This is a genomic window from Pseudoalteromonas sp. 0303, assembly GCF_013349995.1.
In the GTDB taxonomy this organism is placed as follows: domain Bacteria; phylum Pseudomonadota; class Gammaproteobacteria; order Enterobacterales; family Alteromonadaceae; genus Pseudoalteromonas.
On sequence record NZ_JABVXF010000030.1, the window covers coordinates 1 to 52,876 of the forward strand.

The window sequence follows — 52,876 nt, forward strand, 5'->3', positions numbered from 1 at the left end:
CCCTACTCCATTAAAGTCAAGACCGTTCGCCTTAACTCGCAGCTAAAGCAGGCGAGAATGCGGCGAACTTTGTTCAAGGAGCAGAATAAAAACTCAAGTGCAAACGTTAGACCTGTACATTCGTCCGTGTCACGCTCGTAGTAAAATGTGAATTCATTAAAAGCTATTAAATCTCGCACCGCTTTTTCAAGTACCGGTTCAGTTACTTCAATTGCCATATCATTCCTCTGCTATTTATTTGGTTATAACCTATTCAACAACGACAAGTTTAGCGACTTGGTATTTAATTGCAGAGAAAGTGCCATATGCTTTAAAGCCTGTACTTATTCATCGAGTTATGGTGTTAATTTAGAAGCTGGACCTCTTGTTTTTTATTATTGAGCCAGTCACACAATGATTTACATTGTTTTTTACTTTTAAATAATTTTTTTAAAGTCTCTAAGTGAACTGCACAATACGTATTATATTGTGCTCTATCTGCACCAAATTTTTGCGCTTGCTTGTCTGTTTTGCTTAAAAGGTATTTATTCGTGATAGGATTTTCATCGAATGCACTTTTGAGCAGTAGTTTCACCCATTCATTTTTTTTTCTATTTTTCAGGGATGTTTCTAAAGCGTCTAACTCAACATTTATATCGTCAAGTAATTCGATATCATCACAAATGATGGCGTTATAGATTAACAAAGGTAACTCATTATCAATAATTTTTAAGAGTTTCCTTTGCGTATATTCACCATCTACATACGGTAGCAAGGTGTTACCATTGAGGCTTAATACATTAACCGGCTGTTTGCTCGCTAATAAAAACGTATCTACTACACAAAGCAAAGTAAGCGTGCGCTTTTGAGCTTTGCTTTGTAGCCTATTCACAGCGTGAATTTTCAAATACTTTTTTATCACCTTGATTTTTCCTTTCCGGCAAGTTGATTAATTTGTTTATTTCTTAACATATCCTCTTCTTTTAGGACGTTGTTTCTCAGATCTTCTTTGAGCGTCTTTAGTGTCATTGCTGTTCTTGGTTTCATACCCTTGCTGCCCACGAAAAACACTAAACCTTCGTTAATGTATCTGTAATTGTAATCAACTATTTCACCGGCTCTATTCCAAAACAATGGTTCGTTATTAAGCAAAATTGGCGAACCATCATGAAATACAAACTGCGACCTATAATTGATGTACACTTTTTTTAATGACTCTTCGTATTTTGGGTAGACTTCAATATTGAATGCTGTAACAGGCTCACCGCTATACGTAACAACCTGCCAAAGCTTATCTTTATCATCAAATACCACCATCGGTAATGTTTTACGTGGATCAATGACATTTGCTTTTTCTTGGGTTAAGTAAAAGGCCATAATGATTGCGCTGAGTGCAGCCACCAAAATCGCTGTATCTCTTAGTGATAACTTGAGTTTCAATTAAGACCTCTCTTACATGTTCTTTGATTTATGCTGCAGAGTGTTCACACAAACTGCGTTTGACACAATAAGCGCATGCTTTAGCACTTGGTGTAAATGACACAAAGCCTTGAGCATATTGTTTTACACGCTCCGCTAACGTATCCCGCCACCAGCCTGTTAGTTCCTGCCATTCCTTCGGGGCTTGTGCCCTGTGCTTTCCAATAGGTTTAAACATTTCTAGTGATTCATCATCTGCCAACCCACTAATGTTTGATGAGTAAGGAACAACATTTAAATAACCCACTCCATTAGCGCCTTCACTTAGTGCCGCAAGTGGCAACTGAGACTTGTCAATTTTTCTACTCAAGGCACTTGTGCATGATTCTTCGCTACTTTTATAATCTAGCGCAAGTGTTTTGTTAATATTTGCAGAATTAACCACACTATCCAGCCTGTCTTTGCGAATTTTAATTTTAAAGTCACCGAGAATAACGAAGTCAGACTTTTCCATCGCTATGACATTGAATTTGTCTCTGGCTTTTTCAATCTCTATCCATTGAGTGAGGGTGGAGCTCATTTGCTTACGTTCTTGCTCAATCAACTCATCGCTTATGTCATCACGATCTAACCAAAAGAATGCACTGTCGACAGCACGTTCAATCATGCTTTGCACATCAACCGGCTCCATCAAATGCAATTGGTCACTATGTGTCGGTGATTTTTGGGCCTTAGCGAGCTCTATGATTTCACCCCACATTGCTTCCAGCGCATTGTGCATCATCTCCCCTCTTTCACCACCAAACAAACCCATTGTGAAGTTAGGTTTATGCTCTCCAACCTTTAATCTGTTATTTGTAATAGCTTGCATTGGGCAAAGGTTCATTAAATCCAAGACTGCAACACCGCCTGGTATCGTGTTGTTGTTAGTTGCTAATGGCCCTATTTCATTATTAACAGTGTGTGTGCTGAAGCGTTGAAAACTTGCTTCTTTATAACAAATTAAATCATGGTCAATAATTGAATCAGCATCTATGTCTGCAGTTGCTTCAGTCAGGATGAATGCAGCTTCTTTTGAACCATATTGATCTTCAGTGATGTAGCTGGTGTAAAGTTCATCGCAAGATGTACTGTATCGACTAAATAGCTGATTCGTAAATTCGTGCTCACGCTCACCGCTACTGTGAGGTGTTTTGCTCTCTATTTGTAAAGCATGAGGTAAACAGGCGTTAGGCTCGGCCTTAGCTGGGAAAACGTTGTTATTACAATCCAAAACCCAAACGTAATCAAAATCTAACCCTGCAGCTTCCAATGCGCCTAACACGTTAATAGGTGAACCTTTTGTTTGTGGCGTAACAAGTGTATTTGCTGTGTATTGATTGATTAAACGCAAAGCTAGTTCTTTTGTGATGGTCCCCGTATGCGTATCAAGAGCAGCCAGCATATCGAGAGCATCAACCCATTTTTTTGCACCTAGCAGCTCTAATTCGTTTAACTCTACATTTTTAGCCCAGCCAATTACCGATAGCATGTCATTGAATGCCATAGCCCATTTACTTGGTACCATGGAGTTTGTGTTTAATGCCTCACTCAAGTTCGCAAAATCGTTTAGTGACTTTGAAAGGAATGGAGGGCAAGAGGATTTCATTGCGAGCGATTTAAGCGCTGTTTTTATACCACGGTTATCTCGCATTTTTTTTGCAAAGCGCCGCCTTTCCATTTTCTCTTTATTAGCAAAGGCAAATGGATCATTTATAATGTTAATGACCTCTTCAGACATCACTACATTTTCTAGCGACAAATAATATAGCGCTCGATTGAATAATGGGATTTGATTTAAAGGTTCACCAAGCGATACATCATAAGGCGCTGTATAGCTGCCGCTTTCCGGTAAAACCCACTGTGGTTCAAACACGTCATTCAAACTTTTGATGATGTCTTTCTTCTGCGATTTTAAGTCGGGAGACACGATAGCGATAGATTTGCCTTTTTCATTTTCTATGACTTTAGACGCCCACTTTGCGGCCACTTTAAATTGGTCTTCACTGCAGAGTGTTTCTACACGGTACCATTTTGCTTTTGACCTGAGAGGTTTTAACTCACTTAAATTAGCGTGATTGGTTATTGCATCAAACAGGTCCTGGTAAAGAGGCGGGATTTCATCAAATGCGAAGGTATAAACATTTTTTGGGAGTGACAACTCACCATTTTTAATAGCGGAGATAACTAGTTCTATTGCCATAGCTTCCGTTACATAGCCGTTAGACAGTAATTCTTTCTGCACCTGCTTTCGCCATTTTTTGAAGTGGTTGCTTAGTGCTGAATCTGGTGTGTAATTTACCAATTTCCAACGCGCTGCAATTTTATCTGCAGCCATCGCTTCACGTAACCATTCTGATGGGTTAATTAGGTTGTCACTTTGCCCTTGGCTGTACATGGCTCTTACCCAATAACTTGCTAATGCCGACTCGGTTACAAGGGCGAGCTTTGAAAACGGGGCTACATTATTGATACGCAGTGTATTAAAAGTATCTGCTATCCATTGCTTTAGCGGCAAAATGGTAGGTGTAAGGCAAGCAGATTTACACGTTTCATTGAGAATGAAATTAACAGTATAGCTTGTTAAATTAGCTGCAATTCGGTTGTTGGGTGTAATTGTTAATGAATTTTCACTTGCTAATTTTACAAGGGTGCTTGTATTTATATTCTGAATTTTGCTCATCGTAGTATGGTCTCTTAAATCTCATACTTAGAAGATAAACACTGTGTAATTTAATTCAAAAAAAGAGCACCCTATTGATTATATTGTAGTTTTCTAGTTACTGTATGAGGGAGCAATAACCTGTTATAAAAGTACCAGTTAACGCCATGCATACCGCTATTCTACTATAGTTTTCACCCTCTTTCTTCACAGTCATAACAACAGATATGCCGATAAGGATTACCCCTACACTATTCCAAGCCTTAACGTTATCTAGCCCCAAAACAAGCAATAGAATTAGCGAATACACCATCGCGACGATGGGCAATGCAATGTTTAGTGCCTGAGTTATAAATTTGTCTTTTTTTTCGTCCATCATTTAGTCTTATTCAAAAGGAACTTATTTGTCTATTTCTTGTAGCTGCTTTATTAGCTCTGGTAATTTCATCATTCTTTATCTTTCATAATTGAATCTTATTAACTTCAAATTGAGTGTACGTATAGCCAGTTAAATTAACCGCTTTGGCAGCTTCCCTAGCATCTGTTTTTTTCATAAATAAGGGAAAGCCAGATTTCAGTAAAGTTTCAACACTACGTTCATGATCAATAACAGTTTTTGTAAAACCGCCTACACCAATTGATTTTCCAATATAGTTAACGTTAATCAATATACTTCTATATGCTGGCAACTAACGGCACAACTTTATCCGTGACAGAAAAGAGATTTAAATCTGCATCTTCACAGCGCCAATCGTCAACCGCTAAAATGAAATCATTGCCCCCGTCTACATTAACAAACTCGAACCGCTCCTGATTGTGTGAAGGCTTATTAAATTCGCCATAACTAAGATTATCTTCAACGACGAATTTTTTTACAGAGTTAGTCCTAACTGACGTACATGTAACCTCACCATTCAATTTAAAAAAGTCATGAATCAGATTCAGGTAATAATCCTTTTCATAGATCTTACCTCCTGAAACGCCTACCAAGCTTCCAAACTCGCTGTTATACAAGCCAATAAACGATGTATATTCAGACGCAACGATTTTTTCATCTTCAATCATTGAGTGTGCCATTTGTCTTAATGGCCGCTCTTTCGGATTTTCAGCCAATACTTTGAAAACATTGGCGTAGGTAACACCACCACTGTCCACAACATTATTCATATACCAAGGTACAACTTTGTCGGCACTGTAAAACACGGCTAAACCGCAAGCAAATAACAACAAATATCTTTTCATCTTGATTACACTTGCATAGGCTACGCATTAAATTTTTAAGTAACCGTAGCCAAACTTAAAACTCATACATAACACCTAACTAATAAATTTTGAATCATTTCTTTTTAATCGCAGCAATAATATCCTTCGATTTAAATTTAACGACAAGCGATATAAGTACGAAGACAACTACTGCAACAACAGGATGCCCACTCAACCATATTTTGATAGTCACCGACCACAAAATCACTAAATAGAAGACGACAAGAAACAAACCAAATAAAGGGTTGGAAGCTAATATTTCACTCCAATAACTTTTTTTTATTTTCAAAAAAACTCTCCATGCAAGTAAATGGTTGGAAAAATACTGCATCCTCTTTCTACGCTTTTCCAGAAGGATACTCTATAAAAAGTAATAGTAAAAATGAAACACCGCTTACTAGTAATGAGTCCCAAAATTGGGAGTTGAAATTGTTACGAGTGTTAATCTAACTAATTTTTTAGTTATGCACGATCACAGTGTCTTGTCTTAAATACCCGCTTGAGAAAACAAACTTATTATCGCCTTGATCAATAAGTGAGTCTTTATTAAATTGCAGGAAGGTGTCTTGTCTCACCCTCATAAAATATGAACCAGTCCAGCTTTGCTCAAGATAGCCTTCGTATTCGCAAAATCCACTCTCTGTAGACTGAGACTTACAATCTTGAATAATTACCGTTGCGCCATTAAAATTACGAGGAATACCCGCACCTAATGCAAGAAAACCAAACACGCAGACAACACAAAAACACAGCTTCATAAACCCATTCATAATTTTTCCAACACTAAAATTAACACGTTAAAATTTTAGTGACGTTGCCCGAATCAAGCTCAAGATATGCCAGTGTGAAGTTATAGTGATCTTCATCAGCATTCACTTTAGTCAAAAACTTTTCTAACTGGCCTTTGAATTGTTCAACACTTTTAAATTGGTGTGCCTGTGATTTATCAGTTGTAAAGTTGCTACCGTACTTTTTACGACCATCTATTTTCTCATTTTTCAGAAAATGAATTTCATCATGATCAGGCTTAAACACATATCCTGCTAAAAACATATAATCACTCCTCTTGTTGCTCTAATTCGCTAAGTGCATATTCCGCAACCGAATGGCAATCACCACATGATAAAACGATCATCGGTTCTCCATTAGGCTTTTTACCAGCCTCGATAAATGTGTTATCAGCTTGGCAATAATCACACACAAGTCTTAGCTGTGTGACTATGTAGTTTGGTAAGTTTTGCGCCATAAGTTCACCTATCAACGTTAGTTATTGGTTTGACGTGCCGTAAGCGCCACTGTAAAAATCTAAAATTTTGAACTCATTAAAAAGCTTTTGCCCGCTTAATGTGTAATGCTCAAAAATTCGTTCAGCGTTTGTTGTTTCAATTGTCACAAAGCCTATTTTGTTACCTGCATTAATAACGGGATATTTGACTAAAATACCAGGTGCGTTACCTTCCATTGTTTCGTTAACGTGCTTTAAAAGTGCATCGTCAATTTCATCAAGCGATTCATGCCCGAATACACTCAATACAATTTCACCGTTTAATTCTTTAACATCTGCCATGATGAACTCCCGTTCTTTTTCCAATGCTGGTTAATTAGTTAATTCTTCGACATACGCATCGCGCAATGAAATTTCATCTGCACTCATTTCGTCTATCATCGAATGAATTTTGACAATATATTCTGAAAACACATCATCAGAGGGACGGACTTTTTCAAGCTGCTCCCGAATATTGCCGAGCGCGGCCAGATTAATGTTGCAACGCTCTAAATCTACTATCTGCTTTTTAGTTGCAGCCATCGATCTTCCCTCGTATTCCAACTATTTAAAATGTGCAGTAATTTTGTCACGTACCCGCTCAATTTCACGAATCGTAAATTCACTTGGCAAACCAATAATCGTTACTAAACCATCCCGTAATGCAGCCATAGTATTACCATATTGGCCTTCTGACTGATGAATTAATTCCCCTTCATCGTCTAGGTATCGCCACTCACAAACTTTGAGATCTGCACCATCATCAATTTCAATCGCTTCAACTTTACCTAGATGCATAGGTATCGAGTGAATTACACGTAATTCGGGTTCAAAAGCATTAATGTCATTAGCGGAATCAACATCAAAATAATGAGCATCATTTCTATGAAGAACCTGATCACCCAATACTTCTAAATATTGTTCATTCAAAAAAATGGTGCGTTTAGGCGAAGCAGCTAAACGCAAAAAGTATCTAGTGCCAGATTTGTATTCCCTGCTACTAACAACTACAACTACACGGCCTAAGAACGTCTGCTTTTTATCAATGCTATGCTGATGGTGCAGTTGTTTTACCAACACCCTTTGTCCTGCTTGATACATAGTCATAGAACTTATTCCAAATGCTTGTATTTCGGTTCTTTGAATAGACTTTTAGAGCCGAATTTAAGGTAAATGACTACTTGTAACCATCCCGCGAAACAGGCCATAGGTAATATTGAAAAAAACTGGGCTACATCATCAGAAAATGGGTAATAAAAATAAGTTGCTACCAAAAAAAACCAAGGTACAAAACTGCAAAAAGTCTTAATCCAAAAGTTCATATTCTGATCCCCGTTATTACAATACACTATTCACTAAATGGGGGTTGCTTAATTCTTGCAAGCTTATGCGGATATTTATCAGCCGCCGCTTTAGAGATTAAAGCCCCTTCATACTCACCAAGAGTTACACCTATTGCATTTGCAAATGCTTGCCTAGATATTATGGCCGTCTGCCAATCATCAGCTAAAACACCATCATGATAATGATGAATAGGGAAACCCTCATTGATATCTTCACCATCAATCGCAATAGCCCTAATGTGCTTATCTTCTGTTTGGACTACAGCCGTTGCCGCAGCCCAAAACGTGAAATTGGGATCATTAATTAAAATATCTATTAATTTCGCCATTACTTTTTGTATTCCAATAGGGGCGCTAAGCGCCCGTAATTATTTATATTCTTCGTATGCTCTTTTTAATAAAGAAAACACACCATCCCAACCAACAACAGCAGCCAATTTATCATTGCAGTCACCGCACAGGCCTTCCATATAACCGCAATCGTCAAAATCTACTTCACCGTTTTCGTCAGTGCAGCATTGAAAGTGATAAGCTTCATCACCCATTAAAACGACAGCGTTAAAAAAACCATCGTGTGAGCCATAATCGCCATAGTCATAGTTGAAGGTTATTTCCGCATCGACTTCAACAATAACGCTGTCTACATCAAGACCCCATACGCAAAGTGCCTCATTTATTGCATCAGCATAAGAGCCTTTATGTGCCAAATTTAAAGCTTCTTCCTCGTTGAAAGCTGCCATGAAAAAGTCGTTATTATCAGGTTGCTTAAAAATGCTTAAAGTGTTCATTTCAAATTCCTTATTAGCCTTTAGTTTGATTAACTAAGCTGCCTGTGCGGCAGTAAACCCTTAACTTGAAACCAAGTATACACGCCTAGACGTGTATAGCAAGCGTTAATTGTCGATAAAATACACTTTTTTTATTTCTTGGTTTGCTTCGCTATATCGCTTAACACCGTTGTTGACGGTATTAGGTTTTGTACCAAGCTTTGTTGCCGCTTCTGCTTGGCTTAAACCATCAACAAGTACCAGCTTGGCAGATTGAACCGCAAGGCTATTCATATCGCCTCGCATTAGCTTAACAAGCGTTTCTAATTGCTCTAATGTCATTTAATGTCCTGTGACTTTAATGCGTGAATACACACCATTGATAGCGTCTGATAGCTGCAACAAGTTACCGTTATATTTATCTGTTACAACTTGCCGTGAGCTATACCCAAATAAATCAGCGACCACACCATGATCAACATTTTTTGCTAAGTGAATGATTAGTGAGTCCTCAAATGTTTTCGCTGTAGCCCAATCAAGACCAGCTTTTTTGAGCAGCGTATTAACCTTGGTTCGCAGGTTCGTAGGCTGAATGTTAATGCCCGTTTTTACGGCTCGCTCGCTCATAGCAAAGCCGCTTAATCTGTCATTAAGTAAAGCTGGGGCGTATTTGCTAAACCCTCTAAAAGTATTCAGGTTGTGCCTGTATTCTGGCGGCAGGTCTTGCCGTTCGTACCAATCAAGATATTGTTCAAGCGCCTGACAAAACACTTCTGGCACTTCGATTACTCGATCTTTTTTATTGCGACTAAAAGCCGATGGTAAAACCCACTTTCTGTAGACCTCGCCCTTATCGCTAATTAGCTGGTGCAAGCGCAGCAAATTGTGCTCAGTGAGCGACAAAGGAACATATGCGAGTTGGCTTACTAGGTATCTATCTTTAAGCTCATATTTACCCACACAGGCTTTATTAAAGAGTGAATCGATGTCGTTTTCAGTGAATATCTGCCTTAACATCTTTTAGTTGCATAGCCTTAATATTTGACAATGCAATATAGATTACACTATCACAGTGCAATAACAAGGCAATTCATGCAATACGGCATGGGTGTTGGAATATTGGCAGGGCGGGGAAACAAAAAAGGCCGCTGTGCGACCTTGGTTTTACTTCAAGCTGAATACTGAGATTGTTTGACCGAATGTGTGATCATGCTGCAGGCGCTCAAACTGGTTTATTTGCTTGATGTGCTTAGCGCGTAGCACTGGCGGCTGCTTCAAACCAGTATCTAACATTTGCACCGTGGACGCATTGCAAAAGAACCGTGTTTGCTCGGTTACTTCATACGTGCGAGCGCCTATTTTTAGAGAGAGCAAAACAGACATTAATCAACAATTCCTTTTCTTCTAAATATTTCTTGGACCTTGGCATCTTCAATTTGCTGCTCTGTTAAGCCGTTGAACCATTTATAAATATATGACTCTTTGTTGACTGGTATATCTGCTTCTAAGCCAACCTCTCCACCCTCAGCAAAGAAGTGCGCTAACACGCTTTGATGTAAACGCCACATAAGCTTGGTACAGTGCGGATAATCAACGACAAAAGCATCAAATGTGTGATAACACTTTAAAACTCCCACATCGCCTTGCTCATGCGTTTCTAGCAGTGTCTCATCTATTAGTTGGTTTCTTTGTGACAGTAGGCCATACATTTCATAATCAATATCTTTTGGCACTTGGCTACGACCAGATTCCCAATACTGCCAAGTGCGATTAGCCACCTTACCAACGAACTCAGCCGCTTCGCTCACATCAAGGTACAGCAACTTACGCAACGCCTGTAACTCAAAATTATTTAGTTTTTGCCAGCTCATAAATGCCCCGCCTAAAAAGCGGTCGCAGCCGCTTTGTTATAAATAAAATTAAAAGTAAATACCGATGTACTTTGAAAAATCTAAGCCTGCTTTTACTGCAAGTTCACTATAAGTTGCACAGCTTTCGTTATTGTATAATGTAACACCGTTTCCGTAGCTATCTTGAAAAACAATATCGCCACAATCTTTCACTAACGCATCTGCATTAATGATTACGTATTCATCTGCATACCATTCAACAGTATCTAGTGCTGTATCAAAGTCTGCTAAAACCTTGATAGATTCTTCGATGCGAACGATACAGCTGCCATCAGAAAAAATAGAAACTTCACCTTCACTTAATTCGTGATTATGAACAACGGCAGTTTCAACAAGCTCTAAATATTTATCAACATCATCTAAAACTGTCTTAGAAAATAGTAGAGCCGGGTTTGAGTTTAGGAATTGCTGTGCTTGATTTGATGTAGTCATTTTAAATCTCTCTTTAGAGTGGCTTCGCACCATTGCGTAAGCTCTGAGCTTATCGTGTTCGCATTTGCGAACAAATGCAAGTTATTTTTTAAACTTTTTTCACTTTTTTATTCAGTAGGATTTTTGCCCAGTGCTACACAGAGGAAAAAGCCAATGCTGGAATAGTGGGAATCAAAGCCTTCAATGTTACACCTGCAACACTACAAGCAATGAAATCTATTTAATTTTCACTCATGTTTCACAAAATGATGTGGGGGTCTTTTTCTGCAGTGGATTTTCATATGTGCTAGTTTGTATGTCCGGTCATATTTTATGGTTAATTATGGAACAGATTTTAAATCAAGATGAGTACAATTTGTGTACATTGGATACGTGCTTATTGGTCGAAACGAATGCTCAATTCGTGAGTAACGAAGAACCTTTCTTTATGAATGGAGGCGAGTTGCTTAATGTCGGTGACAAATTCACACGCATAGATAAAAAAGGAAGTGCAGGCAATCCACCTCTTCATCTGGCCGATGGTTGGTATCAGCAGTACAACGGTTGCATTGACGTTCTCGGTTACAACTCGCTTCAACCTAAAGATACCATTACACGATTGCTTTTATTTAGCGCATATCAGATTGGCACAGGGGCGTGTGCGTTACAAAAAAGAGAGAGTAAATTTACTTTTCAATCAATTTGCTATATTAAAATTCGCAACTCTTTGTTTTACTACAACTCTTGTAATAGCAGCAGAGTTATAGCGTGTAACTCAATTGAGAGGTACCTTGGAAAGTGTTAGTTAATAAATCTAAATCTCAGCAACAACCAATTTCAGACATGTCCAACACTGTAAAGTTTATTGAAAATAAATCACTCAATAAAATCATCTGGTTCGTGTTTGATAGTGAGTGCGAGGCAGATGGCTATTGTCAGGTTGGCTTAAAATTAAAGGTCTGTGTGAAGGGAGTTATGAAAGATGTGCATTACGTAGATATCGTCCAAGATTTAAGTTACATGATTGAAATACTGACAGAGGCACTTCGCATCAGTGAGAAAAACAATCCGCATGATAATGCAACTTATCAGCGCGGAATTGATGCATTATCAAATTGGGAGTTCAACAATAAAGCGCGATTTGACACCCCACAGCTTCTCACGCCACTTGGCTTCAATGCGTTAAAAAATTAAGGAAGGCTACCATGGATTTATCTTTGAGATTGGAACTAGACTGCTTATACAGCAACATTGAATCAAGCATTGCATTACTTACCTCATCTCTAATGAAAGACAGTGTGGTTGATAAGTATTGTGTGTACAAAGTGGAAAAAAAGCGTGGAGCAAGAGTGGTAGAGCAAATTACATCAATGCGAACTGCAGCTGATGTGTTTTCCGATTTTGAATGTATATCCCCTGATAACAGTAAAGAAACATCTATTTATCCTGGCTACTTTGCGTTAAAACAGGATGGACCTATCGATGAGATCAGCTCTATTGTTTCCTTGATAAATGAGAATAAACGTTCACTTAAGTCATTTTTGGATAAGCACAACAAGCCAAAAGAAGTGCACTTGAGTTCAGGCCCACAAGTAAAGCTTAATCCTTTAATGTTTGAGGCCCACCCAATGAAAAATCCTAGCCAGATTTTTAGGGAAATAAGAATGTTTAATAGTCATGCGCGAATGCTACATATGAAATGGACTAGAAAGCAGCGCTATGACAAGCACTCAATTGATTCAGCTCTTCGCATAATTGCATATAACTTTGATAAGCCACCGGTGCTAAAGTACAGCACTAGCCAGTGGCAAACGAAATTAATAGAACTTAAAGCGCACCTAGAATGCTTACCTGTAAACACTGAGATCAAGCGCATCAAGCCATCACCATCCATCCCGCAGGTTGGAGTTAAATTTGACGGCTCAGCATCATGGAATAAATTTCATGGCTCGTTGCCATTAATGTTCATAACAGACGGCTCTTTAAATGTAACAGCTGGCCTAACAGATTTACTTGATGGAATGGTTATCGATAATGAAAAATTACTTGATCTTGGCTGGGTTCCTTTGTGTGAGGAGCTAGGTTTTTATTTAAGAAGCTCTCATTGATTTAATTTAGAGCATTTATAGTTGTCGCTCGTACAAAACGACTGTGAGTTACTTATTATGATGGCTTCATAAATATTATGTATCTTTGTTACATAATTACTTGGAGTGCTATCAATGAAAAAATTAGATTTATATACTGGCCTTGGTGGTTTTGTTGTTGCGGGTGATCGAGTCGGGATAAGTACAATTTTTACTTCTGAAATAGATACCTTCAACTGCAAGTTAATTGAGCAAAAACTTGAGCTTGAAAACGCTGGCGATGTTAAGAATGTCTGCGTATCAGAGCAGAGCCATCCATACAGCGACCTGATAGAGCGTGAGGACTTTGTGCCATGCGAGAAATATGGATTTAGTTCGCTATGTATTGAAGATTTTTACGAGGGTGTTATTGAATTCCCTGATATCATTACGGGTGGTTTTCCCTGTCAAAATGTTTCACAAGCTAACTTAGCTGGCTCTAACGCTGGTATTGAAGGTGAATCATCTTCGTTAGTTGAAGAGCAGTTAAGAATAATTTCAGCCCTTGAGCCTAAATACTGTGTGTTTGAGAATGCGAAAAATCTTGTAAACAGAGGTTTAGATAGGATTTTAGCGCAACTAGAAAGTTTAGGTTACGAAGCGCAATGGGGAACTGTGTCTGCTACTGCTTTTGGCTACCCACATTATAGACACCGTACTTTTCTTGTAGCTTACTTACCATCTACTAACGTAGGGAAGCTAGGAATTGATATATTTAATTCAATGAAGCGATACACTGTTAAATATGGTGAGTTCAAACTCCCCCTCCCTCACGAAGATGAAATATGGATAAAGGACTTCGCAACCGTTAAGGTGCCACGTTCAATTAAATACAGAACGAAGCGAATCAACTCACTCGGTAATGCGATTATCCCAGATATTGCAGAAGCTATATTTAACGTCCTGCTTGATGCTGAAAATGAAGCTATATCAAAGTTAAAACTGATAACTCTCGATGATGCTTATAAAAAGTCAGAAATTTCAAACATTAACAACAGTAACAGTAAAAACAAATACGGCTATATAAAAATGGCGGATGCAGGTTGTTTGAGAGGTCGTTATCTTTATGAGTCTGAATGTAGAGACACTTTGCTAAATCCAACAAACAATGAGTTTAAGGGGTTGTATTCAACTTTAATTGCGAAAGATGGTAATAATAATTTTACGTGCAAAAGCCGTTTAACAAGACCTGGCAAACTTGGTGGTTTAGTGGGTTCTATTATGTCTCTTGGTGTAAATGAGGGTGGTCTCGATCCTAATTTCTGCGAGTGGATGATGGGCTATGACTTAGATTATACACTTCTAGCTTTGTCGTGAGCTCCAATCATACCCATATTTCAAATATGTTTTATGGCCAGAGGTTGACCTGAAAAAGTATTTTGACTCAGTGATTTTATTCTAAAACACTTTTAACCAATGTCATCTGATCCCCTTCTGGCTCTGGGTTCTGCTTATTAATGAAGTTTAGCAATTTTGTTTTACTAATATCGAGTGAGTAGGCATCTTGAGATTTCGTATTTCTATAAACAGGCGCCATTTCAATGGGCGAATGCGCCTTCACAGCATAACTAAAAAACTCCAAAGATTCTGAGCGTGAAAACTCTCCGTTTTGCATACTTTTAATTGCTAAATCCAACAAATGAGCGTCATCATACCGTTCAAGCTGCAACAGTATTGATTCATAGTTATGCCCAGTCACCTCTATATAATCATCTGAAACTTCCCCATATAAAACAATTGATGCGGTAAGGAATAAACTACTTAATGCTATTGTTTTTAGCGATGTATTATTTGCTGTCACTTTAAAATTAGTCCAATTTCCAAACAGGTGTAAATTTAGGAGATGTATGGACTCCTCCCCCAAATGGGGTGAGTACGGTATAAAGAGATTGGACAATTACTTTTACCAATAAGGAATCCATACATGTCTAAATTTAACCTAATTAGCATCGACTTGGCAAAAAATGTTTTTCAAGTCGGTAAGTTTTTTCATCAAAAACTTCAAAGTAATAAAGCGGTGGGCAGAAAAGAGCTACTGACCATACTCACTACGTCACCTCGCTGTAAAGTTGTTATGGAATCATGTGGTGGTGCTCATTATTGGGCACGCAAAGCACGTAGTGTTGGTCATGAAGTCGTGATTCTAGATCCTCGATTTGTCAAAGCATTTAGAGTTGGCCAGAAAACAGATGCAAATGATGTCATTGCAATAGCTGCCGCTTCTTTCTCACCTAATGTCCGCCCGTGTAAATCACTGACGCAAGCACAGCAAAGCTTACAGTCAATAGAGCGCATGCGCGCCTTAGCTGAAAAGCAGAAGCGACAGCTGGCTAATCAAATCAGAGGCCTGTTACTTGAATTTGGGGTTGTAATCAAGCAATCAGAATGCGCGTTTAGGCAAGCTATCCCTGAGATTCTAGAGGATAGCGATAATGGGTTAACCGCAGGTTTAAGGGAGTGTCTAGCTCAGTGTTATGAATTATTTAAAGCGCAATCAACATTAAAAGAAACATTAAATGAGTTACTGACAGGTTTAGTAAAACAAGATGAGCAATGTGAACGCTTACTGGCACTTGAGGGTGTCGGGCCTATCACAGCGGTTGGTTTATTAATAAGCTTAAGTGACACAACCCATTTTACGAGCGGACGCAATGCGGCAGCCAATGTTGGTGTCACCCCTCGCCAACACTCAAGTGGTGGAAAAGTGCGAATAGGTCATATAGCCAAATACCGTGGAGAGATAACATTACGCAGTCACTTGTTTCTCGGAGCCAGAGCGGTTATCAGTCAGTTAAAGCATCGAGAGCCAAAAACGAAAAAAGAACAATGGCTCAAAGCATTAGTTGAAAGACGCGGCGTGAAGTGCGCCGCCATTGCATTAGCAAATAAAACGGTTCGGACGGCGTATGCCATGCTGAAAAAGGGCACGAGTTATGAACCCAGTTTATTAGCCAATTAATATTTAGCCTTCAATAACAGAAACAACAGTATTGACCAAGAACCTGCGTTAAGCGGTTAGACCCACCCTTGATAGCCTGTAAAGTGCCTGGCGTGTTAAAACACCGAGTAGGAGAAGAGGCACAGGGGCGCGAATACATCAAAGGGCCGAGGTAGCTCCTCATTATGAGCCCGCATATAAGCACGCAGTCTGACAAAATTAACGAAGGGTATTGTGCAATAGGAGGAGTCCATATAAGCACTTTTAGCATCTTTCTTTGAAATTGTTAGCATTGTTCCATCGTCAAATCGATATTTAACACCAACCGACTCAGACATTTTCTTTATTGGCCGATCTCTTGCTGTTACATGCCAAGCGTGAACTACTCGCGCCTAAAGGCGTCGAGCTTCCAAGATAATAGCCTAAGCTACTAACCTTTCTTTTTTGACGCTTCGTTGGACACCGCTAGTCGAGCTTTTGACTCGGCTAGTCTTACGATTGCCTCCACGTCCACTATCTGCCTGAGTTATTAGAACTCCATCGTCAGACAACACCGTTCCAGTGTCTAATATTAGGTTAATTGCCCGTTTCTTTATGACCTTTGATGCGTTGTTATCTGCATTGTCAGTATTGCCACAGTTACCGCACACAAATAGCTCTTGTGATTTACGGTTGTCGGGGTGAGTGTGATCGCATTTAGCGCACTCCTGACTGGTATACGGGGCGGGTATTTTGAAGACGGCTTTTCCTGCTTGGTAGGCCTTGTATTTGGTGTAAGTCTCTATGATGTGCCAGCCAACGTTTAAAATAGACTTGTTTAGCCCTGCCTTTTGCTTGGCTTTGTTTGACACATACCGACCTTGTTCATCCTGCTTCGCCTTTGGCTTGCGTGTCATACTTGAGGTTCGTAAAGCCTCGAACACTATGACCTTAGCCTTGCTTTCGATTAACGAACGACTTGCTTTATGTGCAAAATCGTTTCGAATATTCGCCTTTTTAGCATGGTGCGTAGCAATGCGATGTTTGGTTTTGTTTCTTCGGCTAGAGCCTTTTTTCTGGCGTGATAACTTACGTTGAAGTCGCTTGATGTAGCGGTCAGCTTTGGTCATGTTCGATTTCTGATTTTCGCAGAAATCGAACGTTATCGAGCCTGCGTGAACAGGAATTGCCACGCCACGATCTACACCAATAGTATGTTCTTCCAGATATTTTTTGGTTGAACCCTGCAAGAATTCCAAATGTTCAGCATTGCTAGGAAGTTCTTCTTCGCTATTGCCGTCTTCATAACAGAAAGACACATAATATTGACCACGCTCTTTGCGCACATATAGCGAGTTTGGGATCTCGAACTTGCCATGCGCTTTAAAGGATAAGTAACCAATATTATTAGTCTTCGTGCCGATAAATAGTCGTAAATTCCCATCTTCGCAACGTTCGAAGCGGAACACCTCGCGAGTAAGGTAGATGCTACCTCGGTCAGTTTTAGGTTTGCGCTTAGGTCGCCCACACACGCCTTTCATGAATTTTTGGTAAGTCTGATACCAGTTAACCGCACTGTTTCTGATAATCTGACTAGGGCATCGAGATAGCCAAGGGGTTAACTCCTTCGACTTGAATTGTGATGTTTTCTGGTCAATTGGGGCATAAGTGCCCGTTGGGTAGTATTTACGTGCAAAGGTGCGGTAATACTTTTCTTCGTCAACTTTCGCATTCCAAATACTGCGTGCGCAACCCATCCACTGGCTTAAAACCAGTTTTTGATGTGATGTTGGGTTAGCACGTAGCTTAATGCCAGTTAGCATGGTCTTTCAGTAGGTTGTCAATTGCGGTAACTATTATTACACTTAGCGTTAAATTGTCAATCTAGTCTATGAATGAAATGTACGAATGGAGAACAGGCAGAAGCTGCCTATTTAAAAACAATGCGCATCTAGTATTTGTTACAAAATACCGAAGAGGCGTTTTCACTAAAGAGATGTTAGATAGAACCAAAGAGATAATGGAGGAAACCTGTAAGCAAATGGATTGCGAGCTTTTAGAGTTTGGTGGTGAACATGACCACGTTCACTTAATGGTGTCTGTTCACCCCAAAGTTGCTGTATCGAATTTGGTTGGCAAATTAAAAGGGAAGTCGTCATATATGCTAAGGCGTGAGTATTGGAATCGGATTAAGACGATGCTTTGGGGAAATCACTTTTGGTCGCCTAGTTATTGTGTCGTGTCATGCGGCGGCGCGAATTTGGATGTAATTAAGCAGTACATTGAAAACCAAAACACACCGCCAAGTGAAAGAGCCATAAAAACTTCACGCGCTTTAAGTCAGAAAAAAGACTAGTTTCCTCTTGCTTGACTCGCCCTTGAAAGGGCGAGATTGCGCAAGCCTAATGTTCAACTATTTTTCTAGCTCGTTTTGTATGGCTAATATTAAATCCTCAGCTTTCAAGCCTTGGCCATGGAGAATGCCTATTAGTTGCAAAAAGTCATTTTCAACATTGTTGTTTTTGATTGCATCAATCAAGCTTTTTGCAGCCATTGGAGCAATCTTTTTTTGCGTATCTTGTAATACCCCAACAGCTTCTGCTAACTGTTCAATGTTTGGTTTTGCGTTCATTATCCTTACTCCTATTAACCTATTTTGTGTTTGACTTGATTTGCTACTAATTCAGCTGTTTTCGGGTTGGTAGCCAGTCTTAGCTGGTAAATATAGCGACGAACGGTACTTCTTCGTTGCTCTTTTATTAATTTCATTCTCGCTGGAGATGCCACCGATACATTACGCATCTTGAAGTTTGCTGAAATCGCCATTTTTTGATGTTCAATGAATCGCTCTAGTGTCATAACATGATGCTTTTAGTGTTTGAAAGCAATAAGGTAGCAAGTTTGCATGTCTCTTCAATAAAAGACCCTGACAAGTAGCACTCCTTGTTCACTCAGAATTTGGCAACTGAGGGCCGCACCAATTACTTTAATAAGACACGCACTTTCAAAAATCAACATCAATAAACCTTCAAAAAATTTTTAAAGGTGTGTGGATTTCCACTATTTTTTCAAAATTACAGTTTTTAAAAATTTTTAAAAGTTATCAATTAGAGAAGCCAAAAAAATAGATTTTGAGAGAATTTAAGTTATTTTTGTGGGAAACGACACACCTTTGAATAAATAAAGAGCAAAAGGAGTGGGAAATGACACACTTTTGAGTGGAAACTCACACACCTTTAGGTTTTCTGTGGATAACTTTATACAAAGGTGTGTCGCTTTCCAGTAAAAGGTGTGTGAATCCCCACTAAAAAACAAGGTTTGAGAGTGGAAAACGACACACCTTTTGGATTTTGACACACCTTAAACCTCTTATTTTGTCGGTTTTAGTGGAAAATGACACACCTTAAACCTATAAAACTGAACTTTTCTTATTTGTAATCAATATTTAAAGTGCGATCTTAAGATCTTAAAGAGATCTAAGATCTAAGATCTTATTTCTTAAAGCTCAATTTTTTAGGTTTTTCATAAGTTTCAAAATATTCACTTTTTTGTTGATCAACGGGTTTCTATGTGTAGGATCAAATTACATTTCAATTTAATAAGCAGATAAGTTTTGGGTTTAGATAAAAATAATCACGATTTGTTAGGTTTGAATCCTGGTGAGCAAACAGGTGATTCTTTTATGGCCCCGCGTGAAATATTATCAATGCACCAAAAGACCTCATTGTCTGCTTTTAAAATTTGGGCCTGCTTGATCACTGATGTAAACATTAAAGATTGTGGTGAAGCAGATCAGATGATCTCTTTAAATAAGATTTGGCAAACTTTAGATACTCGTATTTCATTCAATCGTTTAGAAACGTTTATCATTGAGCTACAGTCTACAATTATCAAATGTAGTGAATATCTCCCACAGGTTCAGCAATTCAAAAAGAAATCCTTTCAACTTCTCGGCCCATCTGAGATTACTGTTGATAAGAGAAACAATGTTGTCAGTTTAAAATATAGATTTGTTAAAGAGTTGCTTGATATTCTCAAAGATACAAAAACAAAAGAGCGCTTTCTAATAGAACTAAAGATCTTTACATCATTGAAAGGTCGTGGAGGGGAGCAGGCGAAGAATTTAATTTTGTTGTGTACACCCTATGTCAGTGTTGGGCAAACTAATTTCATCGAGATAAATGAACTAAAAAAATTCATGAATTTGGAAAAGTATTACTTAGATGAAAATGGCGAAACAATATTTAAATCTTTCAATAGAGATGCATTGATAGCCGCTAAGAAGCTAATTAATGAAAATCCGTATGTTGGTTTTGAAATTGACGCCATTTTGCATAAGCGCCAAGGTCGAAAAGTTACGCATGTTCAATTTGTCATTTCCAGTAAGCACGCATTAAAGCAAACCTCACATACTTTAACTAATTCTGATAATTCACCACTCGATCCGGATGAATTAAACTCTATGCTTATTAATTTCTGGCTCGATGTCACCAAAGGTGAAGCGCCTCGGTACCCAAATGCAGTGCTATCAAATGTGCTCAGAAATTTCAGAATGGTAGAAAGTTATATATCTGAAATAATAACAGACCTAACAATTAAGTATGGAGCAGGTGATCAACTAACCTATCAGATTTTCTCAATAGCTACTGCCATTAATCAGCTTTGGGTGGATGGCGCTTTAGACAAATCTAACAGTAAAATTTATAACTATGCTTATAAAATCTATACGAACCCAAGCACTGAAAAAATAAAAGCCTTATGCGATAAATTCTTGATAAGTCATGAAATAATGACAAAGGAAAATAAAAACAATAAGGCCGAAAGAGAAAAAATAATTGCGTCTAAGCAAAAAAAGGCAAAAATTGTCCTTAAAGCGCTTAAAAAATATGATAAAGAATTTAAAGCTAATGCATTAGCGTCTATAAGCGATGTTCAGATAAAGGCATTTGAAAATGAATTTAAATCTTTAGCTAAAGGCAAGCGGTTTGGTGCATGGCCTAAAAAGGCAATTGAAAGTTTACAAGAGGCTGAGCTTACAATGCCTTTAAGTTCAACTTTGACAAGCAGAACGCTTGAGCTCTATTTAACTTGGATCTCTGATAAGTGTGTTGAAGAAAAACTTATTAACGCTAAATCTGTCGTTGAATTTTTAGATTTAAACGAATCAATGAAACGTCATATCGCATATTTAGAATGCTCTTCTACAATGTCAATGTCGGAACTGGAAGCATCTCTGCATTCACTATTAGATTAATTAATACACTTCCCTTATTTCATCTATTAACAATCCATTTATTTTGCAAATATTCACTTTTATAGGGTTTTAATCTTCTCCGGTTGTAATAATCAAAAAAAAGTTACGACTGAACATATATGTTACTACCAAAACAAAAAGCTGTTTCACAAATCCAATCGAACCATAGTGGTATTTGCGCATTACCAGGTAGCGGAAAAACGTATGTAAACACTGAGCTGTGTTTGAACTTACTTAATACCAACCCTAGCAACTCTATTTTAAATATCACGTTCACGCGCACAGCTGCTGCTGAAATGAAAAAGCGGCTTTCTCAAAAATTAACGCAAGACCAGATGCGACGAGTTAAAGTGTCTACTATTGACTCTGCTATGGTCGCGATGGCAAACGCTTATTTTAAGCACACACAAAGTCGCTACAAACTGCTTATTGGTGGGAGTTACTACTTTGTGGTATTGCGCATCGTAAATGAAATAAATGACTTCACTGTCGAAGAAGTCATGGAAATTCTAGACTATTACTTGTCGTTCCCTAAGTTAATTCAATTCGAAAATGAAAAGCATCAAGCTGTATTTGATTTATACAGAAAAATCATTTCAAACACTCACCCTCAATCCTTTGATTTAAAAACATTAGCAAAGCTATTAATTTCAAAAATGGAAGCAGGGCAGATACGTCCTTACGCATATGACCACATCATTATTGATGAGTATCAAGACACAGGCCAGTTGCAATATCAATGGCTTAAACAGCATGGTTCACTCGGTAACTCTATTCTTATTGGTATTGGAGATGATGATCAGAGTCTTTACCGATTCGCAGGTAGCTTAGGATATGACAACTTTTTAAACTTAAAAAATGATTTTAATGCCGATGAATACACACTTGATACATGTTTCCGTTGTGCGCCTAAAATTTTGAAGTATGCAGAGTCAATTATAACAAAAAACAATCATCGTGTTCCTAAGGAGTTTAATGCTTTCGATGCAAGCAAGCCTGGTGTTATCAATATTTACGAGCATGACGGCATTGTAGAGTCAGTTACAACAAAATTAGCACATGGCGCTGAAAACACGGCCATACTCTGTCGAACAAATCAGCAAGCGAATGATATTGAAGTTGCATTAGGAAATGAAGGTATTGAATATCAAAGGTTAAATGCAAAAGGTGGCCTTTTATCTGACTACAATGTTTTAGCGTATGCAAAACTGCTAATTAGCGTCATCCTTGATAAAGATGTAACTAATTTAATCGATGTATTTGCTTGGCAAGGAGAAAGTGAAAAAAATCTTGTTTTCCTTGAGCGATATTTTTCTCAACGAAAAATTATCAAACCCTCTCAATTGGATATTTCTGAACTAAACAAACAGGGCTTGTCTACATCAACCAATACGATTTTAAATAATATGCAAACCTGGCGAAGGTATGCAGATGACGAAAATGTGTTTAAAACACAAAAAGCAATCATCACAGCAATTGAGTACCGGATGACAAAGTTCGCTTCCAAGCGAGTGCGGTCATTTTCTGACTTTATTACAAAGCGACTGTCAGGAAGTACATTTAAAAAGCGTGTTGAAGCATTAGACAAAATCCACCAGCAAATCAAAAATGATACCGCTGAAATAAATAGAGAAGTGATCACAATAGCAACCATGCACGCATCAAAAGGCCTTGAATGGGATTCTGTGTGGATTGTTGACGTATCCCATGAAAACATACCGCTCACAGAGAAAGAATCCATCATACAAGCTAAGAATGACGCTGTGGCCCACTTAGAGGATGAAAGGCGGCTGTATTATGTTGCAGTTACAAGAGCTGAAAGAGAACTTAACCTGACTTTTGAAAAAGAGATGAGTCAATTCATCAGTGACTCTGATTTAAGCTTAGTTAATTTCTATGACGTTAATGGGGCTAAAGTCCCTATTCCGTAAAATAGTAACTTTAATGTTTTTTGCTAAATATTCACCTTTTGGATGAATGTTTACTTTGCATCCATTATAAACGGTCAAAACGATTTTTAAAAAAGGGCTAAAGTGAGAATACTCAATTTATTAAGTTTTACCTGCTGCACGCTACTTGCTGGCTGCTCACTTACTCAAAGTAAAACGCTAAACGTTGGAGGGCAGGATTACCTTCTCAATAAAGATGGTTCAATTACCGTATCCAAAGAGCAAGTTCAATACTTGAAGGGCCAAAGCGATATTACAGTAATAGATACTGTTATGCCTGCTGGTGGCGTGGCAGTTACTGAACAAGAGCTACAGTTGTTATCTAGGGATAAGCAGCTTTTAGCTGAAACAATTGATGGCAAAGTAGTAGACACTGAAGTATTCACATTTTTGGTCAAGCAAGGCTCTTTAAAGGAGAATCTTAGCAGGCTTGCATCTAAATATTCGACGGAAAATGAGCCCTTGATGCTCGATTATGGTGATGTTGACTATTACGTTAAAGAGAGCAGCATTATCAGAGCGTATTCCGTTGATGAGCTTGTTGCAGAAGTTATTGCAAGCTTTCCGGCGTTCGCCCAAATTGATGGAGTCACATTCTTTGTGAAGAAAGGCTCATTAAAAGCAAATTTAAATCGTTTGAGTAAACAATACTCAACACCATCTGAACCTCTGGAAATTGATTACAACGGTGGAGACTTACATGTGGCTAAATCTGAACTGATTGTGGCAAGTTCCTTAGAAGAGTTAGTTTCGCTTGTTTTGGCCCCCTACCCTGTTTTCTCAGCAATTGAGTAAGAAACCCATCGACACTTATTCCCAACTTTAAGGGGGCAATATCAATAATATTGCCCCCTTTTTTTAATGCATAATTTCCAAAGTTTCACTTTCAGCCACATTAAATAACATGTTCGCCCCCTTCCAGTGCGGGTGCTCTTTTTCAAGCTTCTCAAATGAAGAGTAATGCAACGCTTTGTACTTCCCTAGTCTAATGTTTTTTATTGTTTTTTTACCAAAAGATAGTTGCCAATTATTAATTCCTAAGTAGGTTAAACTTGTTATTACACCATGTAGGTTAATTTCTAGTTTTGTTGGCGTGATTTGTTCTATCATCGGGTTTGAAGTCTCTTATATATTTAACAAAAAAAGATAATTGTTCTTAATTATTTTGATTTTTTAAGTTTCAAAAAACAACAGTTAAATTAATTTTTATTAAATTAAATCGGTTTTGTTAAACCCCTCCCCTGCTTTATCAAAGGCACTTTCACTGCAGCATTGTCTTTAGAGAGTATCTTGGACACATCCATTAATCTTGTTGCTTAGGCCCAAGCTTAACATTTAAATATTTAAGAGAGAGAAGTGTTTTGACATCCTCCCCTAGCTAATTCGCTAGAGGATTCCTGTTTCACGGCGTATTGCTTAACGGTCGAGTGACCAATTAAGGCTTACTTACGCTCCACAAGCTAACACGGTCTGCCCGACCGCTTTGATATTTAACGCGGCGTTGAGATCACGATCTAACTGAGATTCACAGCTAGGACAATCCCAACTCCTTACATGCAACGGCAAGGAATCAACAACGTGACCACAGCAATTACAGCGCTTAGAGCTTGGATACCACTTATCAACCTGAACAAGTGTGCGTCCGTACCAGTCTGCCTTGTATGCCAACTGGCGTACAAGCTCAGACCAGTTAGCATCAGCGATTGCTTTGGCAAGTTTGCGATTCTTTATCATGTTTTTAACGCTCAGACTTTCACAGCTAATCAATTGGTTTTCTTTTATCAATTGCGAAGTCAGTTTGTGGGTAAAGTCGCGGCGACAATCAGCGATTTTCGCTTGAATACGAGCAACTTTCTTTCTGGCTTTATGGAAGTTGGCAGAGCCTTTCATTTTCTTAGAAAGGATACGTTGCGCTTTCGCTAATTTCTTAGCGTATCGCTTGGTGTGGTGGGGGTTGCCAGATTTTAACCCATCAGAGGTAATAACAAGATCTTTTAAACCTAAATCAATACCGACTGTATTTTTACTAATCGGCAGTGGTTTAGGCTTGAAGCGGCAAAGACAAGAAACGAAATAACGGCCAGCGCTGTCTTTGCTGATAGTAATAGTGGTTGGTTCGCTTGGTAGTTCACGACTCCAACGAATATTAAGTGGTTGTTTGGACTTAGCAATATATAGCTGTCCGTCACGGTACTTAAATGCTGATTTGGTGAACTCAGCAGACTGTTTAGAGCGTTTCTTTTTAAAGGTTGGGTACTTAGCTCTACCCTCAAAGAAATTCTTAAAGGCGGTTTGTTGGTGGCGTAACGATTGTTGAAGTGGTACGCATGAGACATCATTTAGCCAAGATAGCTCAGGCTCTTTTTTGAGTTCAGTTAGCTTGCTAGAGGATGCGCTGTAATTCACTTTGGTTTGTTCGTTATAGAACGTATCGGTACGCCATTTAAGGATTGAGTTATAGACAAATCGCACACAGCCGAAAGTGCGCTCAAGTAATTCTACTTGCTCGCTTGTTGGGTATATGCGGTATTTATAAGCTCTCTCTTTCATAGCTCACAAGATTACACTATTTTATGTGAGTGTAAAGAATATTAAATCTACTACGAGGAGCAGCGTTCCTCCCCTCCCTCTTTCGGAAGGGGTATCCACGCTGAAAATTTGATGATCACACTTGAGAAAATAAACGTTCTTCTAAATGAAGAAATTATCGCGGCTAAAAAGTTATTTTCAGGACCATGGGCTCATGAGCCTGTAATGTGTGCTAACACATTTCAACATAAGCGATATTTAGGATTGGCAAACTCATCCGGTGAGATATCAATTAACTCTCTATTTTTAAACACATCAGCAGTCGATCTGCTTGTGAATACGCTGAAGCATGAGATATGTCATTTAATCGTTGGTGTTCATCAAAATCATAATTCCAAATTTAAGCGAGTAGCTTCGGTTTTGGGTGTGAAAGATAATGATGAATTGAAAGAATTGACGTTAATAACATCTCAGATCAAGTACAAGTATTCAGTGATTGCACACATGGCTGGTGGTAAAAAAGTTGAACTTGGTGGTGTTCATAGAAAAACAAAAAAATACACGGAATACGACCCTAAAGGTCGAAGGAAAATGAGGATTGACGGTGTATTAATTGAGAGATTTGAGTTTCTAAATAATTAAAAAATGGCCTTTCGGCCATTTTTTAATTTGTTGCAATGTTATGTTTAATTGAATGTAGATGTCGATTGTTAGTTAAGATGATAGCAACTTAACTAAATCGGAGCCTTTATTATTCAACACGCTTTCATCAATCGTTAGCACCAATTGCCCTTTGTTATTCATCTTCGCTTTGACTCCATCTTGCTGCTTGATTGACTCATACTCTTTAGGTAAAGCAGGCGCGGTTTTAGGTGCTGTGACTTTTGCTAAAATAAGCGACTTCATAGCGCTTGATGCTTTTACATACACTGATTCATCTAATACATCGTTATCATCGTATTGCTTCAGTTCAGACTCAGTTAAAAATTGCTTGAAGTCATCTAGTTGTGAAATGCAATTATCAAACTGAGTGGGGTCTTCATTGCGTATGTTTACTAGATTTAAAACAAAGCGCAGATCGATAAACTTTAGCGCTGGGAATAAGTCAAATATTGACTCCCCCAAAGTGAGTATTTTTTTTGCATTATCAGCCGTGCCTTTTGAGCAATCTAGCTCAGCAGCAATAGAGCGGATAGATTGCTCATCAAGATTGAGTTCTTTAATTTTAAACGCTAAATCAAACGTTGTAGGCTTGCTGTATTTGTCTGACGACTGTGAAAGCGCTTTAACATCATCTTCATCCATGTTGGGTGTTAAAAGCATATAAAGCGTACCATCATCTAAAAGGCTCACAGCGTGCGTACGGCGTGTTCCCTCGATAACATTAAAAGCATGCTTTGAACCGTATGCTTTAATTGGGTGTTGGTTCCTTTTGTCCCTTTTAATCTCTGGGTAAATGTCGGACACGCTCGCAAGGCTCAAGTGGCGAGTACTACGACCATTATATTCAGATACTTTACTACAAGCTTTTATGTCTTTACTTGGTATTGTAACCATCTTAAATGTGTAGCTTTTACCTGTCACAGGCCCTGTGATAACAACACCTTCGTCTTCAATTAATAAGTCATCGTCTGCAGATGGTCTAATTACTTTACGTACCATGGCTTATTGTTCCTCTATAATGCTTTCTGCATATTCAAAAAATGATACTGCTAAGTCATTTACCGCTTGTTTCGCTTTTACAAGCGTTTCTGCACCACCAGCATAGTTTCGTGGTTGCATAGTAACAACGGTGTCGTATGTCTCACCACAGCGGCTAAATACATCTGACTTAGGCAGGCTTTTGTCGAGCATTGCTGGTAAGACGGCTTTAATGTGCTTTCTAGCATCCTTATTATCGCGCTTGTTCTGCTGAAACTTTGTCATGAAACCAGCGTGCGCTAATGTTCGGATGTTGCCACCGCTCCGTTTAATCATTTTATCGAGTGATGGCAGTCTATTTAAAAACTTTAACGTTGAGTCTAAATCAACCGGATCTGGTGGTGTCGGTGTTAACCAGATATCAGCAGCTGACAGTGAGTTTAAAAGAAATGGATCTATATGCGGCCCCGTATCAACAAATATGAAATCGAAGTCTTTCTTAATTTTGCTAATAACACGATCATACAAGGCTGTAAAAATTTGATTGTCTGGAATTTCAGCCTCTTTACAGCATGTGGCCCATTCCGCCGCAATAAACGCATCTTCCATCGATGCAGGCATGAGTTTAACGCCTGGTACTGTAGTGTCGAAAACAAATTCATCAAGAATTTCTTCTCTGGTCAATTGGTTCATCATTGCTTGTGCGGTTGTTGTATCTACGCGCTCTAAAGCAAGTTTATGATTCATAAACATGGTGGCAGAACCTTGCGGATCTAAATCAATAACCAGTATGCGAAGGTCATAAGGTACTAGGTCAGGGGCTGTTCTAAGGCCTTGAGCAAGAGATACACCACTGACTGTTTTTGATGCGCCCCCCTTGAGGTTTGCTAGAAAAGTCACTACAGCATCATAGCCTCTGTCTCGGAATTTCTCTGTATTGCGGTACTCATAAATCTTGATTACATCTTCAATTGATAATGCGTAACTAGCTAAAGCGTTTTCCTTTGAAGCTTTACCTCTGCGTTGGAATGAATAACCATCGGCCTCCATTGCTGCAACGGTGTTATCTACAACAGCTCTTGTTAAGTCAGGAAATATTTTGTGCACACTTGCTTTAGTGTAACGTTGGTCAAAGCCACCAACGCCTGCAATAAACTTCTCTTCCTCTACGCCAGTTGATAGCTGATTTAGCTTCGCTTTTGCTAACTTAGCTGTTTTAGTTAAATCCAGTTCAGAACCCATAATATTCCCATCATTATTAAGTGTGAAAGAGGTAAGCTACCGTCTAGTTAGTATGTAGCTTTTCCGCTGAAAGTTAAATATTCTACATGCATGGAAATATATTCCACTTTAATGGGCTTGTAAAGGCAGTAATAAGCTGTTTTCGCTTAGAATTTGCATGCCAACGTTGGGCGGGTGGATTTATAAAGAAAATTTTAAGGGGTGTCCAACGTTGGACACCTGAAATACACGCCTTAAATTTTGACTGCAACAACCTCACTTATATGTGTCCAACGTTGGACAGCAAGATTTAGGAATCGATTATTTCCATCTACTTCATGCTCAATGAATTAATGTAGTGGCGACTTATACTGTTAAAAATGTAGTAAAAAATATAATTGTTCTACAGTTAAGTTTAAGAGATATAGGTTACATCATGATTGATGGATTTAAAGGGCGCACATTTTCACTTGGTGACAAAGTACGGGTTTATCGCAATTTAAACAACGGTAAATGGTCTATTCTTGCCACCTCTGGTGAGTACAAGAACAAGGTTGTTGGGCACCTTGATGAGCTGGCTTTGTCAGATGTTACATTCATTGTTAGTGCTGCAGGACAGGCTCGCGTGCGCCGTGAAGGGCGTAAAAATGTTCATGCTTATGCGCAAGGGCTGCTTTCATCAGTAACAGCGGCTCCATATGGTGTGGATGTACCTATTGTAAGCTACGACCCTTATGGAAAGGATTTCTTTTTCAGGAAGGACGATGAAAATGTGAAGCTAGAAGCTTTGCAATTTCTTAACTTTTCTCATGGAAAGACTATTTGTAAGGCTTTCAACCTTACTTACACGTTATCACTTAGTAAATTAATTATTTCGAATTAGGAAAGGTGTTCTGTACTTTTCCTGCACCGCCCTCCCCTCTTGCTACCTTGGTTATATCAAAATTAAAAAGCAACCATATATGAGGAAGAACCTATGACTGCACGTAGAAAGTTAGTTAAAGAAATTCCGGTAACTGGGAATTCTGACGTTAATGTAATTGAAGTGGAATTGTACTTCGCTAAGGGGGGGATCAACTATTTCAACTATAAAAATGAGGCAAGAGGCTACTACGTCAGTGTCTGCCCTTATAAGGTGACTCATGAAGGTGGTTATAAATCTAAAGCGTACTCTGCTTTTGCTGGTGTTAAAACATTGCTTTTAGAGGCGTCACGGTTTGGTCAGAAGAAGTTCGAAACCTTGAAGGTACCAGAAGGCACCTTGAATGCGTTAATCGAGCAGGTCTTAGAGAATAATGGTCTTAGCGTGCTAGAAGAAAAGCAAGCAGCGTAAACAATATGCTAGCGAATGATATTCGCTAGCACTCGTAAGGAGGTAGTATGTTAAGTGCGATCGTTATGCATTCCCCTGTTACATTTACACAAAAAATCAGAGGTAATGAATTTACGCTTAAGAAGCTAAATGATGGTCAGTGGGAAATGACCGTCATGAATGCATCTGTAAAGGCTTATCGTAATGGGTTTGCTGTGCCTAAAGTTTTCCCCAGTTTGAAAGAAGTCGAAGCAAAATATAAATCATGGCGAGGGTTTAGCTTGATAGTCGATTCTCTTACTGAATCATATAATGAGGGGGTGGAATGAATATAGATGTGGATTTCCCGTATGAATTAACAAAAGAGCAATGGGGCGCAGCTAGAGGTAATGCGCGTGAGCAAATGAGAGGTAACAACGTTCAAGTGCGCTGTACTAAATCAGCGCATAGCGGGATGATAAGTGCGGCCAAAATGTTGGATTGGTTGGATTTCGGTGTTCGTAAGGACTTGGAGGAGCAGCTTAAGCAAGTTCAGTCAGGTGAAAAAGTTTTAACTGGATTCGCAAAAGCACGGTTTATTTACCGATTGGAGCACCCTACTACTTATCGAGATGTAATAAAAAAAGCGAAACGCCTTGGCTTAGTACATAGTTAACAATTCAATAAAAAGCTCATTATTCAATGAGCTTTTCTATTTCCAACAACTCGCAAAGTATGATGTAGATCGGGTGTCCTTTCCTGCATGTTATTTCAGCTTCTATATCATTATTTTAAATGTTAAGAAAATAATTGAGGTTTATATGTCACTTTCTAAGATTTCGACACTCGTTAAAGAAATATCTGTAAATATACCAGAGGTTGCTACAAAGCAGCTGAAATTAAGAACATGTAACGGTAAAAGAAGAGTTACACTTTCTAGTAATTGGCTGGTGGCTTTTGGTTTTGATGGTTCAAAGAAAGTTGTTGAAACCCCTCTAGGTGAAGGCAAAGGTATTTCAGTCAGATTAGCCGGTAAAAATGATGCGAAGACAAAAAAAGTATATTCACGTACTTACAAATCACGATCAGCGAACCCCTTAAACCCCGTAGCGGGTAGAAAAGAGCGTTTGATAGAAATATCAAGCCAACACCATATCAATTTTGCGCTTGGCCCTGAATGTATGTTTGTTCACATTACTTTTCGTCAAGGGGAGGTTTTGTTTCAGCCTATAATTAAAGAGCAGTATGAGCTGCTTCAAAGGGTAGATAGCAATACTAAGATCAATACACTCGTAGCTATGACAGGGGGTGTTGATTGTCACGCGTTGGAATCTAATAACTTTTCCGTTGATACTGTACTAAGTTTTAGGCCGCAAGATAAGCGTGATAACTCGGACTACACTGAGTTCGATTGTATGTCAGTGCTTGTTAATTCATCTCCACGCGTTCTTGTTAATGAAGATATTTACCAGATAATCCCTGAAACACTCGCTGAGCTTATTGGTGACACCCCTATCACTGTCGGTCATTTCAGTTTGACTTGTGAAGAGTTCTCTAACTTAAAAAACAATAAGTCAAAAATGAAAGCCTTAGAAGAGCTAGACAGTACAGTCGATATGTTTATTCCTATGCTGAACATTCTCAAGAGAATTAAATTTCCGGTCCTTGTGATTGAAAATGTAGAAGGGTTCATAAATAGTGCCTCTAATGATATTTTAACGCTTCAATTGAAGCGGCTTGGATATAAAGTTAGCCAAGGCGTTTTTAAGGCTAATGAGCTAGGTGGCAATTCATTACGAAAACGTATGTATCTCATAGCATCGACATTAGACGCCCCTATCGACCTCCCAATGCCAGAAAAAATCGAGTCGGCTAATATTTGGGATAATATAATTCTGCCCCATTGGGATGAAATCGTAGAGATGGACGTTACTGATACAAAAGTAATTAAAGACGCCTTATCAACGGGTCGCGCTAGAATTATAAGTGAAAGTAAAGGGTTCTCACCGACACTGGCTCGCTCTCAATCGCAATGCCCAAAGGATGCCGTAATCTGTGAGCGTTCAGGTCGGTATTACAGGCTCCCAGTATCCGTTCAAAAGGCAATTAACAATATTCCTGAATCTTTCGACTTGGAATGGGCACCACTTGATAAAGCGTCTCAAATTATAGGCCAGAGTATTTGTTACTCTATGCACGACAAAATTATGAAATGTGTTAGAAAGCATATACTGAATGCGGCTGCAAGTTTGAATGAAGGTTTGAGAATGCGGCAATTGGCAATGGGTTTCTAAACCCTCACCTAACACTTGATTAAAGCTAAGCTGGCTATGGCTTAAAGATAGCCGCCCTTTTTGGCTTTAGTGTTTTATGTAAATCACTAAAGCCCCCTCTTTATTCTCCTCCTCGCTATCGCTCGATAACACATTGTCTAGATGAAGGAAAAGAGCTCTTTTACTGCCGCTTTATGGTGGGTTGATATCTTAGTTACATGTTCAAGGCGAGGGTAACGCGATGTGTAACAAAGACTTATTTGATATTAATGGCTCTGAAAAGCTAACTGACAAAATGGTTGCTGAGCGTGAAGCTATCATTATGCATCACGCGAAAAACCCTAAGAGTGTATTCTTCTGCTCTCACAGCGCAGGTAAAGACAGTGCAGCAATGTATGAGTACTTGCTGCGATTAGTGCCAAAGGAGCGCATAGTTGTCGTGCATGCAACGTTAGGCTCTGTGGAGCATGATGGAGTGGTTGAACATATTAAAGAAAATATTGAGCACCCTCTTCACATCGTTCTAAATGAACGTAAAGACTTTGTTGATATGGTGCTATTGCGAGGAATGTTTCCATCACCCAAGTTCCGCCAGTGTACATCGGACCTAAAAACATCACCCATCTATTCGTTTATTAAACGCTACATGAATGAGCATGGTTATACCCATGGCTTCAATGTGTCAGGCCTGCGTGCTGAAGAAAGTGCTAAGAGAGCTATGAAAAACCCTTTGTGGATTAATAAGCAACTAACACTTAATTCAGGTAAACGCGTCGTATTCGATTGGATGCCTTGCTTTCACCTGGAAGAGTCGGAAGTCTACCAAACTATTTTAGAGGCTGGTAAACAACCACACCCTGCATACGGTGACAGGGCGTGCGGAGGCAATACTGGCAACCAGCGTTTGAGTTGTAAGTTCTGTATTATGGGGAGTACGAATGACCTGATGCGAGCAGCTATGAATTACCCTGACCATTATGCTGAAATGATCGCCTTAGAGCTGGTGGTTAATCACACTATGTTTGGTCGCAGTAGAACAATTCACACAGACTTACAACTAACTAAAGGCGTCGAGTTGGCTGGAGGTAAAGTGCTTGAATCAATTAAAAACACATCGAAACGAGCTGTGATGCCTTATAAAAACAAGGTCTTCATTCCGGTTCCACTCGATGAAAAGGTTGGGGCACCAGTAGATGAGGTTGCTGTTCAACGTCATGTTGTCCGACTTACTGAACGATTGGTTATGCTTAAGGAACGTGTGAATTCTGAGAAAGAACTCAAAGCGCTTAAGAAAAAAGAAGCAGCGAATAAAATTGGCAGCAAAAATATAAAGCGGGATGATTCAACAATAGACTTCCTGGATATGCTAAGCATATAAATGTGTAGCGAACCTATGGGTTCGCTATTTCCTTAACATTACGCTATCGCTCAATATATGTTTGATTAAGGTGGGACTTCGGTACTTACTCTGCATAAACCTTCCCAATTGATACCTTAGCGTTGATTTAACTAATGGAGTAACGCTTTGAAACAATCGGTATCAATAACTAAACGTAATACTTTTGTGCTTCTAGATATGGACTTTAAGGATTTAGCTTGTGTTGACTCTGAGTATGATGATCCGGAAACACAAGATGCTATTCAGTGGATTCGGCAACACTCATCGTTTCATCACATTGATAATAATACGCATGATGCTGGTGGAGTTTATGATTTTTTGTTTAATTTAAACATGCTTGAGTCGTATGCTTTTGATCTTAACAATAGTGAGTTAGCCCCGATGATTAAGCAGTTAAGCGATATTAAAGCTGCTGGTTACAATTACATTCTTTTTAATCAAAGTTGTTAGTATGGCTTTTCTTATATCTCAAAAGCAGTACAGGTTATTGCAAGGTTTTATACGCATTGTTATAGCGCATATCATTGCGGTGGTGAGCTTGATGGGGCGTTTTGGGCTCAGCAATTAGATTCAAATTCAATATCATGGTGTGTACAAAATGCCATTTCCTCTATTGCTCAAGAACGTATATTTATACACCTATACTTACTACTCACCTGGCAAGTAAAGGGTTCTATGTAGAAGGGGATAGTGAACTCTTTTTGCGTGAAAAAAACAGTAATACAATCTACTAATAGGTATAACCGTTACTTAGTAGAGGATGGTTGTATCTTATTTTAGGTGTGGCTACAGGGAAAACGTTTGGGAATAGGTGGTTCAGTGAGTGCCTGTGTCTCTTTTTTATTATTGGTTGGAAGTAATAAAGAATTTTTTTTATGTATAGTGTGCAGGATTAGCACACTTCTGTTTTGTTTTCAGTCAGTTAGTGTACTATTCCAGTTATTGATACTTATAAAACTTAATAGGCATATTCATGGATTCAAAAATACATACTCGACCAGAAGAAAGTTACATTCGCAGTTTTAGTGATGATGATCAAAAACGGTGGGTGATAAATATTATTGATAGAATGTGCAAGGCCTATCAGCTAGAAGGTAAGGGCTTAAAAGACCAGCTGGCAGAGCGTTTAGGCATAAGAACCAGCACAATAAAAGGTTGGGTATTCAATAGAAGAATCCCTTTTCACGCCATGGTTACATGCAATAGAGATACAGGCGCAAATCTAACTTGGTTGCTTGAAGGTAAAATGCCTAAGCTTGAGATAACAGAAGAAGTCAGTAGAACAATGGTAAAGAAAGTTTCAGAACACCTGTTTGCTGCTAATCGCTACAACTTAATTAGTACCGCTAATGGTATGGATGTGGTTGCTAATAATATTATTGAAGACGTAGAGTCAGTATTGGGTGTATCTACTTCTAATATATAGACCATAAATAAGTAGGTTAATATGCTTTCACATGTTGGCCTGTGTATCATCTATAAGTACTAAGTCTGAATGCGATAGTGAGCTTGCATTTTAGTGTCGCGCTTAACGCTATCGCTTATCTAAGCGCAAAACTAAGTCGTCAATCAACTTTTTCAGTCTACTTATCAGGTGTCCAACGTTGGACAGCGTTAATAAACCCGTATACTCAGCTTAGAGCCACCCTGATATAAGTGTCCAACGTTGGACAGTATAAACAATTACATCTATTCAACTTAACCGTCTAAAACATAGGTGTCCAACGTTGGACACCTATTGATAAAAGTATTTGTCCATTTAAATTCCCAATTTTAAAGATTTATGAGCATAGAAAACTCACGGCGCTTATAAATAAGGAAACTAGAAGAAGGAAGCCCGACGATGCGTTTGTACGATTTACCTGAAACTCACTTTCATGCACATATTCACAATTCAATAAATGTTAACACTATCATTTCTAACCAAGTGTTAAATGACTCTCTTAGTTATGAAATGCTGAGATTAATGAAATTGGTAAATGGGGGCTGTAAATCGCAATACGTCTATAGCGGAAACGTGGATTTTAAAGAATTATTCGGAACTGAATACGCTAATGTTATGTTTGATTCACTGATGCACGTATTACCAGATGAGTTAGAGCCGTTCGGTGTGATGTTTCTAGATGCATTCAATCAACCAGTCCATTACGCCGTAAGGATTTCCATTAATAAAGAGCATTACTATTTAGATGCTTATGGCTTAAATTCTGATATCAGCGTGATTAAGGAGCGGTTTGGTCGTTGTCGAATCACATCTATTAAACATTTCTCTGCAGACAATAAGTATGACCCTTTCTATTCTGGATATCAGACGCTGTTGAATGAGACCAGCAGTGTTTTCATGCTAACAAGTGAACAAGTACGCCATGAGTTTTACATGCAAATAGCCCATACGCTTTTAAACCTGATTATTTCCGACAGTGAAACACATTAACACCTGATTTAAATAGACTTTTTGGTAGGCACTTTTTCTGTTCTTAATTTTCAGATTGCTACCTTGAGCTTGGTTTATTTATGTTTAAAAGGTGATATATGAATTATTTAATTTTAAAAGGGCCATCGCTCAATGATGTTAAAAGCCTGTTGGAAAGCGATGCTTTGGAGCCAACCAAAGATGGTTTTATTAATACTGCAGAGGTTAGCAATTTTGATACCCCAGCTGCTGTTGAGTATGTAGATCAACTTCGCCTGGTAGGGCGCTTTACAAGAAGTGGCGTTGAGTTTGATATTCTTGTTAAGCGCGGCACGTTAGAAGCAGTCATGCTGAAAAAGTTTATTCAACGTAATGTCGATTCATTTGAACACCAGTTCTTACTTTCTTCTTTCCAAGTTGATGAGGCGGTGTGATGAGTGCTTTAGTATCTAAATCAAAGTCGCGAAACGCGCAAGCTAAGATGCGTTTTATGTGTGATCTGCTGAGCTCAATTAATAAAAAGAAAGGGTTCGACTCTGGTATTCAACTTGGATACGGTCTCAATTTTGATGACGTATTGCAAAATATCGTTATTGATAAAGACAGCCGGAATGTTGAATTTGCAGGTGTGCTATTACAACACCAATCATCCGGCACTGTTTTGTTTAAAGCTCACTACATCGATGACGTTACAGGTAAGCCTTTATCTAAAACCTATTCAATTAAGAATCACGGAATAAAAGCCGCGTTCTTATATGCTGTTAAAAAACGTGCCGAGTTGTGTGGTTATTCTGGACCGCTACCACTTGAACATCTTTACATCCCTTCACCTGATGAGCTGCTTTCGTTATCTGTAATTACTAAAGGTCAAACCTGGGTTGATGAGCAAGGTACCAAAGCGTTACTTCAAAATAATATGTGAGGTGTAAGCATGAGTAAAATCAAGTTGTTTATGGGGATCAGACGACCTGGTAGAGGTTTGGTTGATTGTATAGAAGGGGAGTTTACAGCGGTTGAGCACGCAACTAGTATTCCTTTTGAAAAGGGCCGAGCTTACGCCAAGCGTAAATATCAAGATCAAGAGTCATTAGTGCAAGTGTTTGCAGAACATAATAGCAAGGCAGAGCAGCTGTTGTGCGAATTTTTGCAAGTGCCGCAAACGCACCTAATACCTAAAGTACATAACCCACTATTGTCATGTTTTTCCGCGTACAAATCCATTCAGCTTGATGGCATTTCCATTTGCTATAAACAAGTGTCAGTAGGGTTTTGTTACGCTGTGGTCCGTGATGAGTGGAAGGTTATAGAACTGTGTGCTTCCCAAGTTATTCCTCAATCAGTTAAGGAGGTTTAAATATGCGAGTACCAATACAAATGACCATCGTTTTTTTATTACTGACCACCAGCTTTATAACCCAAGCCGCTGAGAATAGTTGTGAATTTCGCGGAGAATTAATACCAATAGGTGAATCGGTGTTTATAAAAGACCTTGAGCTTGTTAGAAGGGGTTTTCCGAGAGATTGGCAGGGTTACGCTCTCCGATGCACTCGTGTTGTGCTGAGCTCACGTAAAACGAAAAACCCAGATAATACAAGGGAAGCTATTGAGCTAGGAAAGCCGGTGCTGGTAATTAGCGAGTTGTATGAAAAGTTCTATGAGGAAATTCAATAGTGGGCCTTTTGCTGTCGCTCCTTTTCTGTTTGATACCTTGTCCTTAATGAACTTGATAAAGGTAAAAGGTTATGAAAGCACTGTCTCTTGATATGTATTGTATTACAATTGGTTTTACGGCTGGTCCGGATCACTTTTTCACATTGCTTGATAGTAAGCACGTTGAAAAAATAAAGCTAGCACAACAGCAATTGCAAGCATCGAAAGCAAATTCAATGAGCTTTGTGTTTAGTGGAGGTGTGTTTGTGGATACATTATTCGTTGAAGCGGTGATGGAGCGGCATGGAGTTGATTTATTAGATTTAGATGCAACATTTTTTAAATCTAGCGTTGCAATGGATAATGTTGAGCTTGTTGTCACACCGGTTGGGATTTATTTTCAAGCATCACCACTCCACCACACTAAGCAGTTTTTGTGCCGTACAGATTTAGTAAGGAATGAGAGGCTATTTGAGCAATCTAAGCTTAATTTCCTTAGTGTGTAGTTATTATTTGATTAAGGGATGAGTAGGGTACTTATGATGCCCTGCTTTTTTGACTCGATATTGTATGTTCAATTCAAATTTGGAGTGAAAACATGGAAACTATTGGAAAAGTAATTAAAGGTGATTCGTTTAGAATTGCCCCTCTAAGCTCTCAAATTGAAGCTGCGGGTGGTGTGTTAAATAATAGTACTACAGCAGAGCGTATTGATGGGACTTTTTCATACATTTATGAGTTTAATACTGGCTCAGGACGTAAGCAGCTAATAACAAAAAATGAATACTTGGTGGGTGTAATTTCCGAAGATGTCACGCATCGCGCTTACTACAACGGTGATACTAAAACGTATCTACTGTATAGCTTCGAAAAGTTTGATGAAAATGATAAACCTGTTTATGGCACACTTGTTCTTGGTAAGTCATTTAAAGAGATGCAACAAACTTTAAAAGCTAGGTTTCCTAATAGGGTGGTGTGGAACTTGTGCGACCCAATGTTAGCATTAGTCAAAAGCTGACTTGTTAAGCTGTATCGTTAGCGCGTATATTCATTTAATTGAACTGTGAATATTGGCATATTTATCTCATCTAAAAATATTGATAAATACACGGTAGCAATGCCTTAGGTTATTTGTTAAAACATATAAGAGCGCGGGGTCCGCACGTATATGCGAGATGACCTAACGAATTAATTATTTTGGCTATCGGGAGCTTCATGTCTGTAAAGTGTTTATATGAACAACGCTTTTTAAAAGAAAGGCGCTTATTTATTATATTTGCTGTAATTTCGACTATTGCCCCGTTTCTTTCCTTATTCGAATTCTTAAGGCCAGCAAGTGAAACATTCGCGACATGGTTTCAAAGAAGCGGATCAATAATGGTTGTAGTGGCTTTGCTATCAGAAATGCATGCGTATCAAATGTTTGATGTGTTTAAGCCTGATGGATTTGTGAATACCACATATGCTGAAACAGAGAAGAAATATTCACCACAAGTTAAACTATGTAATATCGTAGCTTTTATTTTAATTGCTATTGGTACGCTTATTTGGGGTTACGGGGACATTCCTTTTAGATAGCTATAACAAGCTATTCAGGCTCCGTTTATCTTCACATTTTAGCCAACTATAATTTCCTTCTGAAGAGGGTGTTGGCCCAGAAAGGAGCTAATATGAGACTTCTACTAGAGCAACTTGAAAATTCTTTAGATTCGGGGAATTATTACCTCTCCTTATTTACCGCTCTGACGCTTCCAGATATTGCAGGAGCATTGGGCTCTGAGGATGGTTTGGCGACAGGAGCGAAGTACAAAGAGTGGTATGAGAGGTGGGGAAGGCCTAGGTTTGTGGATACTATTCTTGAGAAAGTTCCTGAACATTCCAAAGCGTTTGTTACTTTTATTGAAAATCCGCTAGATGGTGAAGCTTGCTATTTATTCCGTTGCTCTTTACTTCATCAAGGGAAAGCGGCGCATCCTAAAAGTCAATTTACCCAAATCATTTTTATCGAGCCAGGGTCAACGACAAACGTAATACACTATGGTGTTATGAATGGTGCGCTTTGTATCGACTTAGCCTCCTTTTGTAAAGAGATGATACTTGGAGTTCGTATGTGGCTAGATGAGTTCGAGTCATCCGAGCAGTATCAAAGGAATTATGCTGACTTCGTACAACGGCACCCTACAGGATTAGCGCCTTATATTGTCGGTGTACCAGTAATCGCTTAAAAAGCCTAACAAGCGGTTTACCGGACAAACTTTGCAGTCTGCAATAAGCCGTCTGGAATTTTAGGTAAAGTTTTTAAATGCAAGATGTAAGATAGAGCTGTAGCTAATTCAATTAAAAAAAACAGCTTAAATGCTGGTTTTTCATTATTACTCCCATCTTTCCTCCCATACTTCCAATAGTTCTCGTTTTTCTTTTAATTTCAATAAGAGTTCATCAATTTTAGGTTTTTTTGAGCGTTCGTGGGGCCGTTTGTATATGTCTAGTGTGATATTTCTGTTTGTGTTTTTGTTAGTAAAGCTTTTATCAATATTTTCTTTATAACGGCGTACATTTTTCTTCCTGCTACAGCCACAGCCTTTAACTCGACCTAAGCTGCATTTCCGAATGATTTTGATCGTTCCGCAGATGCATTTGCATTTAAATAACTCCTTATTCGCAGTGTCTTTCCCCTTGGATTCAATTACAGTCCAATCATTAAAGGATTGATTCGGTAGTACCTTTCCCTTAGCCATATTAGACCACCAGCATTTTAGGGCGTTTAAAAAGGATTGCATCATTCGCTATTGATTCAATGCTTCTTCCTCGGCCTTCAATAGCTTCAACTTTGATTTTGACGTTATCACCGTGGTCCATGACAATCACTGTATAGCGAGAATCATTGCAAATACTAGTCATCCACTGTGCAGCTTTTGATTTAGACACCCCAAAATGTCTCGCTAGATCTTGTTCTGATTGAAAGGTTTGTATTGATAGCATGAATTCTGCAGCTTTTCTTATCGACATGTGACACCTGACACTTTTTATTGGACTACAGGCAATTTAGGTTCACAGGTAGGTTAGGCTCAACATTATTTCAAAATTTGGGAATTTTAATGGACATTTATCAATTTATGGCTCGCGCTCTCCTTGGAAAAGCTAAAGGTGATACGTTTCCCACAAAAACAAACGGTTGGTATTCGGTCACTAAGTGCCAACCAAGATGCTGCGATTCAGGTCTTCTTTGTGGAATTTCTACTTTTGTGAAATCGAATTCAGGAAATAGGGAAGGGTGACTGTTTGCAGTAAAGTGGTAATTCCTACTTCATGACATTCAAAAACCGCAAAAAATCACTTAAAGGTGTGTCTATCCCCACTAAAAGAATACGACAACGCATTTGACATAAATTACCTACAAGGTAATATTACCTATAAGGTAATGGAGCTTGTATGAGTATAAAAACAATAAAATGCCACCTTATTAGGGCGGTTTGGGAGTTTGATGATGTGTCAGTATTCCCCCTAACCTATGGGTATGAGATACGAGATATTTTGTTCGATTTGGATGCTGCAGGGGTTATTGCGGATTTGGAAGATATAGGGGCAATAAACTATAACCCAGAGCATGAAGAAGCATGGTCCATTACTGTGACTGTAAATAATGTTGAGCCTTGTGGCGCTGTTACATGTGATTTTTTTCAAGGCGATTGTTATAACGTTGACTTTAAGGAGTGTAACGCATGAGTGTACCAGATTTTGTAAATGCATCAGAACCTGTTTCAAGGCCAGAAGATTTGTATCGACCTCACCCTGGCGAAGTGTTTGCACGCAGATGTTTATCTAAAAGCAATTTAAAACGTGAAGAGGTGGCTCGTCGAATTGGTATTTCTGCCAAGCATTTGTCGCGCTTGGTGAATGGTCATGTGTCTGTAGGCGTAGAATTAGCCAGAAAGTTAGAAGCATGCACTAATATTAGCGCTGCTGCGTGGCTTCATTATCAAAATCAGTTCGATTTGTATGAACACCATAAATTAGAGCCAGCTCAGCTTATATACGCTTAAGTTCGTGCCATTTTGCTAAATGTTTTTATAAAAGCCTCTACATATACCCTATGTAGAGGCTTTTTTATTTGGTGGATTTGGTTTGTTATTGTTAAAAGGACTTTTTCTGAAGTGATCGTTAATTTCGGTATCGTGATGTTTATACCAACACTTTAAACAAGAAGGTCTTATGTATAACGAATCGAATTTAACTATCTCATTACTCAAACTTTCATTTGATTTGTTTGAGCAACAGATTACGCAGTTTGTTGATAGCTCTGATGTCACTGAGTATAACGACAGTGGTATTGATATGGTTACATTTTTGGTTGTTGTTGATGATCATGATGATAATGCATTAACAAACTTTCTTGCGGATCAAAATATTCCTTATGATATTTCGTGGGATTCTTATTCAGACCGGCATTGTACTATTCCAGCCGGTCATGCAAGCAAACGTATACTTCCAAATGGTCGTTCTCAATCTTTAGTATTCGATAATTCAGAATTAAGCGATAAAGTTCCATTCTTGGATGTGCTTGAAGCATATGAGTCAGGCCATATAGAGCAGTTCCTTAACGACCATTTAAAAAGCACGCACGTTATTTCTTGGCCTGAACAGCACGAAATCATTCGATGTATGTGCAAGTCAATGGATAGCCTCAAGAATCTAGAGCAGGCAGAATTAGACGCGTTAGTCGATGAAATGAACACCAAAATTGCCCTTTCGCAAAGTAACACTAGTCCACTTAGTGATGATGAGCTTCAGAGTGTTGAAAGTATGGCAACAGTCATAAACAATAGCGGGAGCATGATTCAGTCATATTTTCTAATTAGTAATGGGTATATTGTTGAGCCTATTGTTGTAAAACTGTCTCCAGCCGCGAAAGCGACTGCACCTGGCTTTAGTTTGATGGACTCAATGGATAAGCAAGTAGTAAAGGGTTATACCAATGAAGGTGTTAACTTAAGCCTGTCTTTTGAAGGCTATGGAGATCGTTATAGTGTGGGTTCAAAGAAAGGAACACCACTAATGGTTGAGTATTATCATGGAGAATTACGTGTTGTTATTTGGTCGGATATTAACAAGGTAGATCCAACCCACATAGTATCGCTTGAGGGAGCTAAATTGGAAAAGCTTAAAGGTTAGTAGGGTAGGGGCCGCAAGGCTCCGACCCCTTGCGGCACAAAGCTGGGCAAGTGCGTGCGAAAGCAAAATAAATTAACCAGCTTTGATAATTGAAGCATACAATTCACTGTTCCATTTCACCACGAAAAAGTGATTATTTTAAAAATACCTCTCTTTCAAATGTAAAGTTTCAATGAGGGTGTACCTAATCGACTTTACGATTTGTAACAGCTGATGTTTCTCATGGTATTTTTACTTACCGGACTTCAAAGAGGCTAGTTCGAATAAAGTATAATTATGCTCAGGTATACCAAGCCACGATAAAGTATCCTCGAATTTAGCTTTCTCCTTTGCACCATAGTAAGAAACATACCATTGGCAATGTTGCGGAACGCGCTCCTTAATTGCTTCAAAGTACTCAATATCTACATCTGACATTGAGTGGCCAAGAATATAAATGTGCTTTAACTCGACTAATCTATTAAAAAGGCTTGAGTGAGTTTTTATGGTTTCGCTAACATTTTTAAAAGTTCTTTCGTAATAAGAAAATAACTCTTCTCTAGCTTCATCGAGAGATGGTACGTATTGATCTGCCTTATATTCACGCCATTGTTCCCGCTGTTCTGGGGTTAACCCCTCGGGTGGACTTTCGTCATCTTGCTCTTCTCTAAATGTTTCTGGATCAACAGCGTGCCCCAAAATTATATTTTCCTTGTCATCATGAGTACCATGCAAATACAAAATATTGTCGGCAGAGATGCCATAATTTTTTTCAAGTGTTCTGGTAAAGTTAAAACTAATATAGAAGGCACCTGAATCTAAGTTTAATAAATATTCTGTGCCAACCTGGTGAGAATCTGCCTTACGAATGTATTCTGCAAAGGCGTTTCGTAAATCATTGCTCAAATAACCAACCATCCTTTGGGCCTCAAGGGTGCACGCATCCAAATCTTTATAATAATCATCACTGGCGGGGCAGGGGATGTATTCATTTATATGATCATCTAAGTAGCTAATATCAATATATGAAAGGTTTTCTTCAAAACAGCTCCACAAATTATCATCGGTATAATGGTAAGAAATAACCTTAGTCACAATGTCGTAAATTGCGGGGTTCTCACGTTTCAAATATTCACTAAATCCAACGTAAGTTGTAGGTAAGCGATGATGCAAGTCAAAACCATTTCCAACAATATAAAGAGTTTCCAAATTCCCGCCTTAGCATTAGTGCATACTTTAAACTTGGGGTAGTTTAGTTGGATTAAAGGAAAGGTCCAATTTTGATATGGTATCTAGTTTTGTTGTATTTGCAGGATTTGTTCGACAGTACACCAGTATTTTTTATTGATACAGTTAAGCCCCTGATATTAACTAGCCATACACCAGAATAGTGTAATGCAACATTATTATGAATACACATTTATGGTATTGCACACCAGTATTCTGTATTGATACTTTAGGCGAGAACCTTATTGTTCCCCCCTCATATAACTGATTAAGTTCTCACCATAGCTGAGAATTTACCATATAATCAATCAACAATAATGAATTAAGAAAGGAAACTGCAAATGGCAAGATTAAATTCAGATGTATTACTCAAGGTTGAAAACTCTATTCCCGTAGAGCTTAAGCAAGAAGCTTTAAATGGCTGGAGTATACTTTTGTCTAACCTACCATTCTTACTTACGGTCACTATTGTGCTGGGTAGTGCCATAGTAACTTACAAAGTACAAATGAAAGGGAAAAAGGCTGAGCATGAAAACAAAATTTCAGAGTTTCGCCACCATTGGTTACAAGAATTAAGGGAAACAGCATCTGAATTAATAAAGACTATGCACCTTTGCCAACTGCATTATATGAGGAGAGCGATTGTACTAGATTTCAAACGTAGTGCTGAAACGAACTTTCACACCTCCAACAGAATTAAGGGGACCACAGAACAAATTAACTCTTTCATGGAACAGTCAAAAACCCATTATGAAAATTTCCTTGAAGCAAGATCAAACTTTTACGGATTAGAAGCTAAGTTAAAAATGTTTTTCAAAAACGGAGATGATGCTTCTAAAGATCTCTTTAAATTATTAGATAACTTTAAGACTGAAATGCAAAAAGATAGGCACAGTTTAGATGATGCCCCCTTAAATAGTGCGGTAGCTGAACTTCAGAAAATACTAAAGGATGAATGGGAAGTTACAAAGAAACGAACTTGGCTAAATAGCCAACAAAATAACTAAATATGAAACTGTATTGGGTGAAACGTTATTTTTCACCCACAGACACAGTTAAACCCCTGCTATTAAATAGTCATACACCAGAGTGGTGTAATTCAACTTGTTAGTGAATACATATTTATGGTGTATCGCACCAGTTTTATGTGTTGATACAGCACAACCCCTTGATAGTTACTAGCCATACACCACAATGGTGTAATCCAACTTAATAATGAACACACATTTATGGTGCACCACACCAGTTTTGTGTATTGATACAGCTAAACCTCTGATAATTGCTTGTCATACACCACAATGGTGTAATTCAATTTATTAGTAAACACACATTTATGGTGTATCGCACCAGTTTTATGTGTTGATACAGCACAACCCCATGATAGTTACTAGCCAGACACCAGAATGGTGTAATCCAAACTAATAATGAACACATATTTATGGTGTATCGCACCAGTTTTATGTGTTGATACAGCACAACCCCATGATAGTTACTAGCCAGACACCAGAATGGTGTAATCCAAATTAATAATGAACACATATTTATGGTGTATCACACCAGTTTTGTGTATTGATACAGCTCAACCCCTTGATAGTTACTAGCCAGACACCAGAATGGTGTAATCCAAACTAATAATGAACACATATTTATGGTGTATCACACCAGTTATGTGTATTGATACAGCTCAACCCCTTGATAGTTACTAGCCAGACACCAGAATGGTGTAATCCAAACTAATAATGAACACATATTTATGGTGTATCACACCAGTTATGTGTATTGATACAGCTCAACCCCTTGATAGTTACTAGCCAGACACCAGAATGGTGTAATCCAAACTAATAATGAACACATATTTATGGTGTATCACACCAGTTTTGTGTATTGTGTAGCTAAATCGCAAGCAAGCTCAGGCTATACACCAGTATGCTGTAATGAATACATGCTTGTGGTGTATAAAAACCACTTTTGTGTATTGATTTACTCAAGCTACCGTTCTGTGATTACCTGTCACACCATATTGGTGTAATGCCAAGCATCTTTGAACACGTATTTATGGTGTAGAGCACTTAGATTAATACTGATAATGAGTTCAAAATTCGCGAGTAACACCAATTTTATGTAAAGATACAGCCTGCAGGCCCCTTTTATTTGATAAAAGTGCCCCTTTTAAGTTGTTGCAAAGGTGAACCGATCAAAAATACAAAACCAACACAACATCAAAAAAACAATAAGTTACAATTAAACTAACTTGCTGGCTCTCTGAAAATACAAAATTATGGTGTTACATACCAGTTTTATGTAAACTTAAAACTATGATTACACAATCTTGGTATGCGACATGTCTTCATCTAAACAATTGAGCAAAGTTCCTATTGCACGCTCTCATTTGCCTAAACACATCAAACAAGGCCACCAGCTTGTATTTAGTAGAAAAGATCTTTCGCAGCGTGAAGCTGATTTGTTTGCTCTTATGATGGCTCAAATGAAGAGTGAAGATTGGGATAAGACCACGCCGCAATACACATTTACAGCTAGTCAGCTTTCAGAATGGTTGAAAATCGACTCCAAGCATATAGGTTCTATTCTTTCTCCTGCAGCTGAGCGCCTATCAACACATAAAATTGGTATTAAAATCGATTCAGGGAATGGCGATTACGATTTTGACTATAAACCACTCTTAAAACGTATTCAGTACAAGAAGGGGGTTTTAACAATGGTACCAAACGATATGCTTGAAAGTGAGTATATTGAATTCAGGCAAGGGTTTGCACTTGTAACTACCAAGACTTACTTAGATATAAAACAAGAGTACGCAAAGCGCCTGTATGAAATTCTAAGCCGTTTTAAGAAAGATGGTTATGAAATGCACTTTCTGAAGATAGATGAGCTTAAGGGGCTTTTTGGACTGCTTGACGTTAAAGGTAAGCTTAAAGAAAACAAAAGCTCATTTTCAAATAATGGTGTATTTATGCAGCGCTGTATTAGAGACAGCATTGAAAAACTAATGGCTCATCCTATTGCTAAGAAAGAGTTCTTGTTTTTAAAAAGCCCCAACGGTGAAATTGGTTATGAGTTGCGCACGCAAGGGAAGCGTATATCAGAAATCAAATTCCTAGTAAGGTGGTTGGATAAAGGGACTGTCGATGAACTAAACATGCATGATGCACTTAAGACAGTCAAAGAGCTTATATCTAAACAAATAACAACTAAAGAAAAGTTGTCTCGCCAAGAGTTAATCAAGCTCATGTTAGCATACCGATATCTAGGGCAGGATGATGAAGCTGATAGGGTAGAGCTGGCAATTCAAAGCAAAAGTGATGAAGAAGAGCTTCAACAAGAAAAAGATGAAGATGTAAATGATGAGCTGGCATCAATCATTGAGCTTTCAAAAGGCTTGGAGTACTAATTTCACACCAGAATCATGTAAACTTAGCACCAGTTTTGTGATCAACAACACCAATTTTCGGATCATAAACACCAGTTTTGTGATCCGAAAAACCAGAATTATGATCAACAACACCATAAATCAGATCTAAAAGCCTTGTTTTTTCATTTAAAGTCAAACACTTAATGAGGCTATAGTATTAATAGTTTTAATAGAATTAATATAAATAATAGAATTAATAGTGCTTGTGGATATGTGCATACTCAATATCCATGCACTGTTTCAATGACTTGAACGCAATCTAAAGTTTAGCTGCAATATCAAAGTTGCATGAATAGTGTCACTTTTAGTTATTCTATTCCTCTTTCACAGCTTGTTCTGCTTTATAAATAATTTCATCAGCCCAATCTCTATCAAAGCCTGGCATTGCAGGAAAAGAAGCTGCTGTTTCATCTGGGATGGCGTCTATGTATTCTTGTTGAGCCTTTATTACTCTCAGTAACTCTTTAATCATCACGTTTTCCTTGTTTATTCTCTAATGCATCTAATGTAAAACAATTCTAATTCTATTTGGATCATAAAAGCTGATTACCATTTTAAATAGCTAGCTTATAACATCCTTCAAATTATTTAAGGCCAGTAAGAAACTAGCCTTAGCCTGATTTCATTATCTATAATTGCTTAAAAGAACGCTCCCAATCCTCAAAGCTTGTATTTGGTTCCACCCCGCCCAACAACCATGCTGGGCTCACGTCTAGCAATTTAGCTATACTTATGAGATTTCGAGGTCGGCCTGTTACTCCATTTTCGATTTTAGAAATAGACATATCTGTACAATCCAGTTTTTCAGCTAAATCCCTAAGTGTATAACCAGCAATAACCCGCTTCTGACGCAACCGCTCACCTAGCTTACCATCTGCTCGCAGTGCTGATACGTCTGTAGGCTCTATTTCATCTCCAACTGCCAACCAGTCCAAACCAACACTCAGGGCATCAGCTATTGCCTGCAGGTTTCTAGGGGTTTTTGTAACTCCTTCCTCTATTTTCTGTATTGAAACAGGAGTTACACCTACATCATCTGCCAATTGTTTTTGGGTCATACCTCTTTTCAAACGAGATTCGCGCAATCGGGTACCTAGACTTGTTAGAGTAAACACCTTGCCGTCTAACTGAGTTATTTTGGCTTCAACTTCCTCAACTGTGTGACTGAGTAAATCGGCAACCTTGGCCATTAATAAAGGCTCAGTTTTTAACTCGCTGTTTCTTAACATTCTGACTATTTTATTTGAAGATTGCTTAAGTTCATTTAACTCTTTATGTATTTCCACCAAATTTTGTTCTTCAGTCATTGCGTTCACCATTACCTATTTAATCTTAAAGTACATATAAACTAACACAAACAAAACAGATTGCAAACTCAAATTATTCAACAAACTTAAAGTTTATCTTTACTTCTACTTTTGGGGTTGCTTAATTAAATCAAGTTCTATCTTTTCTATTATCCATAGCGGCAATTTGAAACACTTGAATTAAGGGATTAACTTTTTGATGTCAACAAAACAGTTAAGTCTTATAAAATTGAATTAAACTTAGAAATAAACCAAGGAATATCAATTGAGCACCTTGAAATAATTAAATGGTGTGATTTGGCAGTAAAAGGCGCTTTGGGTTCATCAAATTTTTCATTTTTTGCTGAATTAACCGGCGCTGAAAGACAACGTATTTTTGATTTAGCTTCGCTGGTGCGTGAAAATGGTGCATTTGAGATGCAGTTGCTGGAAAGCTTTGGTTCTTTCAGTAGTGAGTACATTAGCGCAGATGATATACATTCAAAATCATTTAATCTTGATGAAACGTGTAATCGCATTGTGAATAATGAAGTGCGTTATGACTGTGCAACGCTTCATGTACGTGCCGATTCATTCTATTTCTCAGCTCAACCAAAGCACAGTGGTGATGATGAGGTGTTTAAAACCGCTTCTTTAAGTATTGATGAAATGCTTTCTATTGCGACTGTATTTGGCGAGAGCAATCAAGAAACAATCACTCTCCCATATAATTGATCTTAAAATTTATGAGCTGCAATTGTGTGGCTCATAATTGTTCGCTGACAGTTTTAATAGTTCATCGGAAAAATTCTTCTTTTCAATGATCAGCTCGTAAAATTCTTTTAGTACCTCGGTTGAACCATGAGCCTCAACAAGTAACTTAATTGCTCCAATCACTCTATCCCCAGCGCTAATAAAAAGCTCTGCGCTGCACGGCTTGGTTGCTTGTTTCCCGTTTGTATAGAGAAACACAATGTATTGTAGTAGCGCCTCTGAGGGTTCTGTTCTTACTTTCTCTGATATTAACTGCTTGGCATGCTCTATGTAGTCAGCTGATTCTAGTCTTTGTCTCTTCTCTTTAATGGCCCCATGAATAAAACTTTCAACATCTTTAAAACATGGGTTCTCCTGAATAAAAACACTGATAGCATTAACAAAAGGAGTCGGTAATTCAACGGCTGTTTTTTGGTTGATTACATCGTTCATTGGTATATCAAGAAGAATATTTTTATCCCTGGCAAAAAAAACGCTATTTTCAAATTCATTTAGGCCAACATCTAATTGCTCAAGCGCTTCCCCTTTAGCTATGTGTTGCTCTGCCGATTTATGCACCACTTTTGTAACTTCATGTGTTAATTCATCAAGTGTGTCAGCGCTCCCTTCACAATCCAGTAGTAACTGACGAAGCACCGGCACACTAAATTTATAAGGTTCATTCGTGCCTGGGGTTGGTGTGACGATATCAACTGAGAAAAACATAAATAGCCTCTGGTTTGTGTTATTAGCGTGTTTGATGGCCTCAATGTAGCGTGAAGATTTAAAAATACAAGCAATAGAATTGTGGTTAAAAGGCGATAAAGCCAGCTAACTCAATTGATTAACTCGTTTTAGAATATTTTTTAACTGGACGGCAAATACCGCTGGTGGCTATCGCCACTGGCAATAAATAAGAAAAAGGCAGGGGATACTTTCACTGTTTATATATACAGCTTTGTTACGGTACTCACATACACATAGCCAACTCAATGAGGTTAATCATGGCGCTAACGGTAACAAGCTCGTTTATTACAACACTTAGAAAAGCACGCACTGCTGTGCTTCGATTTAATGGTGATGCCACCGTTTTGGAAATCGAAAAGTCATTCCATAAAAAAACCTTCCGTGAAGATTTTGATGTTCACTTCGCTTCTCATCGACAAGTCTATGGCAGCTGGGTGTTTATGTACTTGAGTGGGGATGCATATTCGATTACCGATAACATCTCTGTATTAGCGCATTTCCTTAAGCGTGGTGATGTCTTGCAGTTTACAGCGCGAGACAACAGTTCAGAATCACTGCGATCTAAGAATATGGAAACAATGCAAGTGGTCGCGGTTATTTCTCGATTAGACCGCAATGGCGAGCAAAAGAACCGGTTTGAGTTGGTTGTTGGCTCGCAAACTGTAGAAAAAACGAATTGCGCAAGAAATATTCAACGCATTGTCTAAATATGATGTGGCCATGATTGCGGTCACACAAGCTAGAAGGAAATTAAGTATGTCTGTTTTTAACGCTGAAGTAGCACAACAAGTGGATGAGCTTTTAGGTAGCGGTGATATTGATTCCGCTAATGAATTGATTGAAACCTCTTTGAAGTCATTAACTCCATCAAATAAGTCATCATTAAGTGCTTGCTTGTTCACAACTAATCTTACTATCGACTCTGAATTACATATTGAAGATTATGTGTTTGCTTGGCTTGTCAATGTAACGTTACTTGGTACATTTAACCATATTGAGTCATTGCTAGATGGCAATATTGTAAAGTGGGAGGCCGTTGAGGATTATAATTGGTCTTACTTTGCGAACTTCATCAGTGTTGATCAGGATAGTCACCGCTATTGGGTTGTCACTACTAGTTATCGAATTGGTGACAATACCGGCGAGAAAATCACATTGGTCTAAGTTGATAAAAATGATATTCCCGCAACGTTTGATTTAATGTATGAGCATGAGTGTGGGCTTGCACAGTGTACCTTTGAATCAACGCAAGAGAATATTGAGTTGTTGATCGAGTATGAGTATGCAAGTCAATTAAACGGCGGTAGTTTTGATAATGAATGTTATGGTCGTCCTTGCTTTGATGTTGATGGGTATATCACTTACCCCAATAGCATTGAAGAAATTACAGGCGATGAGTTTGACGTTCTTAAAAAATATTGCCCAAGCAACACACTTTCATTTAACGGTGTAACTAATAGCGTTGCACAAGCGTTTATTGAGCATTTAGCTAAGACTGATACGCCAACCGAAGCGGTGGAATTTTTAAAACCCGTGTTTTAATCTCAATAATAGGAGTCTGTTATGACAGTTTTAGATGCTTTCATTGCTGGTGGAGTATTTGTATTAAACGGTGATGAATATACATTTTTGGCAATCGAAGATACGGGGAGGGTGAAAGCAACGCATATTGGATCTGGTATTCGTGTCTCCCTTCACCCCAGCACTGAATGTAAGGTGCAAGACTAAATGCATTTAATTGAAGACGTATCAAAGGCCGCGTAAATCGCGGCCTTTTTGTGTGTGCTTTTGCGCGCCTTTTTCTGCCGAAATATCTCTGTTTGTTACCGTTCTTCTTATCGAGAAACGCAATAAAAACAGCGTTAAGTATATAGGCAAACAAATGGAGCAACATTCATGCAACTTAAAACATTAAAAAGTATTGAAGACTTCGAGCAGCTAGCTACTGGGCAAGTAATTTTTGTGTCGAATGGTGAGAAAGAGCCGCCTAAGCACCACACACGTAAACACAAGAGTTGGAGTTTTCGAAATTACCAAGGTTTTGTTCATCGCTTTGGTTTCAGTGCGGGAAGGTACGAAATTGTCGTAGGAACTAGTCGCTCAAGTGTAATGGTAAACGCCTATGGTATTGACCAGCTTACTTTTCAGGTAGAAGCGTAGGGCTGGTATCGCAAATCTTTTACAAGAGATAAATGATCGGCTTTATGAGCTGTATAAGCGTGATAGTGTCTACGTTGATAGCCCAGCTTTATATAAGGCGCTGGTAAAGCTAAACGACAAGCTGCTTTGCATGATTGCGGAAAAAACCAATACCACACAGACACTTTCCTTTGCATCTATTGCTCATCTACCTGAAGCAAGTGGTGAAGATGACGCTAGTTTGAGTTCAGAGCTAGGCTTGCTTCAGTTTATTGAAATTACGCTTTGTGAAGTGTGTGACCGTTATGAGGCCATACTCGATAATAACCCCTATGCCACAACGCAGTTGAACAAAGTTCGCCGCATTCTCGCCTGCTTTAGCTGCGAGTTAAGGCGAACGGTCTTGACTTTAATGGAGTAGGG

At 38.5% G+C, this 52,876-nt stretch carries 72 protein-coding genes; 39 read left to right on the forward strand and 33 right to left on the reverse strand.

From position 1 onward, the window contains the following. Positions 1-2: 2 nt before the first annotated feature. The 19 genes from HUS62_RS16860 to HUS62_RS16955 all read right to left on the reverse strand — a co-directional run bounded on the left by HUS62_RS16860 (position 3) and on the right by HUS62_RS16955 (position 11,078). Complete coding sequence (locus HUS62_RS16860) at positions 3-218, reverse strand: hypothetical protein (protein ID WP_175080498.1); 216 nt, start codon at positions 216-218, stop codon at positions 3-5. A 125-nt stretch (positions 219-343) separates the two neighbouring features. Then, a complete protein-coding gene (locus HUS62_RS16865) occupies positions 344-901 on the reverse strand; it encodes a hypothetical protein (protein WP_175080499.1) in 558 nt (185 codons plus the stop codon). Then, positions 898-1,419 (reverse strand): hypothetical protein, encoded by a 522-nt coding sequence (locus tag HUS62_RS16870; RefSeq protein ID WP_175080500.1) that lies wholly within the window; start codon positions 1,417-1,419, stop codon positions 898-900. Before HUS62_RS16870 ends, HUS62_RS16865 begins: the two co-directional genes overlap by 4 nt. Before the next feature lie 28 nt (positions 1,420-1,447). After that, positions 1,448-4,120, reverse strand: a complete 2,673-nt coding sequence (locus HUS62_RS16875) for a PD-(D/E)XK nuclease family protein (protein WP_175080501.1) — start codon at positions 4,118-4,120, stop codon at positions 1,448-1,450. Positions 4,121-4,560: 440 nt separating this feature from the next. After that, entirely contained in the window at positions 4,561-4,767 is a 207-nt protein-coding gene (locus HUS62_RS16880) for a hypothetical protein (protein WP_175080502.1), read from the reverse strand. 7 nt (positions 4,768-4,774) lie between these two features. Then, complete coding sequence (locus HUS62_RS16885) at positions 4,775-5,341, reverse strand: hypothetical protein (RefSeq protein ID WP_175080503.1); 567 nt, start codon at positions 5,339-5,341, stop codon at positions 4,775-4,777. A gap of 479 nt (positions 5,342-5,820) precedes the next feature. Further along, the gene (locus HUS62_RS16890; RefSeq protein WP_175080504.1) at positions 5,821-6,132 is read right to left on the reverse strand and encodes a hypothetical protein; all 312 of its coding nucleotides are present in this window, start codon (positions 6,130-6,132) and stop codon (positions 5,821-5,823) included. Positions 6,133-6,151: 19 nt separating this feature from the next. Continuing rightward, entirely contained in the window at positions 6,152-6,415 is a 264-nt protein-coding gene (locus HUS62_RS16895) for a hypothetical protein (RefSeq protein ID WP_175080505.1), read from the reverse strand. A 4-nt stretch (positions 6,416-6,419) separates the two neighbouring features. Next, entirely contained in the window at positions 6,420-6,608 is a 189-nt protein-coding gene (locus HUS62_RS16900; RefSeq protein ID WP_175080506.1) for a hypothetical protein, read from the reverse strand. Positions 6,609-6,629: 21 nt separating this feature from the next. Next, positions 6,630-6,929, reverse strand: coding sequence for a hypothetical protein (locus tag HUS62_RS16905; RefSeq protein ID WP_175080507.1), 300 nt, complete (start codon positions 6,927-6,929; stop codon positions 6,630-6,632). A gap of 30 nt (positions 6,930-6,959) precedes the next feature. Further along, complete coding sequence (locus HUS62_RS16910; RefSeq protein WP_175080508.1) at positions 6,960-7,169, reverse strand: hypothetical protein; 210 nt, start codon at positions 7,167-7,169, stop codon at positions 6,960-6,962. Between the two features lie 21 nt (positions 7,170-7,190). Continuing rightward, a complete protein-coding gene (locus tag HUS62_RS16915; protein WP_175080509.1) occupies positions 7,191-7,733 on the reverse strand; it encodes a hypothetical protein in 543 nt (180 codons plus the stop codon). Between the two features lie 241 nt (positions 7,734-7,974). Beyond that, a complete protein-coding gene (locus HUS62_RS16920; RefSeq protein WP_175080510.1) occupies positions 7,975-8,298 on the reverse strand; it encodes a hypothetical protein in 324 nt (107 codons plus the stop codon). Positions 8,299-8,337: 39 nt separating this feature from the next. After that, entirely contained in the window at positions 8,338-8,757 is a 420-nt protein-coding gene (locus HUS62_RS16925) for a hypothetical protein (RefSeq protein ID WP_175080511.1), read from the reverse strand. Positions 8,758-8,862: 105 nt separating this feature from the next. Continuing rightward, positions 8,863-9,078 (reverse strand): hypothetical protein, encoded by a 216-nt coding sequence (locus HUS62_RS16930; RefSeq protein WP_175080512.1) that lies wholly within the window; start codon positions 9,076-9,078, stop codon positions 8,863-8,865. Beyond that, positions 9,079-9,753, reverse strand: coding sequence for a hypothetical protein (locus HUS62_RS23185; RefSeq protein WP_258536804.1), 675 nt, complete (start codon positions 9,751-9,753; stop codon positions 9,079-9,081). It abuts the gene before it with no gap. 147 nt (positions 9,754-9,900) lie between these two features. Beyond that, positions 9,901-10,119, reverse strand: coding sequence for a hypothetical protein (locus HUS62_RS16945; protein ID WP_175080514.1), 219 nt, complete (start codon positions 10,117-10,119; stop codon positions 9,901-9,903). Beyond that, the gene (locus HUS62_RS16950; protein WP_175080515.1) at positions 10,119-10,607 is read right to left on the reverse strand and encodes a DUF1870 family protein; all 489 of its coding nucleotides are present in this window, start codon (positions 10,605-10,607) and stop codon (positions 10,119-10,121) included. The genes HUS62_RS16945 and HUS62_RS16950 overlap by 1 nt, the downstream gene beginning before the upstream one ends. A gap of 48 nt (positions 10,608-10,655) precedes the next feature. Continuing rightward, positions 10,656-11,078: a hypothetical protein gene (locus tag HUS62_RS16955; RefSeq protein ID WP_175080516.1), complete on the reverse strand. Its 423-nt coding sequence runs from the start codon at positions 11,076-11,078 to the stop codon at positions 10,656-10,658. 322 nt (positions 11,079-11,400) lie between these two features. Here HUS62_RS16955 and HUS62_RS16960 point away from each other — a divergent pair, with 322 nt between their 5' ends. From HUS62_RS16960 to HUS62_RS16975, 4 genes are all read left to right on the forward strand, one after another. Then, positions 11,401-11,862, forward strand: coding sequence for a hypothetical protein (locus HUS62_RS16960; protein WP_175080517.1), 462 nt, complete (start codon positions 11,401-11,403; stop codon positions 11,860-11,862). Further along, a complete protein-coding gene (locus tag HUS62_RS16965; RefSeq protein ID WP_175080518.1) occupies positions 11,856-12,251 on the forward strand; it encodes a hypothetical protein in 396 nt (131 codons plus the stop codon). Before HUS62_RS16960 ends, HUS62_RS16965 begins: the two co-directional genes overlap by 7 nt. A gap of 11 nt (positions 12,252-12,262) precedes the next feature. Next, on the forward strand, positions 12,263-13,165 hold the full coding sequence (locus HUS62_RS16970; RefSeq protein ID WP_175080519.1) for a DNA replication terminus site-binding protein: 903 nt from the start codon (positions 12,263-12,265) through the stop codon (positions 13,163-13,165). Between the two features lie 114 nt (positions 13,166-13,279). Then, a complete protein-coding gene (locus tag HUS62_RS16975; protein ID WP_175080520.1) occupies positions 13,280-14,500 on the forward strand; it encodes a DNA cytosine methyltransferase in 1,221 nt (406 codons plus the stop codon). A gap of 76 nt (positions 14,501-14,576) precedes the next feature. On the opposite strand, the gene HUS62_RS16980 is transcribed toward HUS62_RS16975, so the two are convergent. Then, positions 14,577-14,984, reverse strand: a complete 408-nt coding sequence (locus tag HUS62_RS16980; protein WP_175080521.1) for a hypothetical protein — start codon at positions 14,982-14,984, stop codon at positions 14,577-14,579. Between the two features lie 123 nt (positions 14,985-15,107). Between HUS62_RS16980 and HUS62_RS16985 the strand changes: the two genes are divergently transcribed. Next, positions 15,108-16,142, forward strand: coding sequence for an IS110 family transposase (locus HUS62_RS16985; protein WP_175080522.1), 1,035 nt, complete (start codon positions 15,108-15,110; stop codon positions 16,140-16,142). Positions 16,143-16,543: 401 nt separating this feature from the next. Here HUS62_RS16985 and HUS62_RS16990 read toward each other — a convergent pair whose 3' ends face one another. Next, on the reverse strand, positions 16,544-17,923 hold the full coding sequence (locus tag HUS62_RS16990; RefSeq protein ID WP_175080523.1) for an RNA-guided endonuclease TnpB family protein: 1,380 nt from the start codon (positions 17,921-17,923) through the stop codon (positions 16,544-16,546). A 77-nt stretch (positions 17,924-18,000) separates the two neighbouring features. Here HUS62_RS16990 and tnpA point away from each other — a divergent pair, with 77 nt between their 5' ends. Further along, positions 18,001-18,456 carry an IS200/IS605 family transposase gene (gene tnpA / locus HUS62_RS16995; protein ID WP_258536805.1) on the forward strand — a complete coding sequence of 152 codons (456 nt, stop codon included), beginning with the start codon at positions 18,001-18,003 and terminating at the stop codon, positions 18,454-18,456. A 57-nt stretch (positions 18,457-18,513) separates the two neighbouring features. On the opposite strand, the gene HUS62_RS17000 is transcribed toward tnpA, so the two are convergent. Continuing rightward, positions 18,514-18,732: a hypothetical protein gene (locus HUS62_RS17000; RefSeq protein WP_175080525.1), complete on the reverse strand. Its 219-nt coding sequence runs from the start codon at positions 18,730-18,732 to the stop codon at positions 18,514-18,516. A gap of 14 nt (positions 18,733-18,746) precedes the next feature. Next, a complete protein-coding gene (locus tag HUS62_RS17005; RefSeq protein ID WP_175080526.1) occupies positions 18,747-18,959 on the reverse strand; it encodes a hypothetical protein in 213 nt (70 codons plus the stop codon). A gap of 754 nt (positions 18,960-19,713) precedes the next feature. Between HUS62_RS17005 and HUS62_RS17010 the strand changes: the two genes are divergently transcribed. The 3 genes from HUS62_RS17010 to HUS62_RS17020 all read left to right on the forward strand — a co-directional run bounded on the left by HUS62_RS17010 (position 19,714) and on the right by HUS62_RS17020 (position 24,098). Then, positions 19,714-21,354 carry a replication initiation protein gene (locus HUS62_RS17010; protein ID WP_175080527.1) on the forward strand — a complete coding sequence of 547 codons (1,641 nt, stop codon included), beginning with the start codon at positions 19,714-19,716 and terminating at the stop codon, positions 21,352-21,354. 119 nt (positions 21,355-21,473) lie between these two features. Continuing rightward, positions 21,474-23,285: a UvrD-helicase domain-containing protein gene (locus tag HUS62_RS17015; RefSeq protein ID WP_175080528.1), complete on the forward strand. Its 1,812-nt coding sequence runs from the start codon at positions 21,474-21,476 to the stop codon at positions 23,283-23,285. A 102-nt stretch (positions 23,286-23,387) separates the two neighbouring features. Then, positions 23,388-24,098: a hypothetical protein gene (locus tag HUS62_RS17020; protein ID WP_175080529.1), complete on the forward strand. Its 711-nt coding sequence runs from the start codon at positions 23,388-23,390 to the stop codon at positions 24,096-24,098. 63 nt (positions 24,099-24,161) lie between these two features. Here HUS62_RS17020 and HUS62_RS17025 read toward each other — a convergent pair whose 3' ends face one another. After that, entirely contained in the window at positions 24,162-24,413 is a 252-nt protein-coding gene (locus HUS62_RS17025) for a hypothetical protein (protein ID WP_175080530.1), read from the reverse strand. A gap of 336 nt (positions 24,414-24,749) precedes the next feature. After that, entirely contained in the window at positions 24,750-25,853 is a 1,104-nt protein-coding gene (locus HUS62_RS17030; RefSeq protein WP_175080531.1) for an RNA-guided endonuclease TnpB family protein, read from the reverse strand. Between the two features lie 111 nt (positions 25,854-25,964). On the opposite strand from HUS62_RS17030, the gene HUS62_RS17035 reads away from it, so the two are divergent. Next, positions 25,965-26,474: a SprT-like domain-containing protein gene (locus HUS62_RS17035; protein WP_175080532.1), complete on the forward strand. Its 510-nt coding sequence runs from the start codon at positions 25,965-25,967 to the stop codon at positions 26,472-26,474. A 72-nt stretch (positions 26,475-26,546) separates the two neighbouring features. Here HUS62_RS17035 and HUS62_RS17040 read toward each other — a convergent pair whose 3' ends face one another. Continuing rightward, entirely contained in the window at positions 26,547-27,494 is a 948-nt protein-coding gene (locus HUS62_RS17040; RefSeq protein ID WP_175080533.1) for a hypothetical protein, read from the reverse strand. A 3-nt stretch (positions 27,495-27,497) separates the two neighbouring features. Next, a complete protein-coding gene (locus HUS62_RS17045; protein ID WP_175080534.1) occupies positions 27,498-28,715 on the reverse strand; it encodes an AAA family ATPase in 1,218 nt (405 codons plus the stop codon). 415 nt (positions 28,716-29,130) lie between these two features. Between HUS62_RS17045 and HUS62_RS17050 the strand changes: the two genes are divergently transcribed. The 17 genes from HUS62_RS17050 (at position 29,131) to HUS62_RS17130 (ending at position 39,945) form a co-directional block, all read left to right on the forward strand. Further along, entirely contained in the window at positions 29,131-29,577 is a 447-nt protein-coding gene (locus HUS62_RS17050; RefSeq protein WP_175080535.1) for a hypothetical protein, read from the forward strand. A gap of 93 nt (positions 29,578-29,670) precedes the next feature. Then, complete coding sequence (locus HUS62_RS17055) at positions 29,671-30,027, forward strand: hypothetical protein (RefSeq protein ID WP_175080536.1); 357 nt, start codon at positions 29,671-29,673, stop codon at positions 30,025-30,027. Positions 30,028-30,074: 47 nt separating this feature from the next. Beyond that, positions 30,075-30,335 (forward strand): hypothetical protein, encoded by a 261-nt coding sequence (locus HUS62_RS17060; protein ID WP_175080537.1) that lies wholly within the window; start codon positions 30,075-30,077, stop codon positions 30,333-30,335. Beyond that, on the forward strand, positions 30,332-30,661 hold the full coding sequence (locus tag HUS62_RS17065; RefSeq protein WP_175080538.1) for a hypothetical protein: 330 nt from the start codon (positions 30,332-30,334) through the stop codon (positions 30,659-30,661). The genes HUS62_RS17060 and HUS62_RS17065 overlap by 4 nt, the downstream gene beginning before the upstream one ends. Positions 30,662-30,806: 145 nt before the next feature. Continuing rightward, complete coding sequence (locus tag HUS62_RS17070; protein WP_175080539.1) at positions 30,807-32,279, forward strand: DNA cytosine methyltransferase; 1,473 nt, start codon at positions 30,807-30,809, stop codon at positions 32,277-32,279. 220 nt (positions 32,280-32,499) lie between these two features. Further along, positions 32,500-33,636: a phosphoadenosine phosphosulfate reductase family protein gene (locus HUS62_RS17075; protein ID WP_175080540.1), complete on the forward strand. Its 1,137-nt coding sequence runs from the start codon at positions 32,500-32,502 to the stop codon at positions 33,634-33,636. Between the two features lie 147 nt (positions 33,637-33,783). Then, positions 33,784-34,107 (forward strand): hypothetical protein, encoded by a 324-nt coding sequence (locus HUS62_RS17080; RefSeq protein WP_175080541.1) that lies wholly within the window; start codon positions 33,784-33,786, stop codon positions 34,105-34,107. Between the two features lie 523 nt (positions 34,108-34,630). Further along, on the forward strand, positions 34,631-35,083 hold the full coding sequence (locus tag HUS62_RS17085) for a helix-turn-helix domain-containing protein (RefSeq protein WP_175080542.1): 453 nt from the start codon (positions 34,631-34,633) through the stop codon (positions 35,081-35,083). Between the two features lie 417 nt (positions 35,084-35,500). Further along, the gene (locus HUS62_RS17090; RefSeq protein WP_175080543.1) at positions 35,501-36,091 is read left to right on the forward strand and encodes a hypothetical protein; all 591 of its coding nucleotides are present in this window, start codon (positions 35,501-35,503) and stop codon (positions 36,089-36,091) included. A gap of 98 nt (positions 36,092-36,189) precedes the next feature. Further along, entirely contained in the window at positions 36,190-36,504 is a 315-nt protein-coding gene (locus HUS62_RS17095; RefSeq protein ID WP_175080544.1) for a hypothetical protein, read from the forward strand. Then, positions 36,504-36,992, forward strand: coding sequence for a hypothetical protein (locus tag HUS62_RS17100; RefSeq protein ID WP_175080545.1), 489 nt, complete (start codon positions 36,504-36,506; stop codon positions 36,990-36,992). Before HUS62_RS17095 ends, HUS62_RS17100 begins: the two co-directional genes overlap by 1 nt. 9 nt (positions 36,993-37,001) lie before the next feature. Then, positions 37,002-37,424 carry a hypothetical protein gene (locus HUS62_RS17105; protein WP_175080546.1) on the forward strand — a complete coding sequence of 141 codons (423 nt, stop codon included), beginning with the start codon at positions 37,002-37,004 and terminating at the stop codon, positions 37,422-37,424. A gap of 2 nt (positions 37,425-37,426) precedes the next feature. Further along, on the forward strand, positions 37,427-37,741 hold the full coding sequence (locus HUS62_RS17110) for a hypothetical protein (RefSeq protein WP_175080547.1): 315 nt from the start codon (positions 37,427-37,429) through the stop codon (positions 37,739-37,741). 71 nt (positions 37,742-37,812) lie between these two features. Then, entirely contained in the window at positions 37,813-38,226 is a 414-nt protein-coding gene (locus HUS62_RS17115) for a hypothetical protein (protein ID WP_175080548.1), read from the forward strand. Positions 38,227-38,318: 92 nt separating this feature from the next. Beyond that, positions 38,319-38,738 (forward strand): hypothetical protein, encoded by a 420-nt coding sequence (locus HUS62_RS17120; RefSeq protein WP_175080549.1) that lies wholly within the window; start codon positions 38,319-38,321, stop codon positions 38,736-38,738. 197 nt (positions 38,739-38,935) lie between these two features. Then, the gene (locus HUS62_RS17125; RefSeq protein WP_175080550.1) at positions 38,936-39,298 is read left to right on the forward strand and encodes a hypothetical protein; all 363 of its coding nucleotides are present in this window, start codon (positions 38,936-38,938) and stop codon (positions 39,296-39,298) included. A 92-nt stretch (positions 39,299-39,390) separates the two neighbouring features. Then, complete coding sequence (locus HUS62_RS17130) at positions 39,391-39,945, forward strand: hypothetical protein (RefSeq protein WP_175080551.1); 555 nt, start codon at positions 39,391-39,393, stop codon at positions 39,943-39,945. Positions 39,946-40,092: 147 nt separating this feature from the next. On the opposite strand, the gene HUS62_RS17135 is transcribed toward HUS62_RS17130, so the two are convergent. Then, a complete protein-coding gene (locus HUS62_RS17135; protein WP_175080552.1) occupies positions 40,093-40,458 on the reverse strand; it encodes a hypothetical protein in 366 nt (121 codons plus the stop codon). A 1-nt stretch (position 40,459) separates the two neighbouring features. Then, on the reverse strand, positions 40,460-40,729 hold the full coding sequence (locus HUS62_RS17140) for a hypothetical protein (RefSeq protein ID WP_175080553.1): 270 nt from the start codon (positions 40,727-40,729) through the stop codon (positions 40,460-40,462). 423 nt (positions 40,730-41,152) lie between these two features. Here HUS62_RS17140 and HUS62_RS17145 point away from each other — a divergent pair, with 423 nt between their 5' ends. The 3 genes from HUS62_RS17145 to HUS62_RS17155 all read left to right on the forward strand — a co-directional run bounded on the left by HUS62_RS17145 (position 41,153) and on the right by HUS62_RS17155 (position 42,892). Continuing rightward, positions 41,153-41,446 carry a hypothetical protein gene (locus HUS62_RS17145; RefSeq protein ID WP_175080554.1) on the forward strand — a complete coding sequence of 98 codons (294 nt, stop codon included), beginning with the start codon at positions 41,153-41,155 and terminating at the stop codon, positions 41,444-41,446. Beyond that, positions 41,443-41,763, forward strand: a complete 321-nt coding sequence (locus HUS62_RS17150; protein WP_175080555.1) for a HigA family addiction module antitoxin — start codon at positions 41,443-41,445, stop codon at positions 41,761-41,763. The genes HUS62_RS17145 and HUS62_RS17150 overlap by 4 nt, the downstream gene beginning before the upstream one ends. A gap of 169 nt (positions 41,764-41,932) precedes the next feature. Next, entirely contained in the window at positions 41,933-42,892 is a 960-nt protein-coding gene (locus HUS62_RS17155; protein ID WP_175080556.1) for a hypothetical protein, read from the forward strand. Positions 42,893-43,123: 231 nt separating this feature from the next. On the opposite strand, the gene HUS62_RS17160 is transcribed toward HUS62_RS17155, so the two are convergent. After that, positions 43,124-44,080 carry a bacteriophage abortive infection AbiH family protein gene (locus tag HUS62_RS17160; protein WP_175080557.1) on the reverse strand — a complete coding sequence of 319 codons (957 nt, stop codon included), beginning with the start codon at positions 44,078-44,080 and terminating at the stop codon, positions 43,124-43,126. A gap of 359 nt (positions 44,081-44,439) precedes the next feature. On the opposite strand from HUS62_RS17160, the gene HUS62_RS17165 reads away from it, so the two are divergent. Both HUS62_RS17165 and HUS62_RS17170 read left to right on the forward strand, forming a co-directional pair. Then, complete coding sequence (locus tag HUS62_RS17165) at positions 44,440-45,105, forward strand: hypothetical protein (protein WP_175080558.1); 666 nt, start codon at positions 44,440-44,442, stop codon at positions 45,103-45,105. A gap of 1,334 nt (positions 45,106-46,439) precedes the next feature. Continuing rightward, a complete protein-coding gene (locus tag HUS62_RS17170) occupies positions 46,440-47,507 on the forward strand; it encodes a replication initiation protein (RefSeq protein WP_175080559.1) in 1,068 nt (355 codons plus the stop codon). A 334-nt stretch (positions 47,508-47,841) separates the two neighbouring features. Here HUS62_RS17170 and HUS62_RS17175 read toward each other — a convergent pair whose 3' ends face one another. Together HUS62_RS17175 and HUS62_RS17180 are read right to left on the reverse strand one after the other, a co-directional pair. After that, positions 47,842-48,000 carry a hypothetical protein gene (locus tag HUS62_RS17175; RefSeq protein WP_175080560.1) on the reverse strand — a complete coding sequence of 53 codons (159 nt, stop codon included), beginning with the start codon at positions 47,998-48,000 and terminating at the stop codon, positions 47,842-47,844. A 157-nt stretch (positions 48,001-48,157) separates the two neighbouring features. Beyond that, on the reverse strand, positions 48,158-48,835 hold the full coding sequence (locus tag HUS62_RS17180; RefSeq protein WP_175080561.1) for a helix-turn-helix domain-containing protein: 678 nt from the start codon (positions 48,833-48,835) through the stop codon (positions 48,158-48,160). Between the two features lie 297 nt (positions 48,836-49,132). On the opposite strand from HUS62_RS17180, the gene HUS62_RS17185 reads away from it, so the two are divergent. After that, positions 49,133-49,549 (forward strand): hypothetical protein, encoded by a 417-nt coding sequence (locus tag HUS62_RS17185; protein WP_175080562.1) that lies wholly within the window; start codon positions 49,133-49,135, stop codon positions 49,547-49,549. A gap of 9 nt (positions 49,550-49,558) precedes the next feature. Here HUS62_RS17185 and HUS62_RS17190 read toward each other — a convergent pair whose 3' ends face one another. Then, positions 49,559-50,293 carry a hypothetical protein gene (locus HUS62_RS17190; protein ID WP_175080563.1) on the reverse strand — a complete coding sequence of 245 codons (735 nt, stop codon included), beginning with the start codon at positions 50,291-50,293 and terminating at the stop codon, positions 49,559-49,561. A 278-nt stretch (positions 50,294-50,571) separates the two neighbouring features. On the opposite strand from HUS62_RS17190, the gene HUS62_RS17195 reads away from it, so the two are divergent. From HUS62_RS17195 to HUS62_RS17220, 6 genes are all read left to right on the forward strand, one after another. After that, positions 50,572-51,021: a hypothetical protein gene (locus tag HUS62_RS17195; RefSeq protein ID WP_175080564.1), complete on the forward strand. Its 450-nt coding sequence runs from the start codon at positions 50,572-50,574 to the stop codon at positions 51,019-51,021. Positions 51,022-51,070: 49 nt separating this feature from the next. Further along, a complete protein-coding gene (locus HUS62_RS17200) occupies positions 51,071-51,478 on the forward strand; it encodes a hypothetical protein (protein WP_175080565.1) in 408 nt (135 codons plus the stop codon). 36 nt (positions 51,479-51,514) lie between these two features. Beyond that, positions 51,515-51,856 carry a hypothetical protein gene (locus HUS62_RS17205; protein WP_175080566.1) on the forward strand — a complete coding sequence of 114 codons (342 nt, stop codon included), beginning with the start codon at positions 51,515-51,517 and terminating at the stop codon, positions 51,854-51,856. 21 nt (positions 51,857-51,877) lie between these two features. Continuing rightward, positions 51,878-52,042 (forward strand): hypothetical protein, encoded by a 165-nt coding sequence (locus tag HUS62_RS17210; RefSeq protein ID WP_175080567.1) that lies wholly within the window; start codon positions 51,878-51,880, stop codon positions 52,040-52,042. 168 nt (positions 52,043-52,210) lie between these two features. Further along, on the forward strand, positions 52,211-52,474 hold the full coding sequence (locus tag HUS62_RS17215; RefSeq protein WP_175080568.1) for a hypothetical protein: 264 nt from the start codon (positions 52,211-52,213) through the stop codon (positions 52,472-52,474). 130 nt (positions 52,475-52,604) lie between these two features. Beyond that, the gene (locus HUS62_RS17220) at positions 52,605-52,874 is read left to right on the forward strand and encodes a hypothetical protein (RefSeq protein WP_175080569.1); all 270 of its coding nucleotides are present in this window, start codon (positions 52,605-52,607) and stop codon (positions 52,872-52,874) included. The last annotated feature ends 2 nt before the right edge of the window (positions 52,875-52,876 follow it).

Coding starts and splice junctions, on each gene's coding strand:
- HUS62_RS17205 (WP_175080566.1), top strand. CDS start 51,515: ATGTATGAGCATGAGTGTGGGCTTGCACAGTGTACCTTTGAATCAACG.
- HUS62_RS17085 (WP_175080542.1), top strand. CDS start 34,631: ATGGATTCAAAAATACATACTCGACCAGAAGAAAGTTACATTCGCAGT.
- HUS62_RS17035 (WP_175080532.1), top strand. CDS start 25,965: ATGATCACACTTGAGAAAATAAACGTTCTTCTAAATGAAGAAATTATC.
- HUS62_RS17190 (WP_175080563.1), bottom strand. CDS start 50,293: ATGTTTTTCTCAGTTGATATCGTCACACCAACCCCAGGCACGAATGAA.
- HUS62_RS16885 (WP_175080503.1), bottom strand. CDS start 5,341: ATGAAAAGATATTTGTTGTTATTTGCTTGCGGTTTAGCCGTGTTTTAC.
- HUS62_RS23185 (WP_258536804.1), bottom strand. CDS start 9,753: ATGTTAAGGCAGATATTCACTGAAAACGACATCGATTCACTCTTTAAT.
- HUS62_RS17140 (WP_175080553.1), bottom strand. CDS start 40,729: ATGTCGATAAGAAAAGCTGCAGAATTCATGCTATCAATACAAACCTTT.
- HUS62_RS17110 (WP_175080547.1), top strand. CDS start 37,427: ATGCGAGTACCAATACAAATGACCATCGTTTTTTTATTACTGACCACC.
- HUS62_RS16950 (WP_175080515.1), bottom strand. CDS start 10,607: ATGAGCTGGCAAAAACTAAATAATTTTGAGTTACAGGCGTTGCGTAAG.
- HUS62_RS17125 (WP_175080550.1), top strand. CDS start 38,936: ATGTCTGTAAAGTGTTTATATGAACAACGCTTTTTAAAAGAAAGGCGC.
- HUS62_RS17200 (WP_175080565.1), top strand. CDS start 51,071: ATGTCTGTTTTTAACGCTGAAGTAGCACAACAAGTGGATGAGCTTTTA.
- HUS62_RS16955 (WP_175080516.1), bottom strand. CDS start 11,078: ATGACTACATCAAATCAAGCACAGCAATTCCTAAACTCAAACCCGGCT.
- HUS62_RS17105 (WP_175080546.1), top strand. CDS start 37,002: ATGAGTAAAATCAAGTTGTTTATGGGGATCAGACGACCTGGTAGAGGT.
- HUS62_RS16990 (WP_175080523.1), bottom strand. CDS start 17,923: ATGCTAACTGGCATTAAGCTACGTGCTAACCCAACATCACATCAAAAA.
- HUS62_RS17145 (WP_175080554.1), top strand. CDS start 41,153: ATGAGTATAAAAACAATAAAATGCCACCTTATTAGGGCGGTTTGGGAG.
- HUS62_RS17150 (WP_175080555.1), top strand. CDS start 41,443: ATGAGTGTACCAGATTTTGTAAATGCATCAGAACCTGTTTCAAGGCCA.
- HUS62_RS17095 (WP_175080544.1), top strand. CDS start 36,190: ATGAATTATTTAATTTTAAAAGGGCCATCGCTCAATGATGTTAAAAGC.
- HUS62_RS17180 (WP_175080561.1), bottom strand. CDS start 48,835: ATGACTGAAGAACAAAATTTGGTGGAAATACATAAAGAGTTAAATGAA.
- HUS62_RS17055 (WP_175080536.1), top strand. CDS start 29,671: ATGACTGCACGTAGAAAGTTAGTTAAAGAAATTCCGGTAACTGGGAAT.
- HUS62_RS17070 (WP_175080539.1), top strand. CDS start 30,807: ATGTCACTTTCTAAGATTTCGACACTCGTTAAAGAAATATCTGTAAAT.
- HUS62_RS16860 (WP_175080498.1), bottom strand. CDS start 218: ATGGCAATTGAAGTAACTGAACCGGTACTTGAAAAAGCGGTGCGAGAT.
- HUS62_RS17005 (WP_175080526.1), bottom strand. CDS start 18,959: ATGACACTAGAGCGATTCATTGAACATCAAAAAATGGCGATTTCAGCA.
- HUS62_RS17115 (WP_175080548.1), top strand. CDS start 37,813: ATGAAAGCACTGTCTCTTGATATGTATTGTATTACAATTGGTTTTACG.
- HUS62_RS16900 (WP_175080506.1), bottom strand. CDS start 6,608: ATGGCGCAAAACTTACCAAACTACATAGTCACACAGCTAAGACTTGTG.
- HUS62_RS16945 (WP_175080514.1), bottom strand. CDS start 10,119: ATGTCTGTTTTGCTCTCTCTAAAAATAGGCGCTCGCACGTATGAAGTA.
- HUS62_RS17120 (WP_175080549.1), top strand. CDS start 38,319: ATGGAAACTATTGGAAAAGTAATTAAAGGTGATTCGTTTAGAATTGCC.
- HUS62_RS16960 (WP_175080517.1), top strand. CDS start 11,401: ATGGAACAGATTTTAAATCAAGATGAGTACAATTTGTGTACATTGGAT.
- HUS62_RS17135 (WP_175080552.1), bottom strand. CDS start 40,458: ATGGCTAAGGGAAAGGTACTACCGAATCAATCCTTTAATGATTGGACT.
- HUS62_RS16915 (WP_175080509.1), bottom strand. CDS start 7,733: ATGACTATGTATCAAGCAGGACAAAGGGTGTTGGTAAAACAACTGCAC.
- HUS62_RS17015 (WP_175080528.1), top strand. CDS start 21,474: ATGTTACTACCAAAACAAAAAGCTGTTTCACAAATCCAATCGAACCAT.
- HUS62_RS17065 (WP_175080538.1), top strand. CDS start 30,332: ATGAATATAGATGTGGATTTCCCGTATGAATTAACAAAAGAGCAATGG.
- HUS62_RS16920 (WP_175080510.1), bottom strand. CDS start 8,298: ATGGCGAAATTAATAGATATTTTAATTAATGATCCCAATTTCACGTTT.
- HUS62_RS16905 (WP_175080507.1), bottom strand. CDS start 6,929: ATGGCAGATGTTAAAGAATTAAACGGTGAAATTGTATTGAGTGTATTC.
- HUS62_RS17100 (WP_175080545.1), top strand. CDS start 36,504: ATGAGTGCTTTAGTATCTAAATCAAAGTCGCGAAACGCGCAAGCTAAG.
- HUS62_RS16985 (WP_175080522.1), top strand. CDS start 15,108: ATGTCTAAATTTAACCTAATTAGCATCGACTTGGCAAAAAATGTTTTT.
- HUS62_RS17215 (WP_175080568.1), top strand. CDS start 52,211: ATGCAACTTAAAACATTAAAAAGTATTGAAGACTTCGAGCAGCTAGCT.
- HUS62_RS17030 (WP_175080531.1), bottom strand. CDS start 25,853: ATGAAAGAGAGAGCTTATAAATACCGCATATACCCAACAAGCGAGCAA.
- HUS62_RS17170 (WP_175080559.1), top strand. CDS start 46,440: ATGTCTTCATCTAAACAATTGAGCAAAGTTCCTATTGCACGCTCTCAT.
- HUS62_RS17050 (WP_175080535.1), top strand. CDS start 29,131: ATGATTGATGGATTTAAAGGGCGCACATTTTCACTTGGTGACAAAGTA.
- HUS62_RS17075 (WP_175080540.1), top strand. CDS start 32,500: ATGTGTAACAAAGACTTATTTGATATTAATGGCTCTGAAAAGCTAACT.
- HUS62_RS17090 (WP_175080543.1), top strand. CDS start 35,501: ATGCGTTTGTACGATTTACCTGAAACTCACTTTCATGCACATATTCAC.
- HUS62_RS17210 (WP_175080567.1), top strand. CDS start 51,878: ATGACAGTTTTAGATGCTTTCATTGCTGGTGGAGTATTTGTATTAAAC.
- HUS62_RS16875 (WP_175080501.1), bottom strand. CDS start 4,120: ATGAGCAAAATTCAGAATATAAATACAAGCACCCTTGTAAAATTAGCA.
- HUS62_RS16930 (WP_175080512.1), bottom strand. CDS start 9,078: ATGACATTAGAGCAATTAGAAACGCTTGTTAAGCTAATGCGAGGCGAT.
- HUS62_RS16895 (WP_175080505.1), bottom strand. CDS start 6,415: ATGTTTTTAGCAGGATATGTGTTTAAGCCTGATCATGATGAAATTCAT.
- HUS62_RS16970 (WP_175080519.1), top strand. CDS start 12,263: ATGGATTTATCTTTGAGATTGGAACTAGACTGCTTATACAGCAACATT.
- tnpA (WP_258536805.1), top strand. CDS start 18,001: ATGTACGAATGGAGAACAGGCAGAAGCTGCCTATTTAAAAACAATGCG.
- HUS62_RS17025 (WP_175080530.1), bottom strand. CDS start 24,413: ATGATAGAACAAATCACGCCAACAAAACTAGAAATTAACCTACATGGT.
- HUS62_RS17040 (WP_175080533.1), bottom strand. CDS start 27,494: ATGGTACGTAAAGTAATTAGACCATCTGCAGACGATGACTTATTAATT.
- HUS62_RS16975 (WP_175080520.1), top strand. CDS start 13,280: ATGAAAAAATTAGATTTATATACTGGCCTTGGTGGTTTTGTTGTTGCG.
- HUS62_RS17130 (WP_175080551.1), top strand. CDS start 39,391: ATGAGACTTCTACTAGAGCAACTTGAAAATTCTTTAGATTCGGGGAAT.
- HUS62_RS17195 (WP_175080564.1), top strand. CDS start 50,572: ATGGCGCTAACGGTAACAAGCTCGTTTATTACAACACTTAGAAAAGCA.
- HUS62_RS17175 (WP_175080560.1), bottom strand. CDS start 48,000: ATGATTAAAGAGTTACTGAGAGTAATAAAGGCTCAACAAGAATACATA.
- HUS62_RS16925 (WP_175080511.1), bottom strand. CDS start 8,757: ATGAACACTTTAAGCATTTTTAAGCAACCTGATAATAACGACTTTTTC.
- HUS62_RS17060 (WP_175080537.1), top strand. CDS start 30,075: ATGTTAAGTGCGATCGTTATGCATTCCCCTGTTACATTTACACAAAAA.
- HUS62_RS16890 (WP_175080504.1), bottom strand. CDS start 6,132: ATGAATGGGTTTATGAAGCTGTGTTTTTGTGTTGTCTGCGTGTTTGGT.
- HUS62_RS17155 (WP_175080556.1), top strand. CDS start 41,933: ATGTATAACGAATCGAATTTAACTATCTCATTACTCAAACTTTCATTT.
- HUS62_RS17000 (WP_175080525.1), bottom strand. CDS start 18,732: ATGAACGCAAAACCAAACATTGAACAGTTAGCAGAAGCTGTTGGGGTA.
- HUS62_RS17220 (WP_175080569.1), top strand. CDS start 52,605: ATGATTGCGGAAAAAACCAATACCACACAGACACTTTCCTTTGCATCT.
- HUS62_RS17045 (WP_175080534.1), bottom strand. CDS start 28,715: ATGGGTTCTGAACTGGATTTAACTAAAACAGCTAAGTTAGCAAAAGCG.
- HUS62_RS16910 (WP_175080508.1), bottom strand. CDS start 7,169: ATGGCTGCAACTAAAAAGCAGATAGTAGATTTAGAGCGTTGCAACATT.
- HUS62_RS17165 (WP_175080558.1), top strand. CDS start 44,440: ATGGCAAGATTAAATTCAGATGTATTACTCAAGGTTGAAAACTCTATT.